Raw genomic sequence first — 55,678 nt, forward strand, 5'->3', positions numbered from 1 at the left:
CGCGGCCGGCGTTGGTCTTGACGTTTTCGTAGGCGAGGTCGAGCACGCCGAACAGCGTGACCGAGGACTGGGCCAGGGCCAGGCCAGGCGCGCTGAGCACGCTCACGGCCGCGCAGGCCAGCAGGGTCTTCTTCAGATGAGTCATGGTTTTATCTCCAGGGTTGATGAAAAAAAGCACAGGGTTGGGAAAGGCTTGTTCGTGGCGGCCGGGGCTCAGCGAAGGTCGCTCACGGTGGTGTTGAGGGTGTTGCCCGCGATGCGCACATTGCTCAGGCTGATCGCGTTCACGTTCCAGGCGTAGATCGGGCCAGCCACGGTGGCGCTCGCCGGGCCGGCGGCGGTCGGAGTACCGAAGTCGCAGTCGCGGATGGTCACGCCAGTGATGGCGGGCACGGCGGGTGCCGGGGCGCTGCCGTTGTAGTCGTAGGCCACCGGGCCCTGGGCCACGATGGCCTGGAAGCACGAGGCCGTGACGCCATTGAGGGTGACGTTGCTCACCCGCAGGTTGCTGATGTTGACGTTCTGCACCAGGGCCGGGCGGGTGCGGATTGCATCCTTGGCGGGCTGGTAGTCGCAATCGAAAGTGATCACGCCGCCTTGCGAGGCCGAGGGGTTGGAGGCCGCGGTGGTGGCCACGCCGATGGGCACCGTGGCGTTGATGGGGCTGCCCGCAATCATCGAGCTGCCGTAGCCTGCGCCGCTCAGGCTCACGCCATTGGGCAGGCTGACGTCGTCCACGTAGAAGTTCTTCACAAACCCGCCGCGGTTCATGTTGGTCTTGATGCGGATCGCGATGTTCAGCGGGTTGCTGGCCCAGTTCTGGTTCAGCATGGTCAGGTGGCGGGCGTAGATGTTCTGCACCCCGGCGCCCATCTCACTGCCCAGGGTGATGCCGCCATGGCCGCTGTTCATGGTGCAGTTCTGGATCAGGTGGCGGTCGGCCGGGCCGTACTGGGTGTCCAGGTTCTTACCTGATTTGATCGCGATGCAGTCGTCACCGGTGTTGAAGGTGACCTTTTCACACAGCACGTTGGTGCAGGCCTCGGGGTCGAAGCCGTCGTTGTTGGGGCCGATGCTGTCGGCCAGCACGCCACGGATCACCACATTGGTACAAGCCACCGGGTGGTGTTGCCAGAAAGGTGTGTTCTGGGTGGTGTAGTTCTCCATCAGCACGTTGGTGCAGCCGATGAACTCGACCATGCAGGGCCGCAGGTAGTGCCCCTTGCCGAAGATGCGCTGAGCCACGGGCACGCCCGCTTCGGACAAGGCCGGCAGGTAGTTCTGGTCTTGCTGCCAGGGCGTGATGGGGTTGGTCAGCAAGGTGTAGAGGGCGCTGCTGATGGTGGGTGCGATGGCTTTCAGATCCCCGTTCGCCGGGTTGACATAGGCTTGAGAGGGCGTGGACGAGCCGGTACAGCCGTAGGCGCCGCTGGTGCCCTTCCAGGTCCACCAGCAGGTGCTGGTGCTGCCGCTGCCGGCAAAGGGGGTCATGGCCTGGCCGTTGAGCACCGAGGTCTGGTCTTCGCCGGTGAGGGCGATGTGGGTCTGCTGGTAGGCGTACACCGGCGCGCCAAAGTTCAGGCAGTCGTCGGCCTGCCAGCGCGAGGCGTACAGCTTGCCGTTGGCACCGCAGTCATAGGGGCCGTCTTTGGCGTAGTCGGCCGGGTTGGGGCTGAAGTAGATGGTGCAGTTGGCACTCAGGTGGAAATTCACGTTGCTCAACAGCACGATGGGGCCGGCGCAGTACCAGGTGCCGGCCGGCACCACCACGCGGCCGCCGCCTGCGGCATTGGCGGCCTGGATGGCGGCCAGGAAGGCGGGCCGACTGTCGAACGAGCCCGGGGCGTGGGTCAGGTTGGCGCCGTTGCTCAGCGGCGAGCTGCTGGCCGGGTAGGGGCTGGTGGCGGCCACCACCTGGCAGGCTTGGGCGCCGTAGTTCAGCACCGAGAAGTCGCGGGCCGCAAAGCTGCTCTGGCTGACCCCGCTCAGGCTGCTGGCAATCTGGTCGGCCGCGCCGCCGGTGCTCCAGATCGGGTCGCCATCGCTGCCACCACAGGCGGCCAGCGGCCCGGCCAGGGCGGCCGTGCCCAGCAGGGCGCCAGAGCGGCCCAGAAAATCGCGCCGCTTCAGCGGCGTCGGGTTCCACAGCGGGAGGTTGTGAGTGGTCTCGGGATTCTTCATTGTTTTGTCTCCGGTTGATGAATCAGTGGGCGTGGGTTGTCCCTGCCCGGCTTGGGCGGGCATTCGGGAGCGAGATGGAAAACAGCCGGGCCGAACCGAAGCACAACCCCTGCCGGGCGCGCAAGGGCTGGTTTCAGGGCGGCGTGTCAGGGGCTGGTGGCGGCTGCCGGCGCTGTCGCGCCAGGGCGCTCAGCCGCTGGCGGTGATCGGTGGGTGCATGGCGGTCTCCGTTGGGGCGCAGGTTCTGTCGACCTGCTGCAGGGCGGTTTGAGTCGGTCCGGGGCGCGCGGCCTCAGGTCACCGGGGCCGGGTTGAACAGCACCAGGGCGTTGTGCAGCTTCCAGCGCTCGGCCCAGGTCTTTTGGCGGCCGCTGGCCACGTCCAGCAGGTACTGGAAGAGCTGGCGGCCCACGTCTTCGATCGTGGCTTCGCCGGTGGCGATGGTGCCGGCGTCGATGTCCATCAGGTCGTGCCAGCGCCGGGCCAGGTCGCTGCGCGTGGCCACCTTGATCACCGGCACCTCGGCCAGCCCGTAGGGCGTGCCGCGGCCGGTGGTGAACACATGCAGGTTCATGCCGGCGGCCAGCTGCAGCGTGCCGCAGATGAAGTCGCTGGCCGGGGTGGCGGCGTAGATCAGGCCTTTTTGCGTGAGCTTTTCGCCGGGTGCGATCACGCCGGTGATGGCGTAGCTCCCGCTTTTGACGATCGAGCCCATGGCCTTTTCGACGATGTTCGACAGCCCGCCCTTTTTGTTGCCCGGTGTGGTGTTGGCGCTGCGGTCCACGCGGCCCTGGTTCAGGTAGGCGTCGTACCAGGCCATCTCGCGGATCATGGCCTGGGCCACCTCGGGGCTGGCGGCACGGGCGGTGAGCTGGTCGATACCATCGCGCACCTCGGTCACCTCGGAAAACATCACGGTAGCGCCGGCCTGGATCAGCAGGTCGGTGGCGTAGCCCACGGCCGGGTTGGCCGTGAGGCCCGAGAACGCGTCGCTGCCACCACACTGCACGCCCACCACCAGCTCGCTGGCGGGCACGGTCTCGCGTCGGCGTGCGTTCAGGCGCTGCAGGTGCACCTCGGCCTGGCGCAAGATGTGCTCGACCATGGACATGAAGCCCACGTGGGCCTCGTCTTGCAGGCACACGGTGTCCAGCGGGGCATCGGCCCCGGTGGGTTGGCCGCGTTCGTCGCGGATGGGGATGCTGCCCGGGGGCAGCAGGCGCTCGGGCTGGAGTTTTTCGCAGCCCAGGCTGATGACCATGACCTCGCCGCCAAAGTTGGGGTTGAGGCTGATGTTGCGCACGGTGCGGATGGGGATGACGGCATCGGGGGCGTCGATGGCCACGCCGCAGCCATAGGTGTGCTCCAGGGCCACCACGTCGTCGACGTGGGGGTAGCGCGGTAGCAGCTCGGCCTTGATGCGCTGCACGGCAAAGTCGGTGACGCCGGCCACGCACTGCACGGTCTGGGTCACGGCCAGGATGTTGCGCGTGCCCACCGAGCCATCGGCATTGCGGTAGCCCTCGAAGGTGTGCTGCTGGGTGGCGGCGGGCGCAGGCACGGCCAGCGTGCCCACCGGCAGGTCTTCCAGGCCGGGCGGCGTGGGCATGCGCATCACGCGCTCGTTCACCCAGCTGCCACGGGGCAGGGCGCGGGCGGCGTAGCCGATCACCACGTTGTAGCGGCGGATCACCTCGCCCTCGGCCAGATCGGCCAGGGCCACCTTGTGCCCTTGCGGCACGGCCTCGACCAGGGTCAGCCCGCCGGGCAGCACGCTGCCCGCGGGCAGGCCGCCGTCATTGACGACGATGGCCACGTTGTCGGCCGGGTGGACCTGGATGGTGCGCGGCGATGAAACTTGGGTTTCTGACATGGAAATCTCGACGGGGGTAGGGCGCTTCAGAACACCGGGTGGCCGGTGATCAGCGAGGGCAGCCAGGTGGAGAACGCCGGCACATAGGTGACCAGGTTGATGGCCACCCAGATCGCCAGGTAATAGGGCCAGGCCGTCTTGGTGGCCTGGTCGATCGAGATGCCCCCGATCGCGCAACCCACGAACTGCACCGTGCCCACCGGCGGGTGCACCAAGCCCAGCGCGCAGTTGAGCAGCAGCATCATGCCGAACTGCACCGGGCCCACGCCCATCTGGATGGCCAGCGGCAGGAACAGGGGCGTGGTGATCAGGATGTGGGCGGCCATGTCCAGGAAGATGCCCAGGAAGATCTGGATCAGGTTGATGTACAGCAGCATCAGCCAGGGCTCTTTGGTGGCGGTCAGCAGGGCCTGTTCGATCACGTCAGGGATCTCCAGGTTGGCCATCTGCCAGCGCAGCATGTTGGACACCCCGATCAGCAGCAGGATCACCCCGGTGGTGCGGGCGGCCTTGCCCAGCGCCTTCATCACGGCCTGGCGGCTCAGCGAGCGATACACCAAGGTGGTCAGCAGCAGCGAGTAGGTGACCGCGATGGCCGCGGCCTCGGTGGCCGTGGTCACGCCGCCCATCACGCAGCCCAGGATGACGGCAATCACCATCAAGCCGGGCAGCGCGGCGATGAAGCTGCGCAGCACGGCGTTCCAGCCCGGAAAGCGCTCGACCATCGAGCTGCCATCTTCGCGCTTGGGAAAGCCTTTTTGCCGGGCTTGCCAGTAGGCCGCAGCCAGCATGCACACCATGATCCAGAACACCGGGATCAGGCCGGCAAACATCAGGTCGCCGATCGACACGCCCTTGATCACGTGGTCGCCGATCATGCCGGTGGCCGCTTGCGCCGCAAAGGCATAGATGATCATGTTGTGCGAGGTGGGCATCAGGGCGCCGGTCAGCGAGGCGTGCGTGGTCACGTTGACCGCGTAGTCCGCGCTGTAGCCCTCGCGCTTCATGATCGGGATCATCACGCCGCCCATGGCCGAGGTGTCGGCCACGGGCGAGCCCGAAACACCGCCGAACAGGGTGCTGGCCATCACATTGGCCAGGCCCAGGCCGCCGCGCATGTGGCCCACCAGGCTGCGCGCGAAGTCCATGATCTTGTCGGCGATGCCGCCATGCAGCATCAGCTCACCCGAGAAGATGAAGAAGGGAATGGCGAGAAACGAAAACACATTCATGCCCGACACCATCATCTGGATGGCCGTGGCAAAGGGCAGGCCCTCGACAAAAAAGGTGGCAATGCAGCTCAGGCCGATGGCATAGGCCACCGGCACGCCGAGCACCAGGAAGAGCACAAAGCTCAGGCAGAGAACAGCGAGTTCCATGGTCAGGTCCGATGGGGCTGAAGAGGGGTGGAAGAGTCCTGGGGCGCACTGGCGCGTGCCAGCCACAGGCCCAACAGGTGCTCGATGGCGAACAGGAAGATCAGCGCCGCGGCGATGGTCAGTGGCAGGTAGCGCCAGGCTTCGGAGATGCCCAGCGTCGGAATGCTGTCGTGCAGGGTGGACAGGCCCATCTGCACACTGCCCAGCAGCAAGATGCCCGAGAACGCCAGGGTCAGTGCATCGACCAGCGCACTGCAGGCCAGGCGCCAAGGCGCCGGCAACAGCTTGACCACGGAGTCCAGGCCGATGTGGCCCCCCTCGCGGGCGCCGGCGGCGGCACCGAACATGGCCACCGAGATCACCAGGATCAGGGCCACCTGTTCGACATAGGGCGGCGCGTCATTGAACGCGTAGCGGCAGACCACGCCATACAGCACGACCAGCCCCAGGCCGGCCAGCGCCACGCGGGCCAGGTGCAGCACCACGGCGGCCAGCGCAGCACAGATTGCAGAGAAGATTTTCATGGCTGAACCATGGGGCTGGGGCGGGCCAGACGGGCCTGCCCCAGGGCCCCATCACTTGGTGTTGACGATGTCCTGCACCAGGGCCTTGAGCTCGGGCGTGCTGGCAAACTTGTCCCAGACCGGCTTTTCGGCGGCCACAAAGGCCTTGCGGTCGATCTCGCTGGCCGGCACGATCTTGGCGCCGCCCTTGAGCACGTTGGCCTGGGCTTCCTTCTCGCGCGCGTCCCACAGTTTCACGTAATGGGGGACCGAGGCCTTGGCGGCAGCGCGGATGGCGCTCTGCTCTTGCGGGCTCAGGGTGTCCCAGATTTTTTTGGAGAACACCAGCACTTCTGGGGGCATGCTGTGGCCGGTCTCGGAGAACACCGGGGCCGATTCATAGTGCTTGGCTTCGTCGTACGAGGCGATGTTGTTTTCAGCCGCGTCCAGCAGGCCGGTCTTGAGGCCGGTGTAGACCTCGTTATAGGGCATGGGGGTGGGCGAGGCGCCCAGGGCGCTGACCATGCTCACCATCAGATCCGACGGTTGCACCCGCACCTTCAGGCCCTTGAGGTCGGCCAGGGTCTTGATGGGGCGCTTGGCGTAGATGGAGCGCGCACCCGATTCGTAGAAGGCCAGGCCGACAAAGCCGGCTTTTTCGAACGAGGCCAGCATGCGGTCGCCGATCGGGCCGTACATCACCTTGCGGAAGTGCTCCATGTCGCGAAACACAAAGGGCAGGGCCGGGATCATCGATTCGGGCACGATGCCGTGGAACGAGGCGGTGTTGACCCGCACCATGTCCAGCGCGCCGATCTTGACCTGCTCGACGGTGTCTTTCTCGGAGCCCAGGGCACTGTCGCCGAACACCTTGACGTTGTCTTTACCGCCCGTGGCCTTGGACAGCTCTTCCCCCATGAACTTCACAGCCAGATTGGTCGGAAAGTCTTTGGCATGCACATCGGCCGATCTGAAGTTGCGGGCCAGGGCCGCCTGGCTGCCCAGGGCCAGCAGCGTGGCGGCACCCAGGGCGATGAGGGTTTTGGGGAAGTTCTTCATGTTTGTCTCCATGAGGGGATGGTTGGAAAGAAGTGCAAAAAAAGAGGTCAAGCGGCGCCAAAGGCCGGCTCGGGCAGGCCCGTCACGCCGGGGTGCAGGGCAAACACCCCGCCTGCCAGGGGCTGGTCGCTCAGGTCGATGTCTGCGGGGCGGATGCTGGTCACATACAAGGTGTCGAGACCCGGTCCGCCGAAGGCGCACATGGCCGGCTTTTTGACCGGCACGGCCAGCGAGCAGTCAAGGCGCCCTTGCGGCGTGAAGCGGTGCACCAGGCCGGCATCGTTGCCGCAGATCCAGTAGCAGCCGTCGGCATCCACGGCCGCACCGTCGGGGCGACCCGGCTGTTCGCGCATGTCCACGAACAGGCGCCGGTTGTGGGGGGTGCCGGTGTCGGTGTCGTAATCGAAGGCCCAGATGGCCTGCACCGTGGGGTGCGAATCCGACAGGTACATCGTGCGGCCGTCGGGGCTGAAACCCAGGCCATTGGGCACGGTCAGCCCACGCAGCACCGCCTGCAGTCCGCGCGGGCGGTCGTAGCGGTACAGCTGCCCCAAGGGCAGGTTGGCGCCCATGTCCATCACCATGGTGCCGGCCCAGAAGCGGCCTTGCCGGTCGCATCGGCCGTCATTGAAGCGCATGCCGCGGCGCGCGTGTTGCACGGCAGCCAGGGGTTCGGGCCTCATTTCGTCGCCATCGTCTGCTGGGTTCAAGCGGAAGATTCCGGTCTCCATCCCGGCGATGAAGCCCTGGCCATCGGCCGTCTGAGCCACGCAGGCCAGCATCTCGGGGGTCTGCCAGTGGCGGCTCTGTCCGCTGGCGGCATCCCAGCGGTACAGGCGTGCCGCCGGAATGTCCACCCAGTACAGCGCCTGCTCGGCCGGGCTCCAGAGCGGGCTCTCACCCGTGCCGCAGCGCGCGTCCAGTAACAGTTCGGCGGTGGAGCTCATGCGGCGCCTACCGGGGGCAGGGTTTCGAAGGGGCCGGCGGCGCAGAAATTGCCGCCCTGGTACAAGGCGGCCAGCGCATCGGGTGGCACAGGGGGCTGCTGCTCGACTTTGGCGCGGAAGACTTCCGAGCTGTCTTGCGGCACAAAGCCCAAGTGGCGGGCGCCGGCGTTGTCCCACCAGCCGCCGGGGTTGTCCGAGGCGCCATACACCACCGTGTGGCCCACCTGGGGCGCGACCAGGCTGCGGCGCACCAGTTCGGTCAGGTCGCGGTAGCTCAGCCAGGTGCTCAGCATGCGGCGGTCGCGCGGCTCGGTGAACGAGGAGCCGATGCGGATGCTGACGGTTTCGATGCCGTAACGATCGAAGTAGAAATGGGCCAGATCCTCGCCGAAGGCCTTGGACAGGCCGTAATAGCCGTCAGGGCGATGCGGCACTGAGGTGTCCAGTCGTTGGGTCTGTGGGTAGAAGCCGATCACGTGGTTGGAGCTGGCAAACACCACGCGCTGCACACCATGGCGGCGCGCGGCCTCGTACAGGTTGAACACGCCGCGGATGTTGGCTTCCAGGATTTCCTCGAAGGGGCGCTCCACCGAAATGCCGCCCAGGTGCACGATGGCATCGCAGCCCTGCACCAAACCATCGACCGCGGCCTTGTCGGCCAGGTCACACAGCTGGATTTCCTCCTGGCTGGAGGTGGCCGGCGCCAGGTTGGCAATGTCCGACAGTCGCAACTGGCGGGTGAAGGGCTTGAGGCTTTCGCGCAGGACGCGGCCCAGGCCGCCGGCGGCTCCGGTCAGCAGCAGGCGTTGCGGCAGTTGTCTCTCGTTCATGGCGTTGTGTAGAGCTGGAAATGATGTATGTCATCGGTTGTCGTACAACCTGAGGCTGGATTATCATCACGCCATGTCTAAGTTGTCAACGGCCAATTCCACCGCGCCAACGGTTAATGCCTCGGAGGCCCCTGCGGCGGTGTCGCCAGTGCGTCGGCGACCTCGCGGTCTGGCCCATGAGCTGGTCGAAGACTTCAGCGGTCGCATCCAGAGTCAGGTGCTGCGGGCCGGGGACAAGCTGCCCACTGAGTCTGAAATCATGCGGGCCTTTGGCGTCAGCCGCACGGTGGTGCGCGAAGCGCTGTCGCGGCTGCAGGCCGCCGGCCTGGTGGAGACCCATCACGGCATCGGCACCTTTGTGCTGGAGGCCCAGGCTCCCGGCATGTTCCGCATCGACCCGTCTGACATCGCCGCCTCGGTGGACGTGCTGGCGGTGCTGGAACTGCGCATCAGCCTGGAGACCGAGTCTGCCGGCCTGGCCGCGCTGCGCCGCTCGGAGCAGAACCTGCTGGCCATGCGCCAGGCGCTGGACGACTTTGCCTCGCACGTCGAGGTGGCGGGTGACACCGTGTCACCCGATTTCCGCTTTCACCAGGAGATCGCCCGGGCCACCGGCAACCGCTATTTCGGCGACATCATGGCCCACCTGGGCACCACCATCATCCCGCGCACGCGCATCTCGTCAGCCATGCGCATGGCCCCCGAGTTGCGCGCCCAGTACCTGCAAAAGGTGAACCGCGAGCACGAAGAGGTGTACGACGCGATCGCCCGGCAAGACCCGGAATCGGCCCGTGCGGCCATGCGCATTCATCTGACCAACAGCCGCGAACGCTTGCGTCGGGCTCAGGCCCTGGCTCAGGCCGGCCAGTCGGCAGACGACTTGGCCCGTTGATCCACCCACCCCCTGGCGCAGGGGGTGGTCATCTTTAGTTGTCTTTTTCTAGACATTTCAAAAATTTTGTTGTACGATGACTGACAACAACATCAGATCAGTCATCCTGCTTCGCTGAAACACGGCTGCAGCCGGGGTGCCTGGTCTTCACGCAGGAGACCGCATGACCTTGTCCCGACGCCGTTTGCTGGCCGCCGCCGCACCCGCAGCCTTGCTGGCCAGCCCCGCCTGGGTGGGCGCCCAGAGCTGGCCCGCCCGCCCGATACGCATCGTGGTGCCTTACCCGCCGGGGGGCTCGTCCGACATCATTGCCCGGGCCCTGAGCCAGCCCCTGTCCGAGGCGCTCGGGCAGCCCGTGATCATTGACAACAAGCCCGGCGCCAACGGCAATCTGGGCGCCGATCTGGTGGCCCATGCCGCGCCTGACGGCTACACCCTGCTGTTGTGTGATGTGGGGGCCCTGGCCATCAGCCCGTCGGTGTACACCCGACTGAGCTTCGACCCGTCCAAGGACCTGCGCGGGGTGACCATGCTGGCCTATTCGCCCCATCTGCTGGTGGTGCACCCGTCGGTGTCGGTGAACAACCTGGCCGAGTTGGTGGCGTATTCGAAGAAGAACGATCTCAACTTCGCCGTCACGGCCACCGGCAGTGCCGCCCACCTCGCCGGTGTGGCGGTGCAACGTGCCAGTGGTGCGCGCTGGGAATACGTGCCCTACAAGGGCGGCGTGCAGGCCGTGTCGGACACGGTGGCGGGCCAGACCCAGGTGCTGATGAACGGCATGTTGGCCACCTACCCGCAGGTGCAGGCCGGCAAGCTCAAGCTGCTGGGTCTGTCCAAGGCCACCCGCATGCCCCTGGTGGGCCAGGTGCCGACCCTGGCCGAACAGGGCCTGACGGGTTTTGAGTCGGGCACCTGGCAGGGGGTGCGCGTGGCCAGGGGCACGCCTGATGCCATCGTCAACCGGCTGAACCAGGAGCTGATCCGCATCATCCGCTCGCCCGACATCCGCTCGCGGCTGGCCGGGCAGGGCGCCGAGGTGGTGACCATGGCCCCGGCCGAAGAAGAGCAATTCTTCAACAACGAGCGCAAGCGCTGGGCACAGGTGGTCCAGGCGGCCCGGATCCGGCTGGACTGAGCGTCCTGCTCCCTTCACTTCACGTTTTTCTTTACCCACCTCCCATTTTTCTCTGGAGCACTCAAATGACCCCTCAAGAACTCAAAACCATCATGGGCTCGGGCCTGTTGTCCTTCCCGCTGACCGACTTTGATGCCGAAGGCAATTTCAACCAGAAAGGCTACATCGAGCGCCTGGAATGGCTGGCCCCTTACGGCGCCAGCGCGTTGTTCGCTGCAGGCGGCACGGGTGAGTTCTTTTCGCTGACGGCCGACGAATACCCCGGCATCATCCAGACGGCGGTGGACACCTGCCGCGGTGTGGTGCCCATCATCGCCGGTGCCGGTGGCCCCACCCGCTTTGCCATCCAATGTGCGCAGGCCGCCGAGAAGGCCGGTGCCCACGGCGTGCTGCTGCTGCCCCATTACCTGACCGAAGCCGGTCAGGAAGGCCTGATCGCCCACGTCGAAGCCGTGTGCAAGAGCGTGAAGTTCGGCGTCATCGTCTACAACCGTGGCCAGGCCAAGCTGACCCCGGCTTCGCTGCAGATCCTGGCCGACCGTTGCCCCAACCTGGTGGGCTTCAAGGACGGCATTGGCGACATCGAGCTGATGATGTCCATCTACCAGACCATGGGCGACCGCTTTGCCTACCTGGGGGGCTTGCCCACGGCCGAGGTGTATGCCGCAGCCTACAAGGCACTGGGCACCCCGGTGTACTCGTCGGCGGTGTTCAACTTCATCCCCAAGACGGCGATGGACTTCTATGAAGCCGTGCGCACCGACGACCACGCCACGCAGAACCGCCTGCTGAAGGACTTCTTCCTGCCTTACCTGGAGATCCGCAACCGCGGCCAAGGTTATGCCGTGAGCATCGTCAAGGCGGGCGCCAAGCTGGTGGGTCACGACGCCGGGCCGGTGCGTACCCCGCTGACCGATCTGAAGGCCTCCGAGATGGAAGCGCTGGACGCCCTGATCAAGAAGCTGGGCTCACAAGCCCTTTGATTCCCATGCCGCCCCACCGGGGCGGTGAGTGGCAAGGAGACAACAACATGCAACGACGTCTGAATCTGGTGGCCTGCACGCTGGCGGCCTTTCTGGTCTGGGCGCCTGCGGCCCAGGCCCAGGGCGGGTCTGCCGAGGAGGCTGTGGTCGCCGCGGTCGAACGGCTTCGGATGACCATGGTCGACCCCGAACGGGGCCCCCTCGAAGCCCTGGTGGCCGACGAATTGAGCTACGGCCACTCGGGTGGCCGGGTCGATACCAAGGCCAGCTTTGTGGGCGATCTGCTGAGCGCCAAGTCGGATTTCGTGAGCATCGAGTTGAGCGCACAGCACGTGCGCGTGGTCGGCGACGTGGCCGTGGTGAGGCATCGCCTCACCGGCCACACGCTGGACCAGGGCAAGCCCGGGCAGGTCGACCTGCAGGTGCTGCTCGTGTGGCATCTGCGCGATGGCCAATGGCGCCTGCTGGCCCGTCAGGCTGTCCGTACCCCTGCATGACTGGAGACAAACAAATGACGATTCTGAATTCAAACCCTTCCCGCCGCCGGGGCCTGCTGGCCAAGGGCTGTGCCATCGGCCTGGCCCTGGGGCTGAGCGTGGCTGCTGGCCTGGCACCGGTGTCGAGCGCCTGGGCCGCCTACCCTGAAAAGACCATCACCCTGGTGGTGCCCTTTCCTCCCGGGGGCACCACCGACATGGTGGCCCGTCTGCTGGCCACCAAGATGGGCGAAAAGCTCGGGCAGCCGGTGATCGTCGACAACAAGGCCGGTGCCACCGGCAGCATTGGCGCCACCTTTGTGAAGCGCGCGCCGGCCGATGGCTACACCGTGCTGGTGTCGTCCCTGGGGCCGTTTGTGATCGTGCCGCACTTGATCAAGGGCATTGGTTATGACGCCACCAAAGACTTTGACTACCTGACCGTGGCCGCCCAGTCGCCCAACGTGCTGGTGGTGCCGCCCCAGTCGCCCTTCAAGAGCGTGGCCGACGTGATCGCGGCCCAGCGCAAAAAGCCTGACAGCGTGACCTTTGCCTCGTCGGGCAATGGCTCGTCGGACCATCTGAGCGCCGTGCTGTTCTGGCAGCAGACCGGCACCAGCGGCCTGCACGTGCCCTACAAGGGCGGCGGCCCGGCCATCAGCGACCTGCTGGGCGGCAATGTGGACGCCTCGTTCCAGAACGTGAACAACGTGATTCAGCACATCAAGGCCGGCAAGCTGCGTGTGCTGGCGGTGGCTGACGACAAGCGCGCTGCGGTGCTGCCCGATGTGCCCACCCTCAGCGAAAGCGGTGTGAAAGACGCCGATGTGCTCTCGTGGCAGGGCGTGGCCGCCCCCAAGGGCCTGCCCGCCGATGTCAAGAAGCGCCTGGTCGATGCTTTGCAGGCCGCCCTGAAAGACCCGCAGATCAAGACCCGGCTCAATGAGATCGGTCTGGAGATCGTGGCCAACACGCCCGAGCAGTTTGCCGCCAGCCAGGCCAAGGAATTTGCCCGCTGGAAAAAAGTGATCGAAGACCGAAAGATCACCGCTGATTAATGTTTACCCCCACGGTCGCGCACTGCGTGTCGCTTCCTGCCCCCCGAGGGGGCCGCAACCCGCCTTCGGGCGGCCGGGCGGCGGGTTTGTGCCGCCCCCACGGTCGCGCACTGCGTGTCGCTCCCTGCCCCCCGAGGGGGCTGCAACCCGCCTTCGGGCGGCCGGGCGGCGGGTTGTTCTCGAAGTTTCAGGCCATGTGGCCAATGACCCCTGACGGCTCCGGCCGTCGTTCCTTTTTCTCAAACCTCAGTTCCACACACCATGAGCACTCCGCACCTGAACTTCATCAACGGCGAATGGCTGGCCGGCAACACCCTGGCGCCCAACCTCAACCCCAGCAACCTGGCCGATGTGATCGGCGAATACGCCCAGGGCGATGCGGCTCAGTTGGACCTGGCGGTGCGTGCCGCCGAGGCAGCCTTCCCGGCCTGGTCCACGGGGGGCATCCAGGCGCGCAGCGATGCGCTGGACAAGATCGGCAGCGAGATCCTGGCGCGCCGTGAAGAACTGGGCACCCTGCTGTCGCGCGAAGAGGGCAAGACCCGCGCCGAAGGCATTGGCGAAGCCACCCGCGCCGGCCAGATCTTCAAGTTTTTCGCCGGCGAATGCCTGCGCCTGGCGGGCGAGGCCATCCCCTCGGTGCGCCCCGGCATCGGCGTGGAGGTGACCCGCGAGCCCATCGGCGTGGTGGGCCTGATCACGCCCTGGAACTTCCCCATCGCCATCCCGGCCTGGAAGATCGCACCGGCCCTGGCCTTTGGCAACTGCGTGGTGCTCAAGCCGGCCGACCTGGTGCCGGGCAGTGCCTGGGCGCTGGCCGAAATCATCAGCCGCAGCGGCATTCCGGCAGGGGTGTTCAACCTGGTGATGGGGCGTGGCAGCGTGATCGGCGATGCGCTGGTCAAGCACCCCGGCATTGCCGCCGTCAGTTTCACCGGCTCGGTGAGCGTGGGCCGGCGCATTGCCGAGGCCTGCGTCCAAGGTCACAAGAAAGTGCAGCTCGAAATGGGCGGCAAGAACCCGCAGGTCATCCTGGACGACGCCAACCTGCAGCAGGCCATTGAGCTGAGTGTGCAGAGCGCCTTCTTCTCGACCGGCCAGCGCTGCACCGCCAGTAGCCGCCTGATCGTCACCGAAGGTATTCATGACGCATTTGTTGAAGGCGTGAAGGCCCGCTTGGCCGGCCTGAAGATCGGTGACGCCCTGACGGCCGGCACCGACATCGGCCCGGTGGTCTCGCAGGCGCAACTGGAGCAAGACCTGAGCTATGTCGAGATCGCCCGCTCGCAGGGCGCCACCGTGCAGGCCGGCGGCCAGCGCGTGGCCTGCCACACCGGCAGCGGCGCCGAGGGTTTCTTCATGACTCCGGCCCTGATCACCGACAGCACGCCGGAGCAGCGCATCAACCGCGAGGAAGTGTTCGGCCCGGTGGCCAGCGTGATCCGCGTGAAGAACTACGAAGAAGCGCTGGCGGTGGCCAACGACACCGAGTTCGGCCTTTCGGCCGGCATTGCCACGCAAAGCCTGAAGCACGCCACCCATTTCAAGCGCCATGCGCAGGCCGGCATGGTGATGGTCAACCTGCCCACCGCCGGGGTGGATTACCACGTGCCCTTTGGCGGCCGCAAGGGCAGCAGCTATGGCCCGCGCGAGCAGGGCCGCTACGCACAGGAGTTCTACACCACGGTCAAGACGGCCTACACCCTGGCCTGAGTCCGCAACACGTTGCGCGCGCTGGCGCCGTCCCCTGACCAGCCACCCCGGTGCGTTTAGGATGGGCGCCAGTCAACTTTGGAGAAATCCATGCGCACATCTTGCGGGTTCCGGCGGGTGGTTTGTTGTTTGCTGGGGGCCTGGGTGGCGGGTGCCTCCGGCATGGCGGTGGCAGCCACCCTAGGCAGCCGCCAGGCCGAGGTGGCCCAGCGCGGCCCGCAGGTGATGCCTTTCGACCTGGCGGCCACCCGCCACGTTTTCACCGCCACCCCCATGGGCGGTGAGCAGCAGGTGCTGGTGCGCCAGAGCGGCGACCGGGTTCAAATGGCCCTCATCCGATTGCACCTGGCCGCTTTGCGTGAGCAGTTCCTGGCGGGCGATTTCTCCTCCCCGGCCCAGTTGCATGGGGCCGACATGCCCGGCCTGGCCAGCCTGCGCAATGCCCCCCACGGACACCTGCAGATCACCTACCACGATGTGCCAGATGGCGCAGCGCTGCATTACAGCAGCCACGATCCGGCGCTGGTTGATGCGCTGCACCGGTGGTTCCAGGCTCAACTGGACGATCATGGCGACGATGCAATGGAAGGGCATGCCCTGCACCACGGCATGCACCACCACCCTGGCACGCATGGCCACGATGCCGTCAAAGAAGTGCCTTGAGACGTGCCCTCGCCGACAGGCCCCCAACTCTGAACCACCAACATCCCTCCGGAGACACCGATGAAACACCCCTTGCCTGCCACCGCCCTGCAACTGCGCTCGCTGATCGATGCCAGCGGCAGGTTGGAGATTTCACTGGTGGATGAACCACTGCCGGTGCCCAGCGAGCACGAGGTGCTGATCCGCATTGAGGCCACCCCCCTCAACCCCTCTGACCAGGGGCTGTTGCTCGGGGCCGCCGACCTTGGCACCGTGCAAGCCTTGGGGACCCCCGAACGCCCGGTGCTCCAGGCTCAGGTGCCTGCTGCTGCCATGCCGGCCATGGCCGCTCGGGTAGGCCAATCGCTGCCGGTTGGCAACGAAGGCTCGGGCACGGTGGTTGCTGCCGGTCGCTCTGCAGCGGCCCAGGCGCTGCTGGGTAAAAAGGTGGCGGCCATCGGGGGCGCCATGTATGCCCAGTACCGTTGCGTGCCTTTGAGCCAATGCCTGCTGCTGCCCGATGACGCCACCGCGGCCGAGGGGGCCTCGTGTTTCGTCAACCCGCTCACCGCGCTGGGCATGGTCGAGACCATGCGGCGCGAAGGCCACACCGCCCTGGTCCACACGGCCGCGGCCTCCAACCTGGGCCAGATGCTCAACCGGATCTGCCTGCAAGACGGTATCGGCCTGGTCAACATCGTGCGCTCGCCGGCCCAGGCGGCCTTGCTGCGCGGGCAGGGCGCGCTGCAGGTGTGCGACAGCAGTGCCGACACCTTCCCCCACGACCTGACCGAGGCCTTGGTACAGACTGGCGCCACGCTGGCCTTTGATGCCACCGGCGGCGGTACCCTGGCTGGCCAGATCCTGTCAGCCATGGAGGCGGCGCTGAGCCGCAACGCGAGTGAATACAGCCGCTATGGCTCACCGGTGCACAAACAGGTGTACCTGTATGGCGGGCTGGACACCTCGCCCACCACCTTCCGGCGCAATTTCGGCATGGCCTGGGGCATGGGCGGCTGGTTGCTGTTTCCGTTCCTCAACAAGATCGGCGCGGCCGGTGCCGAGGCCCTGAAGCAACGCGTGGCGCGTGAACTGCGCAGCACCTTCCGCAGCCACTATGCGGGCGAGCTGAGCCTGACCGAAGCCCTGGCGCCTGAGCAGGTACGCCGCTACGCCCAGCGTGCCACCGGCGAGAAGTTTCTGATCAAGCCGAATTGAGCGGCGCCCAGGTGTCGCCGCCTGCGGCGTGGGGCACGACCTGGCCCCGACATTCGCCAAAGGCGATGCGGGCGGCCCCTTCACGCTGGCACCAACCCCGCAACACCACGGTGTCACCGTCTTCCAACCAGTGGCGTTCCGTGGGCCCGGGCAGCGTCAGGGCCTGGCGCCCGCCCTTTGTCAATTCCAGCAGGCAGGCCGCCTGGTCAGGTTCTGGTCCCGACAGCGTGCCGGTGCCCAGCAGATCGCCAGCCTGCAGGCGGCAGCCGTTGCTGCTGTGCTGGGTCAACATCTGTGCCGCTGACCAGTAGGCGTGCCGGTAATTGGTCAGACACAGGCGCCGCAGCGAAGCTTGCCCAGCGGGTTGCAGCAGCGCTTCCAGCGCGATGTCGATGGCGCCTTGCAGGGCCTGCAAGGGGTGGTCGAGGTAGGGCAGGGCAGGCGGGTCGTCGACTGTGCGAGGCAGCGGCGCCCTGAAGGGGGCCAGGACCTCGAACGTGACCACCCAGGGCGAGACCGTGCTCAGAAAGTTCTTGGCCATGAAGGGCCCCAGCGGCACGGCCTCCCAGGCCTGGATATCGCGTGCGGACCAGTCGTTGAGCAGGCAAAGACCGAACAGTTGTTGCTCGGCCTGGTCCAGCGCCAGGGTCTGGCCCAGAGCATTGCCGGTGCCGACCAGCACCCCCAGTTCCAGCTCGAAGTCGAGCTGGCGGGTGGGGGCGTAGATCGGCCGGCTGTGCTCAGGCAGCAGGATCTGGCCGGCGGGCCGCCCTCAGGCATCGGCTCCTGCCGAGGCCTTGTTGAACGCCATGGCACGTGATCCACGGAAATCCACAAAGTCACACAAACGCAACTTTGTACACATAGGATTGACAGGGCGTTAACCAACGACTTGGCGGCCCAGGCTGGCCCAAGCCCCGTTCAACCTACCTGTCTCCGGGATATTCACGATGACGAACACCGATTTGCAGCGCTGCACCGCTGCGCCCCAAAGCCCCGCGCCCCAGCGCCTGGACAAACCTTCGAAGCCGCTGTGGCGCGGGCTCGCCTTGGGCCTGGCCCTGAGCGCAACCCTGGTCGGCTGCGGTGGGGGTGGTAACAACAACTGCGGATCCGCCGGCAACACCCGAGTCCTGCACTGCGCGCCCTGAGCTGGTTCTGCCGCCCGGGCCTCTCTGCCACCCACCACTGAAACACTGAGCTGTCATGACATTCAATCGTCGCCATTTCCTGCGCTCCGCCGGCCTGACCACCGGCTCCACCCTGGCGCTGAGCCTGTTCCCGCCTGCCATCCAGAAGGCCCTGGCCATTCCGGCCAACAACCAGACCGGTACCCTCAAGGACGTCGAGCACATCGTGCTGCTGATGCAGGAGAACCGCTCTTTTGACCACTATTTCGGCAGCCTCAATGGCGTGCGCGGCTTTGCAGATCCGTTTGCCGTGCCCGTGCCCACGGCCAATGGCGTGCAGGGCAAGACGGTGTGGTCGCAGCCCAATGCCACGGCAGGCGTGACACCGGCCGTGATCGCGCCCTTCCGACTCAACACGGTGCAGAACTTCGAGGTCATGCGCGTGCAGGGTACGCCGCACTCCTGGAGTGATGCCCAGGGGGCCTGGGACCAGGGGCGCATGAGCTACTGGACCAAGTACAAGGCCAACCATTCGATGGGCTATTTCACCCAAGAGGACATGCCCTTCCAGTACGCGCTGGCCAATGCCTTCACGATCTGCGATGCCTACCATTGCAGCTCGCAGACCGGCACCAACACCAATCGCTTGTTTGCCTGGACCGGCACCAACGATGGCCTGGCCAAGGGCAATGGCCCTGCCACCTACAACGACTACGACTGGTTCGACGCCAACCCCGGTAACGACGGTGGCTACACCTGGACCACGTACCCCGAGCGCCTGCAGGCCGCTGGCGTGAGCTGGCAGGTGTACGAGAACATGGAGGACAACTTCACCGACAACTGCCTGGCCGGCTTTCACAGCTTTCGCGATGCCTATTACCAGCGCCCCGGTTACTCCGAGGCGTTGCGCCAGCGCGGTGTGAGCACGCGCGACCTGGACAAGCTCAAGGAGGACGTGCTGGCCGGCAAGCTGCCGCAGGTGAGCTTCATCGTGGCCACTGCCGAGGGGTCGGAGCACCCGGGGCCCTCCAGCCCGGCGCAAGGCGCCGACTACACGGCCAAAGTGCTGGACGCGTTGACCTCCAACCCCGATGTCTGGAGCAAGACCGTGCTGATCCTGAACTTCGACGAGAACGACGGCTTCTTCGACCATGTGCCCCCACCGGCACCGCCGTCGTATGTCAGCTACAACGCTGATGTTTCCCAGGCTCAGTTGGCGGGTGCCAGCACGGCCGATGCCACTGCCGAGTACCACGAGCATCTGGTGACGTACCACAACTCGGCCGCCGAGCAGGCCTTGCTGCACCGCCCCTATGGCCTGGGGCCGCGCGTGCCCATGTACGTGATTTCGCCCTGGAGCAAGGGGGGCTGGGTCAATTCGCAGGTGTTCGACCACACCTCGGTGTTGCAATTCATCGAGCAGCGTTTTGGTGTGATCGAGAGCAATATCTCGCCCTGGCGCCGCGCCGTGTGCGGCGACCTGACCAGCGCTTTCAACTTTGCCGACCCGGACAACACGGCGTTCTACAAGAGCCTGCCTGCCACCCAGGCGCTGGCCGACCGGGCGCGGGCCCTGCCGGGCCGCACCACGCCGCTGCCGCCGAATGCCCCGGCCATGCCGGTGCAGGCCAAAGGCACCCGGCCCTCGCGCGCACTGCCTTACGAACTGCACGTGAGCGCAGTGTGTGCGCCCAGCAGCCAGCAGGTCAGCCTGATCCTGGCCAACACCGGCAAGGCGGCCGCTGTGTTCCATGTCTATGACCGCCTGCACCTGGACGCGATTCCGCGCCGTTATACCGTCGAAGCCGGCAAGCAACTCAGCGGCGTGTGGTCGGTAGCGGCCGACAACGGCCTGTACGATCTGTGGGTGCTGGGGCCAGCGGGCTTTCACCGCCACTTCAGCGGCAATGCCAAGACCCTGAATGCCAGCGCCCAGCCCAACCCCGAGATCCAGGTCTGCTACGACGTGGCCAATGGGGACCTGTTGCTCAAGCTGCACAACACCGGCAGCGCCGCCTGCACGTTCAGTGTGAAGGCCAATGCCTATTTCGACGCCACGGCCCAGAGCGCCAGCGTGAGCCCCGGCGGCGAAGCAGTGATGGCATGGGCACTCAAGGCCAGCGGCAACTGGTACGACTTCAGCGTCAGCGTGCCGGCTTTGGCGGGCTACTCGCGTCGCTTTGCCGGCCGGCTCGAAACAGGCGAGCATCTGATCAGCGACCCGGCCATGTATGGCAGCGCGGTGTCCGATCAGCTCGTCATCAAGTTCTGAGCATCGGATGAAACCCTGGCCGCGGCCGGCCCCCCCGGGGGGCGGTCTGCGGCATGATCGAGCCCATGTTTCAAGAAAAACGTCACCAACGCATCCTCGCCTTGCTGGCCGGCAGCGGCCATGTGAGCACCGAGCGCATCGTCAAGGACCTGGGGGTCTCGCGCGAGACCGTGCGGCGCGATGTGTTGGTGCTGGAGACCACGGGCCAGCTGCGGCGCGTGCACGGTGGTGTGAAGCTCGGTGGGCCCGAATCCGAGCCGCCGCTGCAGCAGCGCCTGCAGACCAACACCCTGCAAAAGCGCGCCGTGGTGCAGGCCGCGGCCCGCCTGCTGCTGCCGGGCCAGTCGCTGTTTATCGACGCGGGCAGCACGGTGTCGATGCTGGCCGAAGAACTGGCTTCGCTGCAGGGGCTGACCATCATCACCAACTCGTTCGATGTTGCCCTCAAGCTCGCGGCCCCCGGATACGACGGTGCGCCGCGGCATCAGGTGCATCTGCTGGGTGGGCGTCCCCGGCCGGGCCTGGCCGCGACCTATGGCGACAGCACGGTGGCCGAGCTGATGCGCTGGCGCCCCGACTGGGCCATGCTGTCACCCGTCGGCATCGACGCCACGCTGGGCGCCAGCAGCTTCGAGCCGGCCGAGGCCGAACTGGCCCGCGCCATGGTGCGCCAGGCGCACCGCAGCGTGCTGCTGGCTGACGACAGCAAAATCGGCGTGCAATCGCGCCTGTCGTTCTGCACGCCAGATCAGGTCCACGGATTGATCACCAACCGGCGTGCCGCTCGCCACCCGGCCTTGCTGGCCCTGCAGCAGGCGGGCTGCGCGATCACCCTCGCCTGAGTGGCCTGTGCCGGGGGCCTCGGGCCCGATCCAACGGGTTCACCCGACGGGGCTGGGTGAAATCCCCTGTCTATGAAGGGGATTCCCCCGTACACTGACCGCCGGTAGTGGTCGCTACTGCCGGCGGTGCTTTGGGCCGCACTTATTCCCTCCCTGTGTGATCAACAGCCATGACGACCCTCGCGAGCATCGATCAAACCCGAGCCTGCCTGTCGGGCGCCCTGCAGGCGGGCGAGATCTGGCCCGCTTTTCAACCCCTGGTGCACCTGCGCAGCCGCCGGATTGCGGGCTTCGAGGTGTTGGCGCGCTGGACCTCGCCGGTGTTGGGGGCCGTGCCCCCCGGGGTGTTCATTCCGCTGGCCGATGGCCTGGGCCTGCTGCACGAACTCAGCCTGCACCTGATCAGCGAAGCCTGCGCGCGGGCCCGCGACTGGCCAGGCGATTTTTATCTGGCTTTCAACCTGGCACCCAGCCAGTTTCTGCGGCCTGAACTGGCCGCTGAGGTGCTGGCAGCGGTGAGCCGGACAGGCTTTCCGATCCAGCGCGTGCAGGTTGAAATCACCGAAAACGCCTTGTTCCACGACAACCAGGTGGCCCGCCGCAGTGTCGACGCCATCAAGCAGATGGGCGCCACCCTGTCGCTGGACGACTTTGGCACCGGCCACTCCAGCCTGACCCGGCTGCAATCGCTGCCGTTTGACGAGATCAAGATCGATGCCAGCTTTGTGCGAGCGCTTGAGTCCGATTCAGGCAGTCTGAAGATCGTCACGGCGGTGCTGGGCCTGGGGCAGAGCCTGGGGGTGCACGTGATCGCGGAAGGCATTGAGACCGAACGCCAAGCCAAGCTGCTTGAGCAGCTGGGTTGCGTTCTCGGCCAGGGCTACCTTCTGGGCCGCCCGGCACCCCATGCCCAGGCCCAGGCGCAGCTGGCGCGAGACGGGTGCCACAACAACGGCCATGACTCGCCGCTGGACGCCTCTCCTTTCCAGCGCCTGCACCAGCTCGAAACCTTGTACCAGGATGCGCCCGTGGGGCTTTGCTTTCTGGACACCGAAATGCGGGTCATCAGTGCCAACCCCAAGGTCATCCAATACCTGGGCCTGGGGCAGGTCGAATTGCGAGGGCAGCCGGTGACACGGGTGTTGAGCCAGCCGGGGGCATCGGGCTTGCTGGACGCGCTGCAACAGGTGCGTGCCGGGGCTGATCTGGCCCCCTCTGAGTACAGCCACAGCGGCACAGGCGCAACTTTCCTGGTGGCCCATCAGCGCGTTTGCAATGAACTGGGCGAGTGGCTGGGTATTTCACTGGTGGTGATCGACATCACGGCGCGGGTCACGGCCGAGCGCGTTCTGCAGCAGAGCGAGGAGCATTTCAGGCGCTCGATCGAACTCGGACCCAACATTGCCTGGGCTGCCGGCCCTGACGGTGTGATCGACTACATGGGGCCGGCTTTCGAATGGACCCCGCTCAATTCAGCGCAGGAGCGCTACCAGCGCTGGCGCGACCGCATGGATCCGCAAGATCGCAACCGCGTGCACGAAGAGTGGCTGGCACACCTGCCCAGCCGGGCCCCGTTCAAGACCGAGTTTCGCATTCTGTGGCCAGACAACAGCTGGCGCTGGGTGCGCAGCCAAGCTTATCCCCACCTGGACGAGCAAGGCCGGGTGTTGCGCTGGTACGGCATCATCATGGACATCTCCAGCGAACGCAGGCTGGAGGAGCGCGTGGCCGAACTGGAGCAGAAGATGTCCCACTGGGGCCTGCCGGCCCGTACCGATCAGGCGTAGGTGTTGACCGAGTTGCCCATCGTCTCGGTGGGCTTGGGGGGCTGGGGCTGGGAGTTGCTGGCAGGGGCTGGCGCCGCGCCGGCACGGGTGCCGTCGTTGTCGCCATCCGCATCCACGCCGCCGGTTTTGGCCACCGGGGTCTGGGCTTGGTAGGGGTTGCTGGAACCTACGGAAGAAATGCTGGACATGATGATCCTTGGTCAGGGTTGAAAAAGCGCTTTGTCATCGTTTGTATCGACATGCAGACAATTGGGCTGAAGCTGCTTTACCTGCCAGCAATTTTCCGCAGGCCTGGGGATCAGGTTCCGGTGGCCGCGTTGCTGTTGGCGTTGGCACTTTGCACCTGGATGCGGAAGTGCTCGATGGTGCCGTCTTCCATGGCGGCCTTGATCCAGTTGGGCTTGCGGCCCTTGCCGCTCAAGGTACCGTCCCAGGACAGGCCCCGGCCTGGATCGTAGAAGGTGGCCGGGCGCTTGAGCTTGTTCGGCGCATGGGTTCGACTCAGTGAACTGAGCGCCACCTGAGACGGGGTGAGTTGAAACTGTTGCACCAGGGTTCGGGCCAATTCGACGGCCTCTTTCCTCTTGGAGCGGAACAATTCATCGCGTCGCGCCTGAAGCTGCGCGATTTGCTGATCGAGGGATCGGATTTCATTGAACATAAGCCCGCTATTTTAGGGACTTGTGAAACGGGTTCGCCGCCTGGGCCATCGGCCCGGCGGCATTGCCCTGCAGGGTTGGATCAATCCAGCGAGGCGCCAGCCTTTTTGATCACGTCGGCAAAGCGGCTCGATTCGCCATCCATGAACTGCTTGAACTGATCACGGGTGGTGGGGAAGGGTTCATAGCCGAACGAGGCGAATTTTTCTTTCACGTCGGCTTCTGCCAGGGCTTTCTCTACGTCACGCTTGATCTTTTCAGCCACGGCGGGCGACACGCCCTTGGGTGCGGCGATGGCGTTCCAGCCCGTCACCTCGTAGCCCGCCGGCCCGCCGGATTCGACCACCGTGGGCACATCCGGGAAGTTGGCCAGGCGCTTGGGCGCAGCCACGGCCAGGAAGCGCAGCTTGCCGGCGCGTTGCAGAGGGCCGGCGGTGGCGCTGGTGCCCAGGGCAAAGGTCAGCTCGCCATTGGCCACCCCGGTGTACAGCTGCGTGGTTTCCTTGTAGATCACGTGCACCATGTCCGTCTTGGTCATGCTTTCCAGCAGAGCCGAACCCAGGTGCACCGGGTTGCCCACCGACCACGAACCGTAATTGAGCTTGCCAGGGTGGGCCCGTGCATCGGCAATCAGGGCGCCCATGTCCTTGTAGGGGCTGTTGGTGGCCACGTTCACGAAGAAGTAAGTCTTGAACAGCGGCAGGATGATGTCGAAATCCTTGGCCACATCGTAGGGCAGCTTCTTGAACAGGTGCGGGTAGGCCGCGATGTGCACGTTGTCGAGCTGGATCAGGTCGTGCCCGTCGTTGGCGCCCCGCTTGAACGCATCGATCGCGATGAAGCCGTTGCCGCCTGGGCGGTTTTCCACCACCACCGGTTGGCCCCACATGCGCGACAACTTGTCTGCCACCAACCGTGCCACGCCATCCGGGCCGCCCCCCACCGGGAAGGGCGTGATGATGCGCACCGGCTTGGTCGGGAACTGCGCCGCCGGGGCGCTGCTCTGGGCCTGGGCTGGCAGCAGGGCACCGGCAGCACCCAGGCCGAGGGCCAGAGCGGCCAGGCGACGGGTCAGTGACAGGGGGGGGCGAGGAGCATGTTGCATGGATTGTCTCGGTTGTCGGAGGAAGATACAGACGCTTAAACGGTCGGTTTGAGCGCTGTTCGCGCGTTCTGGATTGTCGACACTCGGGTAGGCCCAGGCCAGTGAGCTGACGTCATATCAGCTAGAACGAATTGGCATGACGCTGCGGTAGCTATGCCATGAGAAACAGGTGGTGCCACCCGATGAGGTCGGCGCTGTGCCTGGGCTGCTCGGGGGGGGCGCTGGGGCAAGTCTTCAGCGGTGCAGGCTTTCCCATTGCACCCAGGCACCCGCACCTTCGTTTGCCGTACTGTGCCGAAACCCGATCAGCGCTTTTTGCACATCGCCGCCAGCGCCCTCCCAGGTCGATAGGACACCAGTCCCCATGGGGCGCACACGCGCCGGCTGATCGCGCTTCGTCCAGCAATGGATGGCCGTGCACCCCGCGCACCAAGGTGTGCGGCCGCGATGTTGGCCCGGAGCCCCCGCTGCCTGTTACAGGCCCATGAATTCATGCCGCATTCACACCCGTGCCCCTGCGTGAGGCTTGGAGGCAGCAAACACTGCGCGTCCAGCGGCATGCTGGCTGCCGGCCCCGGCACAGGCCGGCCTCGTCGTGGCCGGGGTGCCGAGGTACAACAACGCACCGGCTGCGCCGTTCAAGGCCTGTATCGACCACATCGTCCGCGTCGGGCGGACCTTCGGCTTTAACCTCAGTTGCGGCGGTGGGCCCTACTGGCCCTTGCTGGCCGAGCGCCACCCTGTGGCGGCCTGCGGCCCCACCGCCTTTGCATGCCTGGGTGTAGGAAACGTTGATGGTGTCGCCATCAAATATGACGAGCTCACCGACCCCCAGCGGGTTGGTTCGAACAGCCCGGCCGATGCAGCCGCGAACCCTCTGGTGCAAGCCCTGTCTCACGGCGCCTGGTCAGGCAGGGTGAACTCGAACCGGTAGGCGTGGGTGCCGTCGGCAGCGATATCAATGACCATCTGTCCTGACAAGCCCGCCAACGCTTCTGTTCCCGAATCCGGCACCACCTGGATCGACTGTGCCGGGACACCTCGGGTCATGGTCGAGCTGTGCTGCAGGACAAAGCTCCCACTTCGCCCGTCAAGACGGCCACGCACCAACTCCATGGCGACGTACCCGGCCGAGCCATCGGTGGCGCTTCGGAAGGCCAGCATTTCTCCGGTACTGGTTGCGTCCAGCGGGCCGTGGAATCGTTTGTCGAGAGACATTCGCTTCAGGCCGCTGGAGGCAGCCACGCTGCTCAGCGCCTGGGGCGCGATCTGGATGTCGAACAAACCGTTTGCAGAATTTGAAAACATGGCGGGCTTTGGAACAAGGGGTCAAGGGTTGGCCGCGGCGCCTGCGGCGCGAAAGTGGCCGACGCAGGCGCTGCGACAATGAAGTACGAAGAGCTTTCCATCACCTGACTTTTCAGGGTGGCTCTGAATTGAACAATATCGCGCAAGATGACGATTGGAAAAACGCGACGGCCTGTGGCATCCGAGCCGAGGGGCGTGCTGCACGCGCTGGTGGCTGGCGAAATCGAACACCACAGAGTGGCACCGTTACCGGCACTGGCCGATTGGGTTGAGCATTTCTGGCGGGTGCGCTGGAACCTCGAAGGGCTGGCACCCAAGGTGGTGGAAACGCTGCCTCACCCGAATGTGCATCTTGTCGTTGAGAAGGGTTCAGCCCGGGTGTTCGGCGTTCATACCGGGCGCTGGACACGCGTGCTGGAGGGCCGCTCCACCGCCTTCGGCATCAAATTTCGACCCGGTGCCTTTCGCCCTTTCCTGGGGGGCCCTGTCTCTGGCTTGAGGGATGCATCGCTACCGAGCGACACATTGTTTGGCGCTGAGTCCCATGAGTTGGACGCCATCTCCGACTGTGGTCACGGCCCCGGAGGCGATGTTCAAGCGGTCCAATTGGCGACGCGCTTCTTGCTGGCCCGACTCCCTGCTGCCGATCCGAATGGCCTGCTTGCCGGCCGGATGGTCGACAGCGTCGTGGATGATCGCCAAATGCACAGTGCCAAGGCGCTTGCCGATCAGTTCGACATGAGCCTGCGTGCCACGCAGCGCCTGTTCAATGACTACGTTGGCATCGGTCCGAAATGGGTGATCAACCGGTACCGTGTGCATGAGGCGATTGCACAGGTGCAGGCCGGTGGCGCTGTTTCCTGGACGGCTCTTGCGCTGGATTTGGGGTACTTCGATCAGGCGCATTTCATCACCGACTTTCGCAAACTGGTCGGAGAGACGCCGGTGGGCTATGCGAGCAAATGGAACGAATCGAACCTTTCGAGGCTGGCCGCCTCGGGTGCCTAAGCACCCATCGGCGAGCACAGTTCGATCAGGGTCCCGTCTGGAGCGCGAACATACGACACCACCTGGCCCCAGGGCTTGCGGCTGGGCGCGGCCAGTTCGGTGGCGCCGGCCTGAAGGGCTTTGGCATGGGCCGCCTCGACCTCGGTGGTGACCAGGCCCAGCTCCATTCCCAAGGGGGCTTTTGACTCCGACGCCGCGACATGGCCGCCCGGGAAATTGCCGTGCCCAAGCGCATGGTCCGCGAAGGCCAAGGTGGTTTCGCCGGTGTTCAATTCACCGTAGGTGCCAGATTCGTGCAGAAATTTCACTTCAAAGTCGAACGCGGCCGCAAAAAACTGCAGCGAGGCTTTGACATCGGGCACATAGACGATGGTGTATCCGAGCTTCATGGTGTTCCAGTTTCTCTAGGGGATGCGCGGGCGCCAGGCCCAGGCAAATGATCCTATCAGCCCATGGCCCGGGCCAAACGGCGGCGGTGGTGGGAATCATCCATGATCGTGCAGACCGCCCACCTTTCAGCCCTGAAGCATGGCCGGGAGGCCGTACCATTGCGGCCATGAGCGACACCTACCTCGTCACCACTTACGCCGACAAGGACCAAGTCAAGGCCCTGGGTGCCCGCTGGGACCCGGCGCGGCGGCAATGGCGGGTGCCGGCCGGGCTGGACCTGGGGCCTTTCGCGCGCTGGCTACCCCAGGGGATGGCGCTGGAGCCGGTGGCCAGCGCGGGGGCGGTAGCCCGTGCCGCCGGCACGGCATTGACCGAGCCCTTTAGCGGCAGTGCCGGTGCCCTGGCCCCGGCCGATGCCAAGGGAATTTCGTTGTCGCGTCTGCTGGGCGGCGTGGCCGTGGCGGTGTCCGATGCCTTTCGCGAAGGTGTGTGGACCACGGTCGAGGTGGTCGATGTGCGGGCGCGCAACCATGTCTACCTCGAAGTCTCGGAGCGTGACCTGAGCGGCAACACGGTGGCCAAGGCCCATGCCGTGATCTGGTCCAGTGTCGCCCAGCGCATCCTGCCGGCTTTTCAGCAGGCCACGGGGGTGGAGCTGGCGGCAGGGCTCAAGCTGCTGGTGCGCGCCCGGCCCGTGTTCAAGGCGCAGTATGGGTTTTCTTTGGAAGTCGACGAGATCGACCCCAACTACACCCTGGGTGATCTGGAGGCCAGCAAACGCGAGATCCGCGAGCGCTTGCGCCGCGAGGGCCTGTTCGCGCTGAACCGCGAACTGCCTCCGCCCTGGGACTTCAATCATGTGTTGGTGGTGGCGCCCGAAGGCGGCGCGGGTCTGGGCGACTTCCAGGCCGAGGCCAGCCGGCTGGAGCGCCATGGCCTGTGCCGCTTCGTCTACGTGTACAGCCGCTTTCAGGGCGAGGGGGCACCAGCCGAGATACGGCTGGAGTTGCTTGCTGCGTTGGAGCAGATCCGCGCCAATCACCCCTGGCTGCCCGATGCCGTGGTGTTGATCCGGGGCGGTGGGGCCGTCAATGACATGGCGTGGTTGAACGACTACGCACTGGCGCGCACCCTGTGCGAACTGCCGGTGCCGGTGTTCACCGGCATTGGCCACGAGCGCGACAACACCGTGCTCGATGAGGTGGCCCACCAGCGGTTTGACACCCCCTCGAAGGTGATTGCCGGCATCGAGCAGGTGATTCGCGAACGGGCTCACCAGGCTCGCGCCCTGTTCGACGGCATTGCCAGCCAGGCGCGCCGCAGCGTGGAGCAGGCCCGCCTGCAGGCGACGCAGCTGAGGGCCCAGGTGCATGCGGGGGCGCTGGGCCAGGTGGCGCTGGCCAAGGCCGGCGCTGGCCAGGCCATGACGGATGTTCGGTTGCACGCGGTGGTCACCGTGCGCCAGGCCACCGATTCGGCCCAAAGCCGCCTGGGCGAGGTGCAGCAACTGGCGCGGGCCCAACTGCAGTCGGCCCAGCGCGAGACACCAGCGCTGATCGGAGAGATCCGCGCCGAGGCGCGCCAAATGCTGCGCACGGCCCGCCTGCAGGTGAGCAGCGACCTGGAGGCCATCCGCAGCCAGGCCAGGGCAGACCTGCGCCAACAGCAGGACCACCTCAGCCGCAGCCTGGGCGATATCGGCGCGCTGGCGCGCCAGGCCGTGGCCCAGGCACGCCAGGGCAGCGAAAGCCTGATGCGCGAGATCGCCGGCCAAGGCCCCGGCAAGACCCTGGGCCGGGGCTTTGCCCTGGTGCGGACCGACTCGGGCGAACCCATCACCAGCGCCTCGACCACTGCGGCCGAGGTGACGCTTCAATTTCACGACGGCCAGCGCGCCGCAACCCTGCTCAAGCCATGAAACACAGCTTCAAGGAATCCTATGGCGTTCTGCAACGCCACGCCCAGACTCTGCGCGAACAGCGCGAACCCAACATCGACGACCTGCTTCAGATCGTGGAAGAGTCAGTGAGCGCATTCAAGATATGCCAGGCCCGCATCGATGCGGTCGAGAAAGCGCTCGAAAAAGAGTTGGGCGAACCCCAGCGCGACGCCGCCGAGCGAGGCCAGGTGCCCTCGGCGGCCCCGGCAACGAGCCTGGCCACCGACGACGACGTGCCGTTCTGAGGCTGGGGACGGCCCCAATTCAGAGCGGAGGCGATTCCCGTTTGAAGGGCCCCGGGACTTGCGGCACCTGGGCAGCCCAAGCCGCATGGCCTGATCAGCGGAAGAGGGCCGCCGGGCCGCTGGCAAGCTCAGGGGGTCACAGGAAATCCTGCATGAACGGGCCCTGGAGCGTGATCTGGCAAGCTGAATCCGTCTGGGTGTAACCCCGCGACTCCAGGTCTTTCATCACTCGGTTGACCATTTCACGGGAGGCGCTGACCATCTTGGCGATGTCCTGACGGGCAATCCGTTCGCGTATCACCATCGTGCCGTCCGGCCCCGGTTCAGCCACTGCGCAGCTTGCACAGCGCGAGCTGGCGCCCGCATTTGTCGGTCGACGTCACCCGTACGCGACCTGTGAGCACGATGAACAGCAGGTCCGAATGGGCATGTTGCTTCACCGGAATCTCGCCTCGTCCGAACCGGCGTTTTTGTACGGCCAGGGCGTTCGACTCGGCCTGTGATGGCGTCAAGCGACTGAAAACCGGGATGCGCCGCAGCAGTTCCAGGTTGGAGACCATCGTGCTCATAGGTGCTTGGTCCTGATTGGTCTTGATGGGGCGAGTCGTTGAATCCTGAGCGCCCGCCAGCGCGTGTAGGGTCTTGGTGCTCTGCCTGAGGGTGTTGATCGCCGGTAGGGCGGGTCGACGGGGTGTCGCTCGCGGTTGCGCGGGTGGTGGTGCACACGAGGCCCCCGGCCCAGTGACCGCACGCCATCGTGGATCAAGGGCAGGTTCGCCGCCATCCCGTGTGTGCGAGGCGTTCACGGAACGAAGACCAGGCCGCCTTGCTGACCAGTGCGCCCGGCGTGCGGGTCAGGCAAGCGAGTAACTGCAGTTCGCGTGTGGTCAGCGCCACCTGTTTGTGGTCAGGCGAGACCGGAGCAGCTTCTGCCGTGAGCAGGCGCCACGCGGCCTGCGCAACATCGGTGCCGGTGTGGCGATCAGCGCGTCGCAACAGTGAGCGGATGCCGGCCACGATTTCATTCAGGTCGGTCGGCTTGACAAAGTACTGCAAGGCCCCGGATTCCAGGCCCGTGATGCGGCTCGAAAGATCGCCCCGTGCGGTCAGGACCACGACATGTTGGCCTTGCACATCTGCTGGCTCTGGAGCAGGTTGATGGCCTCCTCGCCCTTGTACACGCCACTGGTGCCTTGCAAGTTCGGCTGAGTGGAGGGGGCGCCCCATGGCCGAGTTGACTCGGTAACCGGTGCTCAGGCGGGTCAGCGAGCAAGCAGCGGTTCGGCTGGACTGAGGCAGGGCAGCCTGGCGGTGGCGGTGGCGGTGGCGGTGGCGGTGGCGGTGGCGGTGGCGTTGGCCGCTGACCGATCTATCGCCCTGGATCCGACTTGTCAGTCACAACCGGGCGTGTAGGCCACCACCCGCTGCTCAATCACCCCGAACGGCCCTGGCTGACCATCGCCCTGAATCCCGGGCCAGCGCGCCTCCATGCGCACGCGGTCGCCAAACTGCATGAAGGCGGTGCGTGGGCCGCCGTGGTCCAGCATCTCGATGACTCGGCGTTCGGCGATGCAACTGGAGCCGACCTCGCGCGCACTGTTGGAGACGGTGCCCGAGCCGATGATCGTGCCTGCGCTCAGGCGGCGTGTGCGGGCCGCATGGGCGATCAGCTGGTGGAAACCGAAGTTCATCTCGCCGCCGTGCGGGTGGCCGAACCATTGGCCGTTCCAGTGCACCTGCAGCGGCAACTGCACGCGCCCGTCGCGCCAGTGCTCGCCCAGTTCATCGGGTGTGATGGCCACGGGGGCGAAGCTGCTGGAGGGCTTGGCCTGCAGAAAGCCGAAACCGCTGCGCATTTCGCGCGGGCCCAAGGCGCGCAGGCTCCAATCGTTGATCTGCACCAGCAGGCGCACATGGGCCAGGGCCTGTTCGGGCGGGGTGGCCATGGGCACCTCGTCAAGCACCACGCCAAACTCGCCTTCGAAGTCGATGCCATCGGCCTCGCTGGGCAGTGGCACGTCGGCCTGGGGGCCCAGAAAATCGTCGCTGGCGCCCTGATACATCACGGGGAGGGTGTCGAAATCGGGGATGGGCGCGGTGTTGAAGGCGCGTTCCATGAGGCGGCCATGGTTCAGGAAGGCCGATGCGTCGCACCATTGCGGGCTGCGCGGCAGCGGGGCCTGGAGGCTGGCTGTGTCCAAGCTGAAGGCGCCGGGCAGTTGGCCGGCGTTCAGGGCGTCGTAGCGTTGCTGCAGCGCAGGTGCCACCCGGGCCCAGTGCTGCACGGCGTGCAGCAGGCTGGGGGCGATGTCGCTGGCGTCGACGCCCTGTTGCAGCGGGCGCGAGACCAGGATCAGGCGGCCGTCGAGGTGGCCTTCGGGGTGGGCGAGGGTGGCGAATTTCATCAAGGGCTCCGGGTCGAGGCGGTGAGGGATGTGGGCTGTTTCAGTGGCCGTCAGAGATGGTGGTGCCGCCATCGACCACCAGGTTCTGGCCGGTGATGAAGGCGCCAGCGGCGCTGGCCAGCAGCACGGCCAGGCCGGCCACTTCGTGGGGCTCGCCCACGCGGCGCAAGGGGGTCTGGGCCAGGCGACGGCGCATGAAGTCGTCGTTGGCCAGCAACCCGGTGGCCAGCGGGGTGCGGATCAGACCCGGTGAAATGGCATTCACTCGCACCCCCTGGGGGCCCCATTCGACGGCCAGGTTGCGTGCCATCTGGGCCAGGGCGGCCTTGCTCAGGCCATACAGGCCGATGTGGGTGTTGCCACGCAGGCCGGCAATGCTGGACATCAGCACGATGCTGCCCTGGCCGGTGGCGGCCATGCCGGGCAGCAGGCCGGCGCACAACTGGTGCACGCTTTTCAGGTTGACGGCCATCACCTGGGCCCAGTCGGCATCGCTGACTTGGTGCAGTGGGCCGGCCGGCCCTTGCAAGCCGGCATTGGCCACCAGCACCTGGGGCGCACCGAAGGGCTTGGAGGCGGCGTGGATCAATGCCTGCACCTGGGCCGGATCGGACAGGTCGCAGGGCAGGGCGGCGGCGCTGTGGCCGGCCGCGACGAGGGCCTGGCAGAGGTCGCCGCAGGCCGTGGCGTCGCGGTCGCTCACCAGAACCCGGGCCCGCTGGCGGGCCATGGCCCAGGCCAGGGCCTGGCCCAGTCCGCCGGTGGCGCCGGTGATCAGCACGGTGCGCTGGCTGAGATCGAACAGGTCGATGCCTGTCATGGACAGTGCTGGCACGGGCTCAGTCCAGCGTCACGCCCACGGCCTTGATGACCTGGCCCCAGCGTTCGGTTTCGGACTGGATGAATCGGGCGTACTCGGCGGGGCTCAGAGGTGCGGGGGTGACGGCGAAGTCGCCAAAGCGCTCCATCACCTCGGGGGATTGGACGGCCTTGACGACGGCCGCATGAAGTTGCGCCACCACGGCGGCTGGCGTGCCCTGGCGCACCACCACACCTGTCCAGCCCGGGGCATTGAGCTTGCCCAGGCCCAGTTCGGCCAAGGTAGGGACCTGGGGCAGTTGGCGCAGGCGCTTGTCGCTGCCCACCACCGCCAGAGCGCGCAGCTTGCCCTCGCGCACATACGGCAGGCTGTTGGCGGCGACGTCCAGCATCAGGTCGATGTGGCCGCCCATCAGGTCCTGCAGGGCCGGCGCGGCGCCTTTGTAAGCCACGTGCTCCAGATTGCCGCCGGTCTCGCGACGGTACATCTCCATCCAGATGTGGGGCTGGCTGCCGATGCCAAAAGACCCGTAATGCAGCGGCTTGTCGGCCTTGGCGGCCAGCTGCAGGTCGGCCAGCGACTTGATCGGGCTGTTGGCGGGCACCACCAGCACCAGGGCCGAGGTGAGCAGGCGGGTCAGGGGAATGAAGTCTTTCTGGACGTCGTAGTTCAGCCGTGGGTAGAGGGCGGCGTTCATGGCGAAGGGGCCGATGTCGCCATAGAACAGGGTGTGGCCGTCTGCGGGCAACTGCTTGACGTAGGCCGCTGCGATCTGCCCGCCTGCACCCGGCTTGTTCTCGACGATGACCGGCTGCTTGAGGCTGAGCGTGAGTTGCTGCGCCAGGACGCGCGACAGGGCGTCGCCGAAGCCACCAGCCGGGTAGGGCACGACCCAGGTGACGGCACGGCTGGGCACCCAGGTGGTGGTGCTGTTGTGGCTGGTGTTGGCCTGTGACCAGGCGCTGGGGGCCAGCGCTGAAGCGACGGCCGAGAGAAGGAAGTTGCGTTTGCTGTTCACGGTTGTCCCCATGGTGTGGCGGCGGTACACGGCCCTAGCCGGAGCCGTGAGGCTTGGCCGGGCGGAGTTTGACGCTCAGTGTGCTGCCGGGGGCTGGCGTGAAATTGCGGGTGTTGTCGCTTTCTTGCGGTGTGGGGCCGGGCCGGGCTGGGCGGGTCAGTGGGCTTTGCGCAAGGCACTTGGGGTCTGGCCCCAATGGTTCGCAAAGCGCTTGCTGAAATGTGAAGCGGTGGCAAAGCCCAGCTCGGTCGCGATGTCGGCAATGGTCTTGCGGCTGTGACGCAGGCGATCCAGGGCGCGCTCCATCTTGCATTGCAGGACGTAGCGATGAGGCGTGAGGCCGGTGCTGAACTTGAAGCAGCGGCTGAAGTGATAGGGGCTGAGCTGGCAGGCGTCGGCCATCTCCTGCAGGGTCACGGCGCGGTGCAGGTGGCTGTGCACCAATTCGGCCACGGTCTGCAGCTGGCGCCGTGTGAGGCTGCTGGGGCGGGGTGCCTGGCTGGTGGGGGTTCGGTAGTGTTCTAGCAGGTGCACGGCCACGCTCATGGCCATGCCTTCGGCAAAGCGCGGCTGCAGCGAGGAATTGTCGGCCAGCGAGGTGATCAGTGTGCGGGTGATGTCGGCCAGCAGGCGATCTTGCACGCCAAAGCAGCTGCGCAAGGCGCCAGGGCCCAATGGTGCGCCATGAACCCGCTCCAGCCATTGGGGAGACAGGTCCAGGTGCAGGTTGTCGCGGGGCAGCTCGGATTGCCAGTAGCTGGGCGTGTCGGCCGGCAGGAGCAGCACTTCGCCGGTACGCCATTCGGCGTCGGAATTCAGGCTGCCGTGTTGCTGCAGCAGTCGGGTGGGTGGACCGTTGCGCACAATGATGCAGTGCTTGCCAGCCGGCGGGATGTAGAGGTCCGAGGCGTCGGCCACCTGATGCCACACCGACAGCCCATGCCAGGGCCGGCCGCGGCTGGATTGGCGGATCTGCTCGTCGGGCACCGCTGCCAGGGGCTCTTCCAGGTAGGTCTGCTGGGCCTCGGACCAGCGGCGTTTGTCGAACGTGTGCAGGGGCATGTCTTGTCTCGGCGCTTTGTTCTTGGAACCCGCATTATTGGCGAGTTGTTGGGCGTGTGCCTGCAGGTGGTTCCGCTCCTGTCGCTGGGCGCCACGCGCTCACGCGAGGTGCGCGATGCGCGTGCGGGCCAGGGCGACGTGGGCTTGCAGGGCTGCCAAGCAGGGGGCAAACGAGGCGCTCAGTGGGGCCCGTGCCAGACCTTGCACAAAGGACTCAGCCAGCGGCAGGGCCTGTTGCCAGGCACGGGCGCTGACCTGATCGGCAATGTGCAGGTTCAAGGGCCGTTGCGGCAGGTCGCCTCCGGTGGTGGGGGCGAAGGCCATGGGGGTCATGTCGTAGGCCGGTGCCAGGGTGTAGGGGCGGCCGGTATCGGACATGAAGGAGAGGTTGCCGGCGTGCATGTCGGTGTTGCCGATCAGCGTGCCGAAGGCCCAGAGCAACTCGGCCCCCTGCACCGCCGCGGCCTCAACCACCCCTTCACGGGCCAGGGCTCGGGTCATGTCGGGCCAGCGGCCTGGGCGGCCAGCAAATTCGGTATCCAGGGCTGCCAGAGAGTACAGGGCGTGGCGGCCCCGGGCGCCAACCCGGTCAAAGCGTTGCACCTCCAGAAAGCGTTGTTCGCCATGGTCCAGTACAGCGCAGGCCGCGGCGGGTATGCCGTGCTCGCGCAGTACCTGCAGCGCCAGGTGTTCGGCCCACAGCAGGTCGCGCCAACGCTGGCTGACGGCGCCCGGCACCGGGGCACTGAACTTGACGATGACGTGCGCGGACGCCGTTGCGCCGTCTGGTGCAGCAAGCTCGGCATACGCCGTGAACTTGGGTTGCTCCCCACCGGCGGAGGAGCCCGGTAGCTCGCCCTGGGCGGCGGTGGCGGCGCGGCTGGCGTATTGCAGGGGCTTGGTGGCCAGGGGGATGGCTTCCGGGGCTGGGGCGTTGATGAATTGCTTCAGTGCATCGCTGCCCAGAAGCAGGTTGCCAGGCAGGTCGCTGCCTTGCAGCAGCAGGGCCCGCAGGATGTCGGTGTCGGCCCAGTCCGGCAGGCGTTCGGGCAGGCCCAACTGGGCACCATGGCGCTGGTTGTAGGCGCGGCCCAGATAGCCCTGGGGGCGCATGTCGAACACCCACCAGGGCAGGCCGTCGCTGAAGGTGGCCGGAGCATCGGGGGGCTGCATCACATAGGCGTTGGCGTGCACGGGGATCAGCAGGCCCTGGCTGAGGACCTGCCCCGCCGGCGAGACGCTGTAAACCGGTGCCTGCAGTGCACTGCGCGAGGCGTCACGCAACGCGTATTGAATAGATCGGGCGGCCCCGATGGTCACAACTTCATTGCCCAGCGCCTTCAGGGTGCGTGACACGGTGGGCTGGCTGGCTTGCAGAGCCAGCATGAGCGATCTGGCGGTCTGAGCGCCTTGCCGAAGGCAACGGCGTGCCTGCTCGGTCAATGGGCTGGTGGTGCTGTTCACGGCTTGGAGCTTACTGGATTCGAGTGCTCATGTGAATAGATGAATGAATAGATAGTTGAATGAATATTTGAATGGATATACGAGTTGATATTTCAATTTTGGCCAGCCATCAAGGGCGGCGGCGTACCCGCACGCCGCCGCCGCCGGGACGGGCTGCCGAACGCAGGGCGGGGCGTTTGGCTTCTTTGGTCGGCGGCGTTGCCGGGTGGCCAACGTTCGGTGCCTTGGCTGCGGCCGTCTTGAGCGATGCGGCAGCCCACTGCTCGCGCAACTGTTGCAGTTCGGTCTGTTGCTGGGTCAGCAGGTCTTGCGCCAATTTCAGCTGCGCGTTGGCCACCCCCAGGCCTTGTTGCAATTCGGATGCCTGTTGTTGCGCCTGGGCCAGCGCGGCCTGATGGGCTTCACGTTGCTCTTCGAGCAGCTTTTCAAGGCGTTGGCGAGTGGCACGTTCTGTCTTGGCCTCCTGGCGGGCGCGGTCGATTTCGAGACCGGCACGGGTGGCTGCACTGTCGGCACGTTCTTCGGTTTTTCGGCGGTCGTCATTCAGGGCTTTCAGTTCAGCCTGGTGACGGTCTTCATCGGCGTGACGCCGTTCGCGCAGCAAGCGCAGGTCTTCTTGCAGGCCCAGCAGGTGCTGGTGCTGGCCTTGGGCCTCCAGTTCGGCCTGCTCCAACCTTTGCTGCAGGGTGCTGTTCTGTGCCCGCGCTTCGCCAAGCGCTTGCTCCTGGGCTTGCAGGCGGGCCTGCATCACGGCTTCGCGTTGGGTCAGGGCCTGGGCCTGCTCGCTGAGGTCGGCTTCGCGTTGCTTCAGGGCTTCGCGCTCGGCTTGCAGGGCGGTATCGGCCTGGGCAGAGGCTTCTGCCTGCGCCTTGGTCCACAGGGTTTCTGCAGCCTGCAACAGCCAGTCGGGCAACTGGTCGCCCCAACCTTGGGACCCAGCCAATCCGCGCACCCGTTTGCCAAGACCGGCAAACCAGATCTCCAGCATGGGGGCAATGGTGTTTGGTGAACCATGGCCCAGGTGCAGGCGCACTTTTTCGATGGTGGGCCGCTGGCCCTGGGCCAGCAGTTCGTCGGCGGCGCCATCGACCTGGTGCTGTTGTACGCCACGAGAAGAACGGGTTTGCATGGGTCGGTTCCGATGTTAAAATAACAAGCGATAAATGATGTTTATCGTGATTAAATACAAATATAAGTGTGTAATCATACTGTGTACGTGTGATTTGTAATAGATGGAATGCCCATGAACCTCATGCTTCGCCAAGTCTCGGGGGCCCTCAAGCCCAGTGAATTGAGCGCACACAGCCAGAAAGCCGTGGACGAACTGATCCACGAAGGCGATTCTGAAAACACCTTGCGCAGTTACCGGTCGGCGCTGCGGTACTGGGCCGCCTGGTTTCTGGTGCGGTATGGCCAGAAGATCGAACTGCCGGTGCCGCCCAGCGCGGTACTGCAATTCATCGTGGACCATGCCCAGCGCACCACGGCCGATGGTCTGGCCCACGAACTGCCTGAGAGCCTCGATGCCGATTTGGTGGCCGCTGGCTTCAAGGCCAGGCCAGGCCCGATGTCACTGAACTGGATCGTGCATCGGGCGGCGGTGCTGTCCAAAACCCATCAGTTGGCTGGGGCCAGCAACCCCTGTGAAGATCCGCAGGTGCGCCAGTTGCTGTCGCGCACCCGGCGGGCCTTTGCCAAGCGGGGCGAGTTGCCCAACAAAAAGGACGCGCTGACCAAAGACCCCTTGCAGGCCTTGCTGGACACCTGTGACGACTCGCTCAAAGGTTGCCGAGACCGCGCCCTGCTGCTGTTTGCCTGGGCCAGTGGCGGGCGTCGGCGTTCTGAGGTGGCGGGCGCCGACATGAAGTTTCTCAAGCGCGTGGGTGCGCAGGATTTTGTCTACAAACTGGCCCATTCCAAGTCGAACCAATCCGGTATCGACCGCCCCGAAAACTACAAGCCGATCCAGGGGGTGGCCGCCCAGGCGTTGGAGGCCTGGCTGGCCCAGGCCGGCATCCGCGAGGGACTGATCTTCCGGCGGGTGCTCAAGGGCGGGCACCTGGGCCCTGCCCTGTCGCCCGCCGCCGTGCGCGACATCGTGAAGGCACGTTGCCTGCTGGCGGGCATCGAAGGCGACTTTTCGGCCCATTCACTGCGCTCAGGCTTTGTGACCGAGGCCGGTGCGCAGGGCATCCCGCTGGCCCAGACCATGGCCATGACCAGCCACCGCAGTGTGGCCACCGTGATGGGCTACACCCGGCACGTGGGCGCTCAGGCCCAGGCGGCCGCGAACCTGATCCGTTCGCCAGACGTCCCGGATACCGATGCACCCGGTCGGTGAATGAGGCGTGCCGGTGCCGAACCTGTGAACCTTTGACTGGGTATTGTTGAATGGTGGCTCAGCGCCCCCCGGATGCCTGTGCAAGTTGCGGGTGCCCAATGAGAAATAGGCAGCCCCACGCGAACCGTTTTGACTGGATGGCGCCTCTTCACCTGGGAGGATGGTCCTCACATCAATCTTTACCGGAGTTCGTCATGGTGTATGTCAAGAATGTTCCCACCTGGGAGCGCGTTGTTCGCGTGGCCGTGGGGCTGGGTGCGGTGGTTTTCACCGTTCTGAACTGGGGTTCGCCATTGGCCATGGGGGCCGGGGCCATGGGCGCCGTGCTGTCGCTCACCGGCCTGGTAGGCTTTTGCCCCATGTGCGCGATGGTGGGCAGAAAGCTTCACAAAGGGCACTGAACATGGGGTTCCCGGCCGATCAATCTCAGCTCATCCAGGCGGCCCAGACAGGCGACCCCGCTGCCTTGGCCCGCTTGTTGGCCGTGTGCCAGGCCGATGCCCGCCGATACGCCCGCCGGCACTGCCAAGCCAGCGATGTGGATGACGCGGTGCAGGCGTCTTTGCTCACGGTCATGCAAAAGGTGCATGGCCTCAAGGTGGTCGCGGCCTTTTCTTCATGGTTGTTCGTGATGATCCGGCGTGAGTGCCGCCGGTTGGAGCGCCTGGTCTTCAGGTATGACAGCCTGGACGACGAGCTGACCGAGCGTCAACTGGCGGCACGCAGTGACGACGTGTTGCGGCTGGATCTCGCCAAGGCGCTTGAGTCACTGCCGGCGCATTACCTTGAAGTGGTGTTGCTGCGTGATTTTGAGGAGTTGACGATCGCCGAAATCGCAGCACGTCTGGGGGAGCCGACTGGCGCCGTCAAAAGCCGCCTGCATCGGGCCCGGGGGCTGGTGCGCGAATACCTGCTTGGCTCCTGAGTGCGGGCCTGCTGCCCTGCTGCCCTGCCGCCCGCGGGCCTTTCGGCCTGGTGTGTTGAAGGGCCCGGTCCGGGCCCAACGCCCGCTCAGTCCAGCGAGGAGCGCGTGTTGCGGATCACTTCGGCCATGACGCGCGACTCCTCGGCAATGAACTTGCTGAAGGCCGGACCCTGCAGGTTGAAGGGTTCATAGCCGAAGGCGGTGAACTTCTCCAGCATGTCGGGTTCGGCCAGGGCTTTTTGCAGGTCGGCACGCAGGCGGTCGACCCAGGGCCTGGGCAGGCCGGGCGGCGTGGCCAAGGTGGTCCAGCCCGTCACTTCGAGGTCTTTGGGGCCGCCGGCCTCGGCCAGCGTGGGCACGTCGGGCAAGGCGCTCAGGCGCTTGCTGGCCACCACGGCCAGGTAGCGCAGCTTGCCGGCCCGGTACAGGGGGCCCGTGCTGCCACTGGAGCCGAGGGCGAAAGACAGGTCGCCGTTGGCCACGGAGGTGTAGAGCTGGGTGGTTTCCTTGAAGATCAGGTGCTGCATTTCCACCCCCAAGGCCGAGGCCAACCGGGCCGAGCCCAGGTGGACCGGATTGCCAACCGACCAGGATCCGTAGTTGAGCTGGCCGGGGCGGGCTTTGGCGTCGGCCAGCAGGTCCTTGATGTCTTTGTAGGGGCTGTTCTTGGCCACGGCCACGAGGAAATAGGCCTTGAACAAGGGTGCCAGCGGCTCGAAGTCGCGGGCTGGGTCGTAAGGCAGCTTTTTCATCAGGTGCGGGTAGACGCTCAGGTGCACGTTGTCGAGCTGGATCAGGTCGTGGCCATCGGTGGCGCCGCGCTTGAAGGCATCGATGGCGACAAAGCCGTTGCCACCGGGCTTGTTCTCGACCAGCACGCCCTTGCCCCAGGCGCGCGAGAGTTTGTCGGCCACCAGTCGAGCCACGCCTTCAGGGCCGCTGCCCACCGGGAACGGCGTGATGATGCGCACGGGCCGGTTCGGAAAATCCTGGGCCAGCGCAAAACGGCTGAGGCTGCCCAGTGTGCTGGCGCCAACGGCGGCGGCGATGAGTTGGCGGCGTTGCACGCCGGCTTGAAGTTGGGTCATGTGGTCTCCTGCTGCCAGGCGTGGGCTGGCATCGAAAAAAAGGGTGCAGAGCCTGGCCCTGCACCCGTCAAGCCTGATGCTGAGTCAGGTCCCCGGAGGAAGCTCGGGTGCGGGCTTCAGAAGCGGTGCAGCACGCCGAGTTGCAGGCCGTTGATGGTGCGGCCGTTGACATCGGTGCCGGCGAAGTTGGTGCCCAGAGCGGCCGAACCCGCCGGCCGGAAGCCCGCCGCGCTGCTGTTGCGCAGGGTTTCGTACAAGGCCGACAAGGTGGTGCGCTTGGACAGCGAGTAGTACGCACCCACGGCGCCGCCACTGGCGTTGTGTCCGGCACCGGATTGGTCGTTGATGCGGCCCCACAACGCCCCCACACGCAGTGCATCGGTCACGCGGTAGTCGGCCGAGAGCTGAAAGATGTCGTAGGTGCGGTTGACCGAGGTTGAGGTCCAGGTCACCACGCCGCCCGTGTTGCCTAGCACGCTGCCGGCATCGTTGCCGTTGGCGTTCGACGCGATGTTGTTCGAGCGCACATAGGCCGCATACACCTTACCCTTGCCATAGTCGTAGTTGGCATACAGATAGTGATAGAACACCGCCGCATCGATGACCGATTTCTGCGGCGCCTTGGCGCTCAGGCCGGCGTAGCCCACGCGCACCGGGCCGTTGAGGTAATCGGCGGCCAGTTGCACGATGGGGGTGCTGACCTGGGTGCCCGATGCGCTGGCCTGTTGCTGGGCGAAATGCGCCTCGACCTGCACTCCGGCCCAGCGCGGCGAGATGTAGGCCACATCGTTGTCAAAGCGGGCAGGCACGCCGAAGTTGTTGATGACCGAGCCCAGGGTGCGGGCGGTGAAGTCGGTGTAGTCGCCACGGGTGAAGGGCGCCGAGTTTTGCCGACCGATGCGCAACTCGCCAAGCCCTTCCTGTGACAAGCCGACCCAGCTCTGGCGGTCGAAGGCGCGACTGGCATCAGCCGTGGCGCCGGTGTTGGTGCTCAGGCCCAGCTCGAGTTGGAACCGGGCCTGCAGACCGGCACCCAGGTCTTCGTTGCCTCGGAAACCCAGTCGGCTGCGCAGGTCCTTGCCGTCTTGCAGGGCATTGACGTGCGCACCGCTGGAACTGCTCATGTGGTTGAAGTACTGGTCGATGCTGCCGTAGATGCTGACGCTGCTGCTTTGCGCCTGTGCGCCCGCGGCAGCCAGTGCCAGCGTGCCCAGCGCGAGGCCGCGGGTGACCTGCCGAAGGGAGGCCTGCTCGCCTGCAGGCCGGGATTGAGGGGCGGTGGTTTTATTCAAGTCTGTCTCCTGTTGAACCTTGTCGAATCCGGAAAAGCGGGTTGCCCACTTCTCTGGGGCCGGAGTTTGCGCAAGGTCAAGCAGACTGCAAAGATGCCGCCACGGGCATCGTGATCACGTGAGGTTATAGCGGGGGTCGGATAAGGGGGTGACGCCTCGATTCACGTGGTGGGCCGCCCGGTGCAGGTGGGCGATGAAGTGGCGCAGCACGGGCGACGGCACCGAATCGCTGCGCAGGATGGCACCGACCTGGAGCTCGTAGCCCACCTCGGCCAGTTCGATGATGGACACGAACTGGGCCACGATGGGCAGGCGGGCAATCTGGATCGGCATCAGGGCCACGTAGTCGCCCGAGGCCACCAGCGACAGCAGCGCCAGGGTCGAGTTGACGATGGCACCGATCTTCGGCGCGGTCAGGCCGTGGTGCTCAAAGAACAGTTTGGCGTAGCCCGATTCGCTGTTGGAGCCGGTGTACACCCAGCGGGCCGTTTGCAGGTCGGCCAGTTCCTTGGCCTTGAGCCAGGGGCTGCCCTTGCGCACCGTGGCCACCATGGTGGTCTTGATCAGGGGTTCGACAAAGAACTCGCCCGTGGCCAGGTCATCGGGAATGCCACCGATGGTGATGTCGACCTCGCCCGAGCGCAGCTTGTGCAATTGGGCGACATACAGCTCTTCAGCCACGCGCAGGCGGATGTCGGGGAACTCCTGCACGAAGGTGCGCAGGGTTTCGGGAACCAGCAGCATCACCGCCAAAGGCACGGCACCCGCGCGCAACTCGCCGATCAGGCGCCCGTCCATCTGGTTGATTTCGTCGACCGCCGAGCGCAATTCGCGTTGCGCCTTCACCGCGCGTTCGTACAAGACCTTGCCTTGGGCAGTCGGTGTGACCCCCCGCGAACTGCGGGTCAGCAGTGTGGTCGCGAGTTCGATCTCCAACTCGCGGATCATTTTGGTGAGCGCCGGCTGCGACACGCCAGCACGCCGGGCTGCGCTGCGCAGGCTGCCCTCTTCGATGGCTGCCACCAGGGCATTGAGCGTGACCAGTTTCATGCGATGTCTCCTGGGATGGGGTGTTGCGCTTTGATGCACATCACTTTATCAATCACCCCAGGTTATCGCCGACTGTGTTTTGTGATCACTTTCGGGCCTAAGTGCCTGTTCAGGATCGCGCACGACCCGTGGGAGATCGGAGACCGGCGCTGAAGCCCGGGCCGAATCAGGGCAAGGCGGCGGTGACCACCATCTCGATGCGCCAACCGGGTCCAGCCAATGCGGCCTGCACGGTGGCGCGCGGCGGGGCGTTGCCGGCAGGCACCCAGGCGTCCCAGACGGCGTTCATGCCGGCAAAGTCGTTCAGATCGGGCAAGAAGATCTGGGCCATCAGGATGCGGCTCTTGTCGGTGCCGGCGCGCTCCAGCAGGGCGTCCACCGCAGCCAGCACCTGGGCGGTCTGGCCCTGGATGTCGAGGCTGGCGTCTTCGGGTATCTGGCCGGCCAGGTACACGGTGCCATTGTGGATGGCCATATCGGACAGGCGAGCGCCGACGTCAAAACGTTGAATCATGAAAAACAATCCTTGCGATGCGGGTGTGTTGTGGGGGTGCGCCCCCAGGCGGCTCGGTCCCGTGCTGCACTGCGAGCCGCCTGGCAGGACTGCCAAGCATACGGCGTGGTGACGGCGGGTTAGCGCAAAACGCAAGCGCTGCCGGTATCGGCGCGCGAAAAAGGCGCGAGACTTTGTGTCTTGCGCTGCCCGATGAGGCCATGGCGGTGGCCATCAACTGGCTTGGGTGACGGGGCCGCTGGCCTGCATCACACAGCGCGCAGCCGCCAGGTCCCACCCGGCCCAGCCGCAACTCTTGAAGAAGACCGGGCCACCCTGCTGCACTGCCCTGCCCGCCCAGGCTGGTCGATTCAGGATCAGATCGGCCAGTGTGGGCAGTTGAGTGACGTCGATGCCCGCCTGCAGCAGGTCGCCGGCTTCATGGTCGGCATCGCGGGTGTCGACCACCATGGTGCCAATGGCCGCCAGGTTCCGGCAGACATCGGCCCGCCATTCAACCATCCGGGGGGTGAACGCCCCGACCGCCGCTACGAAGGCATCCTGGCGCGGCATGGCGCTCAGCGCCACTTGTTGGGCCGGTGTGCAGCTGACCACCAAGGGGCAGTGGGCCAGGGCGGCATCTGCGTCCGGTGCGTGGTGGGCCCGCAGTCCCAGGGCTTGGGCGTGCACGATCAAGGCCTGGGCGCTGGCTTTGCTGCGCGAATTGACCCACACCTCCCGCACGCCCAGGCCGCTGTGAAAGGCTTCCAGATGGGCTCGCCCCTGAACCCCGGCACCCACGATCAGCAAGGGGCCCTGCGGGTTTGGAGCCAATTTCTGTGCGGCCAGCAGCGACACGGCCGCGGTGCGGCGGGCCGTGACGGTGGGCCCATCAAGCAAGGCCATGCGACGGCCATTGACACTGTCGAACACCACGATGTCCCCCTGGATGGCAGGCAGCCCACGTGCCGAGTTGTCGGCCACAAAGGTGATGAGCTTGGTGATGGCCAGTCGGGCATCGCAGGCCGGCATCACGAAAAGCGAGCCCCCTGAGGGCAGGGGCTGCACGATGCGGGCAGGAACCTGCACCGTGGGGTCCCGCAGCAAGGCCTCGATGGCCAAGGCCAGGGTGGGATAAGGCAGGGCCTGGGCGGTCGCGTCGGGGTTGAGCAGGAGGGCAGGCATGGCGCGTGGCGTGCTGTGGCGTGAAGGCCGTTGTTTTATCAAAAAAGCCAATTGGGTTCGGAGGCGGATCTCGAATCGCTGAAAGTGCCCGTGCTGGATACAACAAGAAACATAAATACTGGCTATGTGTCCTCTTTGTATCAAAACGTGAGGCATTATTTCGCCGATAAGCGGTGCTCAATCGATTTGACAGCCCGTGGGCTGCTTGCATCCCCGATGTGCTGGACTGGAGCGCCTGGGGTATCAACAATGCCACAAGGAGTGCCATGTCCGTGTTCGATCATGATGTGCTGAAGGGCTCTGAATGCTGGCCTGATCTGGCGGATCCAGAGCCTTCGCTGCCGGCCGGGCTGGACCTTGTGCAAGGGGCTCAGGGCTTGGCCGGCTTGGGTTTGCTGGGCAGCCTGGCGGCCTGCGGCGGCGGTGAAAGCGCCGACGCCACACTGGGATCGCGTGAGGGCGTGGTGCCCCTGGCCACGCAGGTTCTACCGACAATGGCCGAAGCCGCCCGGTTTCTGACCCAGGCCACTCCAGGCTATACCGCGGCAGACTTGTCGGCGGTGGCCAGCACCGGCTACAGCGCGTGGTTGAACAAGCAGTTTGCGCTACCGCGCAGCCAAAGCCACTGCGATTGGCTGAACGCACGTGGCTACAACGCCGCAAGCAATATCTTCAGTACGGCTGGGCTGGACAATACGATCTGGCGCAAGCTGATCAGTTCGGGGGATCCCTTGCGGCAGCGAATGGTGCTGGCCTTGTCCGAGATCTGTGTGGTGTCGGTGCTGGGGGTGAATGCCTCGTGGCGTCAGTACGCGGTGGGCCACTATCTGGACTTGCTGGAGGCCAATGCCTTTGGCAACTACCGCAAGTTGTTGCAGGACATTTCGCTGAGCCCTGCCATGGCTTACTACCTGACCTTTCGCGGCAGCGCCAAGGCCAACCCCAAGACTGGCAGCGAGCCCGACGAGAACTATGCCCGCGAGTTGATGCAACTGTTCACCATCGGCCTGGTGCAGCTCAATGCCGACGGTACGGTGAAAACACGCGCCAACGGAACGGCCCTCGAGACCTACACCCAGGCCGATGTCAGCGGTCTGGCCCGGGTGTTCACGGGTTGGAACGTGGATGTGGCGGGCCTGAGCAGCCCCTACCCCGCCGAATTTCAGCAGCGGCCTCTGGTGTCGGTGGCCTCGCAGCACGAGACTGGCAGCAAGACCTTTCTGGGCAAGACCATTGCCGCGGGCACGCCTGCGATGGAGGCCCTGAATCAGGCGCTGGACACCTTGTTCCAGCACCCGAACCTGCCACCCTTCATCAGCCGACAACTGATCCAGCGCTTCGTCACCAGCAACCCCAGCCCGGCCTATGTGGCCCGCGTCAGCGCGGTGTTTGCCAACAACGGGGCCGGGGTGCGCGGCGACCTGCAGGCCGTGCTCAAGGCCATCTTGCTGGACACCGAGGCGCGCAGTGCCACCACGGCGGCCCTGCCTACCTATGGCAAGTTGCGGGAGCCTGTGATGCGTTTTCTGGCCTGGGCCCGGGCCTATCGGGCCAGTTCGGCCACGGACACCTGGGCGGTGGGGGATTTGTCCGATCCGGCCACCCGCCTGGGCCAGAGCCCGATGCGCTCGGGGTCGGTGTTCAATTTCTTTCGGCCCGGCTACGTGCCCCCTGGCACGGCACTGGCCAGTCAGGGTTTGGTGGGGCCTGAGTTTCAGATCGCCAACGAATCGTCTGTGGCGGGTTACGTCAACTACATGCAACGCATGGTGACTGGCAGCGGGGCGGGGGATCTGACCCCCGATTACAGCAGCCTGCTGCCACTGGCTGCCGATGCGGCCGCCCTGTTGGCCGAAATCAACCGGGTGCTGGCCGGCGGACAGCTGTCGGCGCAGACACTGAATCTGATTCAGGCGGCGGTCACCACCCTGCCCTCCAGCAACCAGCCGAACGCCCTCCGGCGTATCCAGGCCGCCCTGACCTTGGTCTTGGCGTCCCCCGAATTCATTGTGCAGAAATAAGGCAGGATGGCCATGAACCACTTCCCTCAGTTGGCGCCGGACAATGCATCCCGCCGGGCCTTTCTGCAGCGTGGCGCCGCCTTGTCCGTGGCAGCAGGTGCCACGCCATTTGCCATGAGCCTGGCCGCAATGGGCGAGGCCGCTGCCGCCACGGCCACCGATTACAAGGCACTGGTCTGCGTGTTTCTGTATGGCGGCAACGACTATGCCAACACGCTGGTCACCTACGACCCGACCAGCTACAACGCCATGCTGCAGTATCGGGCACCTCTGGCCATTGCCCGGGACAGTCTGACCCCCTTGGTGTTGAACCCGACCACTCCTTTGCCTGGTGGGCGCGAATATGCGCTGGCACCTGGCCTGGATCCACTGGTGCCCCTGTTCCACGCCGGGAAGATGTCGGTGCTGCTCAATGTGGGCAGCCTGATCCAGCCCACCAGCAAAGCCCAATATCAGGCGGGCTCGGTGCCTTTGCCGCCCAAGCTGTTTTCGCACAACGATCAGCAGTCTTTCTGGCAGTCGTCGTCACCCGAAGGAGCGGCCTCGGGTTGGGGTGGGCGCTTGGGCGACCTGTTTGCTTCGGGCAATGGCAATGCCACGTTCACCTGCATCGGCGTGGGGGGCAATGCGGTCTACCTTTCCGGCCACAGTGCGGTGCAGTACCAGGTGTCCAGCAGTGGTTCGGTGGCCGTGAACGGCGTGCAGTCGCCCTTGTTTGGGTCGGCCACCTGCTCACGCACGCTGCAGCAACTCATGACGGCGAACCGGGTTCACCTGTTTGAAAACGAATACGCCCGTGTGGCATCGCGCTCGATTGCGGCCAACAGCCAACTGAGCTCTGCTTTGGCGGGCGTCACCTTGAGCACCCCCTTTCCCACGGGCAACAGCCTGGCCGATCAGCTCAAGCTGGTGGCGCGCATGGTGGCGGCGCGCTCCAGCCTGGGCGCCAGGCGGCAGGTCTTTTTTGTCTCTCTTGGCGGCTTTGACACCCACGATGGCCTGGTCACCCAGCACCCGGGCTTGATGAAGACCCTGGGCGACGCGCTCGGAGCGTTCCACCAGGCGACGGTGGAGCTGGGCGTTTCCCGGCAGGTGACGGCTTTCACGGCTTCAGATTTCGGCCGAACCTTGGTGGGCAACAACGATGGCAGCGACCATGGCTGGGGCAGCATGCATTGGGTGGTGGGCGATGCCGTGAACGGGCGCTCATTTGTGGGTACCCCGCCGGTGGTGGCCAATGGCGGGCCGGACGATGTTGGCCAGGGGCGTCTGCTGCCCGGCTTGTCGGTCGATCAATACGGCGCGACGCTGGCCACCTGGTTCGGTGTGTCGGCCACGGACCTGGCCAGCGTGATGCCGAATCTCTCGAACTTCAGCACACCCAATCTCGGGTTCATGGGCGCTTGAACCCGCTTTGGCCGAACCTGCTCAAAGCCATTGGCCGGAGCCCGGTGCCGGCATGGGCACGGGCGCCTGCCACGACCAGTCGCCGCCGGCCAGCACCATGCTGAGCAAAAAGCTCAGCACGCCGATGAACATGCTGGCAAAGAACGCCGTCCAGAAGCCTGAGAGCTGAAAACCCTTCACCAGCGCAGAGACCAGCATCAGCATCAAGGCGTTGAGCACCAGCACAAAGATGCCCAGAGTGAGCACCGTGAGCGGCAGGGTGAGCACGAACAGCATTGGCCGCACCACGGCATTGGCAAAGCCCAGCAGCAGCGCAGCCACGACCAGCGAACCGGTGTCGGCAAAGCGCAGGCCTTTGAACACATGGCTGGCCACCCAGAGCGAGAGCGAAGTGATGGCCCATTGGATGAAGAAACTGGGCAGCGAGTCGAGCATGGCAAGGTTCCGGGTCAGGACGAGTGACCATCATACGCAGGCCCGACCCTCCCACTGCCGACTTCAGCCTGCGCGTTGCTTCAGCGAACGCTGATCTGGGCGCGCACCTCGCCCCCCTTGTTGGCCGCAGTGTGAACGTTGGCATACCACTTGCCTGCCAGCAGGTCGGCGGCTTGCGCTGGGGTCAGGGTGGCGCTGCCTTCGATGGGGCTGGTGCTGCCGCTGAAGGGGATGACCACGCCTGCATTGCTGCCGGGGGCGGCCGGTCCATGGAAGTGAGCCGCTGTGGCGGGTCCACTGAGACCCGTGAAGCTGACCTTCCAGCTCAGCACCTGGGTGGTTTTGTCAAAGCGGGCCTCTACGGTGCCGGAGCCTGCGGTGTTGACCGGGGGCACCTCGCTGGCGCCGCTGAGGTTGCCCACCAATACCACGGTGTTGCTGTTGCCCATGGAGAGTGCGCTGCACCCTCCGAGGGCCAGGGTCAGTCCGACGGTCAAGGCGGCGCTTTTCAGCAGATGGCGAGTACGCATGGTGGGTCTCCTGTGGGGTCGGGCCGTTGGATCCACCAGAAGTGGGTGGGTCTGCAACAGCCCGTTGCAATCTAGCACGACTGCCCCTTGCCATGTGGCATGGGGTTTGCCGTCTTGTTGCCTCAGCGGTCCAGTGCCGGACGCTTGGGGTTGAATTGCCAGCCCGGGATCAGGTACTGCATGGCCACGGCGTCATCGCGTGAGCCCAGGCCGTGCTGCAGATACAGCTGATGGGCCTTCTCGACCTCGGCCATGTCCAGCTCGACGCCCAGGCCCGGCTTTTGTGGGACCTGCACCTTGCCGTCCACGATCTGCAAGGGGTCGCGGGTAAGGCGTTGGCCGTCCTGCCAGATCCAATGGGTGTCGATGGCGGTGACCTTGCCGGGGGCGGCGGCACCCACGTGGGTGAACATGGCCAGCGACACATCGAAGTGGTTGTTGGAGTGTGAACCCCAGGTCAAGCCCCAGTCGCGGCAGGTCTGGGCCACCCGCACGCTGCCCGCCATGGTCCAGAAGTGGGGGTCGGCCAGCGGGATGTCGACTGATTGAAGGGCCAGGGCGTGGCTCAGTTGGCGCCAATCGGTGGCGATCATGTTGGTGGCGGTCGGCAGGCCAGTGGCGCGGCGGAACTCGGCCATCACCTCGCGGCCCGAGAAGCCTTCCTCAGCACCGCAGGGGTCTTCGGCGTAGGCCACGACCCCTCGCATGTCGCGCATGAGGCGGATCGCATCTTTCAGCAGCCAGCCCCCGTTCGGGTCCAGGGTGACCCGTGCTTCGGGGAAGCGTTCGTGCAGGGCGCGCACGGCCTCCACCTCTTCATCGGCCCGCAGCACGCCACCCTTGAGCTTGAAGTCATTGAAGCCGTAGCGCTCGCGTGCGGCCTCGGCCAGTCGAACGATGGCTTCAGGGTTCAGGGCTTTTTCGTGACGCAGGCGCGACCAGGCATCGGGTGCGCCTGGCTCGCTCTGGTAGGGCAGATCGGTCTGGCGGCGGTCACCCACATAGAACAGATAGCCCAGCATCTCGACTTCCTGGCGTTGTTGGCCTTCGCCCAGCAGGGCCGCCACCGGCACACCCAGGTGTTGGCCCAGCAGGTCCAGCAACGCCGATTCGATGGCGGTGACGGCATGGATGGTGGTGCGCAGGTCGAAGGTCTGCAGGCCGCGGCCCCCGCTGTCTCGGTCGGCGAAGCGCTGCTGGACCTCCTGCAGCACGCGTTGTTGTGAGCCCAACGCCTGGCCCACGACCAGTTCGCGGGCGTCTTCCAGGGTTTGGCGGATTTTTTCGCCCCCAGGTACTTCGCCCACGCCGGTGCGGCCGGCGCTGTCGGTCAGGATCAGCAGGTTGCGGGTGAAGAATGGGCCGTGCGCGCCGCTCAGATTCAACAGCATGCTGTCGCGCCCTGCTACGGGGATGACGCGGAGTTCGGTGATGGTGGGGGTGGAGTGAAGGGTCATGTCGGAGCCTGTGCAAAAGGCAAAAAGGGCATCAATTTGCCTGATAAAGGTTTTGATAGAGCGTTGGTAGCGCTACCATTTGAATGAATGATAACGCTACCATTTGCGCTTGACAAGGGGCAGACAGGTGAAGGCGTTGCCCTCAGGTGCTGCCTCGTTCAATGATGTTGAAGCCAATGTCGACCACCGTGTGGGCGACATCGCGGCCTTCGGCCCGGTCGATGATGAAGCGGGCGGCCTGACGCCCCATGGCGGCACCGTCGATCTGTACGGTGCTGAGCGCGGGCTCGACATCGGCCGCGAAATCCAGGTCGCCAAAGCCCATCACAGCCAGTTGCGCTGGCACAGCCCGGCTTTGGGCCTGGGCTTCGGTCAGGACGCCCAGGGCCAGTAGATCGGAACTGCAGAACACGGCATCCACGGACGGCTGATCCTGAAGCAGTTGGCGCAAGGCCAGTCGACCGCTTTTGAGGGTGGTGGGCGCGGCCACCGTCACCACCGCAACGGAGGGTTGGCCACAGGCCCTGGCGGTTTGAACAAAGGCTTCTTGGCGCCGTTGTGAACGGGGGTCATCGCCTGCCACCATGGCCCAACGCCGGAAGCCCTTGGCGTGAAAGAACCCGGCCACCGACCGCCCTACCCCCTCGTGCGAGAAGCCCACCAACATGTCGATGGGGTGGTCGCTCAGGTCCCAGGTCTCCACCACCGGGATGCCGGCGGCCTGCAGGCGCTGCCGCGCCTGGGGCGAGTGCAGTGTGCCGGTCAGCACCATGCCGTCCGGGCGGCGTCCAATCAGGGCTTCGAGCATCCGGTCTTCGCCTGTGCTGGGATCGGCATAGCCGGTTTGCCCGAGCATCAGTTGGTAACCCTGTTCGGCCAGTGCCAGGGTCAGTGACTGGATGGTTTGCAGAAACACGGGCCCGGCCATGGTGGGCACCAGTGCGGCCACCAGGCGACTGCGGGTGGAGGCCAGGCCGCCAGCGAGGCGATTGGGCACATAGCCCAGGGCCTGAACCGCTTCACCGACCCGCACGCGCACGTCGGGCGACACTTTGTCGGGCGAATTGAGGGCGCGCGATGCAGTGATGGGCGCCACGCCGGCCCGCAGGGCCACCTCATGCAAGGTGACGGCGCCACTGCCACGGCGGGGGCGCTTGGAGGGGCTGGGGGCGAAGCTCATCGCCCGGATTCTAGTCAGCCCTGATGGACAGGAGGGCCTTGGACGCCGAGCGCCTGGCCACTCGCTCAGAACGAGGTCCAGTCGTCCTCACTGCCGGCTTTGGGGGCCGCACTGGCGGTGGCCGAGGGCAAGGCGGCGCGCGGGCTGGCGGGGGCTGGTGATTTGCTGGCGCCGATGCTGGGGCGCGGTGCACTGCGCAACGCCGCAGAAGCTGGCGCGGCAGCGGCGCGGGGTGCCTGGGCCATTGGACGGGCGGCTGGGGCATGGCCCTGGCCCAGATTGAACACGGCCACCACCTCGGTCAGGCGCTGGGCCTGATCGCGCAATGAGGCCGCTGCGGCTGCACTTTCTTCCACCAGAGCGGCGTTTTGCTGGGTCATCTGGTCGAGTTGGCCGACGGCCGCATTCACTTGCGAGATGCCCGAGCGCTGCTCGTCGGACGACGCCGTGATTTCGCCGATCAGATCAGTGACACGGCGCACGCTGCTGACGATCTCGGCCATGGCAGAGCCCGCGTCGGCAACCTGCTGTGAGCCGGACTCGACGTTTTCGACCGAGGCGTTGATCAGCGTCTTGATCTCTTTGGCGGCTTCGGCGCTGCGGCCCGCGAGGCTGCGCACCTCACCTGCCACCACGGCAAAGCCCCGGCCTTGTTCCCCGGCGCGTGCGGCTTCCACCGCTGCATTCAAAGCCAGGATGTTGGTTTGGAACGCAATGCCATCGATCACACCGATGATGTCGCTGATCTTGCGTGAGCTGTCGGTGATCTGCTGCATGCTGCTCACCACCTGGGCAACCACCTCGCCACCCCGGGTGGCCGCGTGGGCTGCCGTGCCGGCCAACTGGTTGGCCTGGCGGGCCGTGTCGGCCGACTGGTTCACGGTGCTGGTCAGTTGCTCCATGCTGGCCGCCGTTTGTTGCAGGTTGCTGGCGGTCTGCTCAGTGCGTGAAGACAGGTCCTGGTTGCCGTTGGCAATCTCCACGGAGGCGACGGTCAGCGCGTCGACGCCGGTGCGTACCTCGCCCACCACCGAGCGCAACTGGGTGGACATGTCCGACATCGCATTGAGCAGCACGCCGAATTCGTCCTGGCGTTCGGTGCGGGTGTCGTGGGTGAGGTCGCCCTTGGCAATGCTCTGGGCCAGGTCCACGGCTTGAGCCAGCGGCTGCGCGATCGAGCGAACCAATTGTGCGGCAATGACCAGCACACCGAAAGCAACGATCAGGCCGGTGACCGTGTTGGTGATGGCATTCTGACGGCGAGCGTCCTGGGCGTCCTGGACGGTGGCATCGCGGTTTTTCTCCAGCATCTGCACGAACTCACGTTGGTGTTGCAGATAGGCCGTGGTCAGGGGCACCAGTTCTTTTTCAGCGGCATCCCGGGCGCCTGCCAGGTCGCCTGCTTTCTTGAGTTCGTTGGCCTTGCCCAGGGCCGCCAGCACGGGCTTGCGCTCGTTGCTCAGGTTGTCGAGTGCCGCCTTTTCGTCGGATCGGGTGATGAGGTCCGCCATGGTCTTGAGCATCTTGGTGTTGCGTTCGACCAGGGTCTTGCCGTCATTGGTGAGGCGTTGCGAGCTTTGCTCATCCGTGGACAGCACGGCCGCCACCGTGATGGCCAGGGCGGCCGAGGTACCGTCGTTCCAGCGTGTGGCGGCTACCACCTTGACATCGGTGCTGACGACCTCTTCGAGGGCTGCGTTCAGGCTTGCATTGGATCGGTATTGTGACCAGCCTGACAGCACCATCATCAGCACGATGAGGACCGAGAACGTGACCCACAGACGCGTCTTGACACTGATGTTATTGATTTGCATGACTGTCTCCTTGGCCTGAGTGGCCCACTTTGGGATGATTGCAGGATGATATAGATGAAAAATATGATTTTACAATTTGTTTATATATCACGGAGGCCTCGCCGGCGATGGTCTGGGTCAAATGTTGCTGAGATCGCACAAGAAATTGGTTTTCAGTATCGCCATCAACAGGCCGCAGGCGCATAGCGCAACACCTGATTCTTCCCGGCTGTCTTGGCTTGATAGAGTGCCGCATCGGCCTGCTGAATCAGGCTTTCGCAATCGTCGTCAAGCGGCGTCGCGGTACTGACACCCAGGCTGATGGTGCATCGGACATGGTGGGGTGACTCGGTGTTGCGGGCCGCAACCAACAACTCGTGCGCAAGGGTCAACGCGGTATCGGCGACGGTGTTGCCCAGGACCAGGATGAATTCTTCGCCTCCCCAGCGCACGGCCAGGTCGCCTGGCCGGCGAGCACTGCGTGCGACCAGTCCGGCGATTTGTTTCAGGCATTCATCACCGGCGACGTGGCCATGTTGATCATTGACCTTTTTGAAATCATCGATATCCAGCAATATCAGACTGATGGGCGTTTGTTCGCGGCGGTTGCGTTGCCATTCCGAGGGCAGAAACTGCATCAAGTGCCGTCGATTGGCCAGGCCCGTGAGTGGGTCGAGCAACGACAATTTCTCAACTTGTTGTTCTGCCAGCTTTCGTTGGGTGATATTGCTGTGGTTGATGACAAAGAGCTCGCCTGAGCACCCCGTCAAGCCAACCATATTCATCAAAAACCAGCGTTTTTCGTCGGCGCTGTGGCATGGGTACTCATGCGAAAAGCCGGGCTGATGGCCGTCAATGACAGCGACCAGTCCACGCTGGATCCGTTGGGCATCGGTTTCATGGCTCAAGGCGGCCTTGGCGCAGATGTCCAGGTAGTTGGCCTTAAGCCAGTCTTCCTGGGGAAGTCCATTTTTGGCGCCGAATCGAATCCAGGCCTCATTCACATAAACAATCTGCCCGTTTTTTTGAATGACGGCAATCTCTTGCTCGATTGAATCCAGGATGGCATAGGGAAAGCCTGAGCCCTTATCCCGACCTTCAAGTGGAAAACCTGAATCCATGAAAGGCGAATTATTGACGGACATCAAGAATAAATGGCTGAACTGAAGAGTGCGCGCGCAACTTGTTTGAGAATAATGCAAGATCAGCGCTTTGGCGATCGATATTGAGTGGACGAAGTCGCATGAACCACTGGCCTGCGTGATCAAAAAACCCTGCCTGCTTCTGTCAGCCCGTAAACTGTGCCCATGACCCCGCGATTCACACAAGCCATCACCCTTGCCGCCACGGCCCACGAAGGCCAGTTGCGCAAAGGCACTGCGATCCCGTACATCACTCACCCGGTGGCCGTGGCGGGCTTGGTGGCTCAGTACGGGGGGGATGAGGATCAGCAAATTGCTGCGTTGCTGCACGACGCGCTGGAGGATGGCGGGCAGCAATATGCGGCTCAGATCGGCGAGCGTTTTGGTCCGCGGGTGCTGGCCATGGTGCAGGCGTGTACCGACGGCGTACCCGATGCTCAGGGTCACAAGGCGCCTTGGACCGAGCGCAAACGCGCTTATCTGCTACACCTCAAGAACGCCAGCGACGATGCCTTGCTGGTGTCCGGTTGTGACAAGCTGAACAATGCCCGAGCCATCCTGGACGATTTGGTCACCATCGGTCCGTCGGTGTTTGACCGTTTCAATGCCAAGCTCGATGGCGCTGTCTGGTACTACGAGGCCTTGTCCCACCTGTTCACCGAGCGCAAGGCGCCGATGGCCAAGGCTTTGGCCGATACCTTGCTGAAGATCAAGCGGCTGGTGCCCGGCCCATGAGCCGGTCGCGGCGCGCGCCTCAGGCCCGTGCCCAGACCAGCAGCAGGTTGTTGGCGGGCAGGGCAATGCGTTCACGCAGGCGCAGGCCGGCCTCCTCCGCCGCCGAGGCCACATCTTTGAGTTGACGCAAGCCCCAGGCCGGGTTTCGACTGCGCAGGTCGGTATCAAAGGCCAGGTTGCCCGGGGCGGTGGGTGTGTTCTCTTCCAGGTAGGGGCCGTAGGTGATCAAAACCCCCTGCCCCGCAAGATGGCGCGCGG

53 protein-coding genes and 1 pseudogene (1 of these 54 cut by a window edge) are annotated in these 55,678 nt (G+C 65.4%); 21 read left to right on the forward strand and 33 right to left on the reverse strand.

Annotation, left to right across the window (positions count from 1 at the left end; genetic code table 11):
- Window positions 1-213 precede the first annotated feature (213 nt).
- From AC07PT_RS17890 to AC07PT_RS17920, 7 genes are all read right to left on the reverse strand, one after another.
- Window positions 214-2,181, reverse strand: coding sequence for a glycoside hydrolase family 28 protein (locus tag AC07PT_RS17890; protein ID WP_494657559.1), 1,968 nt, complete (start codon window positions 2,179-2,181; stop codon window positions 214-216).
- A 292-nt stretch (window positions 2,182-2,473) separates the two neighbouring features.
- Window positions 2,474-4,054 (reverse strand): galactarate dehydratase, encoded by a 1,581-nt coding sequence (gene garD, locus AC07PT_RS17895; protein WP_494657560.1) that lies wholly within the window; start codon window positions 4,052-4,054, stop codon window positions 2,474-2,476.
- Window positions 4,055-4,080: 26 nt separating this feature from the next.
- A complete protein-coding gene (locus AC07PT_RS17900) occupies window positions 4,081-5,433 on the reverse strand; it encodes a TRAP transporter large permease (protein ID WP_494657561.1) in 1,353 nt (450 codons plus the stop codon).
- A 2-nt stretch (window positions 5,434-5,435) separates the two neighbouring features.
- A complete protein-coding gene (locus AC07PT_RS17905) occupies window positions 5,436-5,957 on the reverse strand; it encodes a TRAP transporter small permease (RefSeq protein WP_494657562.1) in 522 nt (173 codons plus the stop codon).
- Window positions 5,958-6,008: 51 nt separating this feature from the next.
- Window positions 6,009-6,995 (reverse strand): TRAP transporter substrate-binding protein, encoded by a 987-nt coding sequence (locus tag AC07PT_RS17910; protein ID WP_494657564.1) that lies wholly within the window; start codon window positions 6,993-6,995, stop codon window positions 6,009-6,011.
- Between the two features lie 47 nt (window positions 6,996-7,042).
- Window positions 7,043-7,942, reverse strand: coding sequence for an SMP-30/gluconolactonase/LRE family protein (locus AC07PT_RS17915; protein ID WP_494657565.1), 900 nt, complete (start codon window positions 7,940-7,942; stop codon window positions 7,043-7,045).
- Window positions 7,939-8,772 (reverse strand): NAD-dependent epimerase/dehydratase family protein, encoded by an 834-nt coding sequence (locus AC07PT_RS17920; RefSeq protein ID WP_494657566.1) that lies wholly within the window; start codon window positions 8,770-8,772, stop codon window positions 7,939-7,941. Before AC07PT_RS17920 ends, AC07PT_RS17915 begins: the two co-directional genes overlap by 4 nt.
- Window positions 8,773-8,845: 73 nt before the next feature.
- Here AC07PT_RS17920 and AC07PT_RS17925 point away from each other — a divergent pair, with 73 nt between their 5' ends.
- From AC07PT_RS17925 to AC07PT_RS17960, 8 genes are all read left to right on the forward strand, one after another.
- Window positions 8,846-9,664, forward strand: a complete 819-nt coding sequence (locus tag AC07PT_RS17925; protein ID WP_492345667.1) for a FadR/GntR family transcriptional regulator — start codon at window positions 8,846-8,848, stop codon at window positions 9,662-9,664.
- A gap of 163 nt (window positions 9,665-9,827) precedes the next feature.
- Window positions 9,828-10,802, forward strand: coding sequence for a Bug family tripartite tricarboxylate transporter substrate binding protein (locus AC07PT_RS17930; protein ID WP_494657567.1), 975 nt, complete (start codon window positions 9,828-9,830; stop codon window positions 10,800-10,802).
- A 65-nt stretch (window positions 10,803-10,867) separates the two neighbouring features.
- Complete coding sequence (gene kdgD, locus AC07PT_RS17935) at window positions 10,868-11,785, forward strand: 5-dehydro-4-deoxyglucarate dehydratase (protein ID WP_492345669.1); 918 nt, start codon at window positions 10,868-10,870, stop codon at window positions 11,783-11,785.
- A 47-nt stretch (window positions 11,786-11,832) separates the two neighbouring features.
- Window positions 11,833-12,282, forward strand: a complete 450-nt coding sequence (locus AC07PT_RS17940) for a nuclear transport factor 2 family protein (protein ID WP_494657568.1) — start codon at window positions 11,833-11,835, stop codon at window positions 12,280-12,282.
- Between the two features lie 14 nt (window positions 12,283-12,296).
- Window positions 12,297-13,319, forward strand: a complete 1,023-nt coding sequence (locus tag AC07PT_RS17945) for a Bug family tripartite tricarboxylate transporter substrate binding protein (protein ID WP_494657569.1) — start codon at window positions 12,297-12,299, stop codon at window positions 13,317-13,319.
- Window positions 13,320-13,580: 261 nt separating this feature from the next.
- Complete coding sequence (locus AC07PT_RS17950; RefSeq protein WP_494657570.1) at window positions 13,581-15,032, forward strand: aldehyde dehydrogenase family protein; 1,452 nt, start codon at window positions 13,581-13,583, stop codon at window positions 15,030-15,032.
- A 90-nt stretch (window positions 15,033-15,122) separates the two neighbouring features.
- The gene (locus AC07PT_RS17955; protein WP_494657571.1) at window positions 15,123-15,695 is read left to right on the forward strand and encodes an aspartate carbamoyltransferase; all 573 of its coding nucleotides are present in this window, start codon (window positions 15,123-15,125) and stop codon (window positions 15,693-15,695) included.
- Between the two features lie 60 nt (window positions 15,696-15,755).
- Window positions 15,756-16,892, forward strand: a complete 1,137-nt coding sequence (locus AC07PT_RS17960; protein ID WP_492345674.1) for a zinc-binding dehydrogenase — start codon at window positions 15,756-15,758, stop codon at window positions 16,890-16,892.
- Here the strand turns inward: AC07PT_RS17960 and AC07PT_RS17965 are convergent.
- Window positions 16,879-17,646, reverse strand: a complete 768-nt coding sequence (locus AC07PT_RS17965; RefSeq protein ID WP_494657698.1) for a fumarylacetoacetate hydrolase family protein — start codon at window positions 17,644-17,646, stop codon at window positions 16,879-16,881. The two genes, AC07PT_RS17960 and AC07PT_RS17965, sit on opposite strands and share 14 nt — an antisense overlap.
- 196 nt (window positions 17,647-17,842) lie before the next feature.
- Between AC07PT_RS17965 and AC07PT_RS17970 the strand changes: the two genes are divergently transcribed.
- The 4 genes from AC07PT_RS17970 to AC07PT_RS17985 all read left to right on the forward strand — a co-directional run bounded on the left by AC07PT_RS17970 (window position 17,843) and on the right by AC07PT_RS17985 (window position 22,923).
- Complete coding sequence (locus AC07PT_RS17970; protein ID WP_492345680.1) at window positions 17,843-18,043, forward strand: hypothetical protein; 201 nt, start codon at window positions 17,843-17,845, stop codon at window positions 18,041-18,043.
- Between the two features lie 55 nt (window positions 18,044-18,098).
- Window positions 18,099-20,294, forward strand: a complete 2,196-nt coding sequence (locus AC07PT_RS17975; RefSeq protein WP_494657572.1) for a phosphocholine-specific phospholipase C — start codon at window positions 18,099-18,101, stop codon at window positions 20,292-20,294.
- 65 nt (window positions 20,295-20,359) lie between these two features.
- Entirely contained in the window at window positions 20,360-21,136 is a 777-nt protein-coding gene (locus AC07PT_RS17980; protein ID WP_494657573.1) for a DeoR/GlpR family DNA-binding transcription regulator, read from the forward strand.
- Window positions 21,137-21,306: 170 nt separating this feature from the next.
- Window positions 21,307-22,923 carry a sensor domain-containing phosphodiesterase gene (locus tag AC07PT_RS17985; protein WP_494657574.1) on the forward strand — a complete coding sequence of 539 codons (1,617 nt, stop codon included), beginning with the start codon at window positions 21,307-21,309 and terminating at the stop codon, window positions 22,921-22,923.
- Here the strand turns inward: AC07PT_RS17985 and AC07PT_RS17990 are convergent.
- The 4 genes from AC07PT_RS17990 to AC07PT_RS18005 form a co-directional block, all read right to left on the reverse strand.
- Complete coding sequence (locus AC07PT_RS17990; RefSeq protein ID WP_494657575.1) at window positions 22,914-23,111, reverse strand: hypothetical protein; 198 nt, start codon at window positions 23,109-23,111, stop codon at window positions 22,914-22,916. The genes AC07PT_RS17985 and AC07PT_RS17990 overlap by 10 nt on opposite strands.
- Window positions 23,112-23,221: 110 nt before the next feature.
- Window positions 23,222-23,584, reverse strand: coding sequence for an H-NS histone family protein (locus tag AC07PT_RS17995; RefSeq protein ID WP_492345685.1), 363 nt, complete (start codon window positions 23,582-23,584; stop codon window positions 23,222-23,224).
- Between the two features lie 80 nt (window positions 23,585-23,664).
- On the reverse strand, window positions 23,665-24,687 hold the full coding sequence (locus AC07PT_RS18000) for a Bug family tripartite tricarboxylate transporter substrate binding protein (protein ID WP_494657576.1): 1,023 nt from the start codon (window positions 24,685-24,687) through the stop codon (window positions 23,665-23,667).
- Window positions 24,688-25,581: 894 nt separating this feature from the next.
- A complete protein-coding gene (locus tag AC07PT_RS18005) occupies window positions 25,582-25,995 on the reverse strand; it encodes a DUF3224 domain-containing protein (RefSeq protein ID WP_492345687.1) in 414 nt (137 codons plus the stop codon).
- Between the two features lie 195 nt (window positions 25,996-26,190).
- Between AC07PT_RS18005 and AC07PT_RS18010 the strand changes: the two genes are divergently transcribed.
- Complete coding sequence (locus AC07PT_RS18010) at window positions 26,191-27,003, forward strand: AraC family transcriptional regulator (RefSeq protein WP_494657577.1); 813 nt, start codon at window positions 26,191-26,193, stop codon at window positions 27,001-27,003.
- On the opposite strand, the gene AC07PT_RS18015 is transcribed toward AC07PT_RS18010, so the two are convergent.
- A complete protein-coding gene (locus AC07PT_RS18015) occupies window positions 27,000-27,392 on the reverse strand; it encodes a VOC family protein (protein WP_494657578.1) in 393 nt (130 codons plus the stop codon). The genes AC07PT_RS18010 and AC07PT_RS18015 overlap by 4 nt on opposite strands.
- 167 nt (window positions 27,393-27,559) lie before the next feature.
- On the opposite strand from AC07PT_RS18015, the gene xseA reads away from it, so the two are divergent.
- Window positions 27,560-29,311 (forward strand): exodeoxyribonuclease VII large subunit, encoded by a 1,752-nt coding sequence (gene xseA / locus AC07PT_RS18020; RefSeq protein WP_494657579.1) that lies wholly within the window; start codon window positions 27,560-27,562, stop codon window positions 29,309-29,311.
- A complete protein-coding gene (gene xseB, locus AC07PT_RS18025; protein WP_492345691.1) occupies window positions 29,308-29,577 on the forward strand; it encodes an exodeoxyribonuclease VII small subunit in 270 nt (89 codons plus the stop codon). The genes xseA and xseB overlap by 4 nt, the downstream gene beginning before the upstream one ends.
- Window positions 29,578-29,713: 136 nt before the next feature.
- On the opposite strand, the pseudogene AC07PT_RS18030 reads toward xseB, so the two are convergent.
- The 8 genes and pseudogenes from AC07PT_RS18030 to AC07PT_RS18065 form a co-directional block, all read right to left on the reverse strand.
- Window positions 29,714-30,146 (reverse strand): annotated as a pseudogene (locus AC07PT_RS18030) (cyclic nucleotide-binding domain-containing protein).
- 193 nt (window positions 30,147-30,339) lie between these two features.
- Window positions 30,340-30,693: a response regulator transcription factor gene (locus AC07PT_RS18035; protein WP_494657580.1), complete on the reverse strand. Its 354-nt coding sequence runs from the start codon at window positions 30,691-30,693 to the stop codon at window positions 30,340-30,342.
- A 275-nt stretch (window positions 30,694-30,968) separates the two neighbouring features.
- The gene (locus AC07PT_RS18040) at window positions 30,969-31,982 is read right to left on the reverse strand and encodes a fumarylacetoacetate hydrolase family protein (protein WP_494657581.1); all 1,014 of its coding nucleotides are present in this window, start codon (window positions 31,980-31,982) and stop codon (window positions 30,969-30,971) included.
- 40 nt (window positions 31,983-32,022) lie between these two features.
- Window positions 32,023-32,817, reverse strand: a complete 795-nt coding sequence (locus tag AC07PT_RS18045) for an SDR family NAD(P)-dependent oxidoreductase (RefSeq protein WP_494657582.1) — start codon at window positions 32,815-32,817, stop codon at window positions 32,023-32,025.
- Window positions 32,818-32,821: 4 nt separating this feature from the next.
- A complete protein-coding gene (locus tag AC07PT_RS18050; protein ID WP_494657583.1) occupies window positions 32,822-33,820 on the reverse strand; it encodes a Bug family tripartite tricarboxylate transporter substrate binding protein in 999 nt (332 codons plus the stop codon).
- A 156-nt stretch (window positions 33,821-33,976) separates the two neighbouring features.
- A complete protein-coding gene (locus AC07PT_RS18055) occupies window positions 33,977-34,882 on the reverse strand; it encodes a helix-turn-helix domain-containing protein (protein WP_494657584.1) in 906 nt (301 codons plus the stop codon).
- A gap of 99 nt (window positions 34,883-34,981) precedes the next feature.
- The gene (gene yjjJ / locus AC07PT_RS18060; protein ID WP_494657585.1) at window positions 34,982-36,346 is read right to left on the reverse strand and encodes a type II toxin-antitoxin system HipA family toxin YjjJ; all 1,365 of its coding nucleotides are present in this window, start codon (window positions 36,344-36,346) and stop codon (window positions 34,982-34,984) included.
- A 109-nt stretch (window positions 36,347-36,455) separates the two neighbouring features.
- Window positions 36,456-37,475, reverse strand: a complete 1,020-nt coding sequence (locus tag AC07PT_RS18065; RefSeq protein WP_494657586.1) for a DNA-binding protein — start codon at window positions 37,473-37,475, stop codon at window positions 36,456-36,458.
- A gap of 108 nt (window positions 37,476-37,583) precedes the next feature.
- Here AC07PT_RS18065 and AC07PT_RS18070 point away from each other — a divergent pair, with 108 nt between their 5' ends.
- From AC07PT_RS18070 to AC07PT_RS18080, 3 genes are all read left to right on the forward strand, one after another.
- On the forward strand, window positions 37,584-38,687 hold the full coding sequence (locus tag AC07PT_RS18070) for a site-specific integrase (RefSeq protein ID WP_494657587.1): 1,104 nt from the start codon (window positions 37,584-37,586) through the stop codon (window positions 38,685-38,687).
- 194 nt (window positions 38,688-38,881) lie between these two features.
- Window positions 38,882-39,088 carry a YgaP family membrane protein gene (locus AC07PT_RS18075; RefSeq protein ID WP_492345703.1) on the forward strand — a complete coding sequence of 69 codons (207 nt, stop codon included), beginning with the start codon at window positions 38,882-38,884 and terminating at the stop codon, window positions 39,086-39,088.
- Window positions 39,089-39,090: 2 nt separating this feature from the next.
- A complete protein-coding gene (locus AC07PT_RS18080) occupies window positions 39,091-39,612 on the forward strand; it encodes an RNA polymerase sigma factor (RefSeq protein WP_494657588.1) in 522 nt (173 codons plus the stop codon).
- An 86-nt stretch (window positions 39,613-39,698) separates the two neighbouring features.
- On the opposite strand, the gene AC07PT_RS18085 is transcribed toward AC07PT_RS18080, so the two are convergent.
- The 5 genes from AC07PT_RS18085 to AC07PT_RS18105 form a co-directional block, all read right to left on the reverse strand.
- Window positions 39,699-40,700: a Bug family tripartite tricarboxylate transporter substrate binding protein gene (locus tag AC07PT_RS18085; protein ID WP_492345705.1), complete on the reverse strand. Its 1,002-nt coding sequence runs from the start codon at window positions 40,698-40,700 to the stop codon at window positions 39,699-39,701.
- A gap of 116 nt (window positions 40,701-40,816) precedes the next feature.
- A complete protein-coding gene (locus AC07PT_RS18090) occupies window positions 40,817-41,992 on the reverse strand; it encodes a porin (protein ID WP_494657589.1) in 1,176 nt (391 codons plus the stop codon).
- Between the two features lie 114 nt (window positions 41,993-42,106).
- The gene (locus tag AC07PT_RS18095) at window positions 42,107-43,042 is read right to left on the reverse strand and encodes a LysR family transcriptional regulator (RefSeq protein ID WP_494657590.1); all 936 of its coding nucleotides are present in this window, start codon (window positions 43,040-43,042) and stop codon (window positions 42,107-42,109) included.
- A 166-nt stretch (window positions 43,043-43,208) separates the two neighbouring features.
- Window positions 43,209-43,556 carry a RidA family protein gene (locus AC07PT_RS18100; RefSeq protein WP_492345708.1) on the reverse strand — a complete coding sequence of 116 codons (348 nt, stop codon included), beginning with the start codon at window positions 43,554-43,556 and terminating at the stop codon, window positions 43,209-43,211.
- A gap of 213 nt (window positions 43,557-43,769) precedes the next feature.
- Window positions 43,770-44,720, reverse strand: coding sequence for a delta(1)-pyrroline-2-carboxylate reductase family protein (locus AC07PT_RS18105; RefSeq protein ID WP_494657591.1), 951 nt, complete (start codon window positions 44,718-44,720; stop codon window positions 43,770-43,772).
- Between the two features lie 266 nt (window positions 44,721-44,986).
- On the opposite strand from AC07PT_RS18105, the gene AC07PT_RS18110 reads away from it, so the two are divergent.
- Both AC07PT_RS18110 and AC07PT_RS18115 read left to right on the forward strand, forming a co-directional pair.
- Complete coding sequence (locus AC07PT_RS18110; RefSeq protein ID WP_494657592.1) at window positions 44,987-46,741, forward strand: DUF1800 domain-containing protein; 1,755 nt, start codon at window positions 44,987-44,989, stop codon at window positions 46,739-46,741.
- 12 nt (window positions 46,742-46,753) lie between these two features.
- Complete coding sequence (locus tag AC07PT_RS18115; protein WP_494657593.1) at window positions 46,754-48,148, forward strand: DUF1501 domain-containing protein; 1,395 nt, start codon at window positions 46,754-46,756, stop codon at window positions 48,146-48,148.
- A gap of 21 nt (window positions 48,149-48,169) precedes the next feature.
- Here the strand turns inward: AC07PT_RS18115 and AC07PT_RS18120 are convergent, their stop codons facing one another.
- The 6 genes from AC07PT_RS18120 to AC07PT_RS18145 all read right to left on the reverse strand — a co-directional run bounded on the left by AC07PT_RS18120 (window position 48,170) and on the right by AC07PT_RS18145 (window position 54,811).
- Window positions 48,170-48,583, reverse strand: a complete 414-nt coding sequence (locus AC07PT_RS18120; protein ID WP_492345712.1) for a phage holin family protein — start codon at window positions 48,581-48,583, stop codon at window positions 48,170-48,172.
- An 80-nt stretch (window positions 48,584-48,663) separates the two neighbouring features.
- Window positions 48,664-49,113 (reverse strand): CHRD domain-containing protein, encoded by a 450-nt coding sequence (locus AC07PT_RS18125; RefSeq protein ID WP_492345713.1) that lies wholly within the window; start codon window positions 49,111-49,113, stop codon window positions 48,664-48,666.
- A 122-nt stretch (window positions 49,114-49,235) separates the two neighbouring features.
- Window positions 49,236-50,570: a glucarate dehydratase gene (gudD, locus tag AC07PT_RS18130; RefSeq protein ID WP_494657594.1), complete on the reverse strand. Its 1,335-nt coding sequence runs from the start codon at window positions 50,568-50,570 to the stop codon at window positions 49,236-49,238.
- Window positions 50,571-50,712: 142 nt separating this feature from the next.
- Window positions 50,713-51,750, reverse strand: coding sequence for a LacI family DNA-binding transcriptional regulator (locus AC07PT_RS18135; RefSeq protein WP_494657595.1), 1,038 nt, complete (start codon window positions 51,748-51,750; stop codon window positions 50,713-50,715).
- Window positions 51,751-51,815: 65 nt separating this feature from the next.
- The gene (locus AC07PT_RS18140) at window positions 51,816-53,564 is read right to left on the reverse strand and encodes a methyl-accepting chemotaxis protein (protein WP_494657596.1); all 1,749 of its coding nucleotides are present in this window, start codon (window positions 53,562-53,564) and stop codon (window positions 51,816-51,818) included.
- Between the two features lie 164 nt (window positions 53,565-53,728).
- The gene (locus AC07PT_RS18145) at window positions 53,729-54,811 is read right to left on the reverse strand and encodes a sensor domain-containing diguanylate cyclase (RefSeq protein ID WP_494657597.1); all 1,083 of its coding nucleotides are present in this window, start codon (window positions 54,809-54,811) and stop codon (window positions 53,729-53,731) included.
- 39 nt (window positions 54,812-54,850) lie between these two features.
- On the opposite strand from AC07PT_RS18145, the gene AC07PT_RS18150 reads away from it, so the two are divergent.
- Entirely contained in the window at window positions 54,851-55,420 is a 570-nt protein-coding gene (locus AC07PT_RS18150; protein ID WP_492345718.1) for an HD domain-containing protein, read from the forward strand.
- Between the two features lie 19 nt (window positions 55,421-55,439).
- On the opposite strand, the gene AC07PT_RS18155 is transcribed toward AC07PT_RS18150, so the two are convergent.
- Window positions 55,440-55,678, reverse strand: partial view of a DUF938 domain-containing protein gene (locus AC07PT_RS18155; RefSeq protein ID WP_494657598.1) — the 3' end only. It continues 373 nt past the right edge of the window; 239 of the gene's 612 nt are visible here — the last part of the coding sequence; the start codon falls outside the window, past its right edge; the stop codon is at window positions 55,440-55,442.

The sequence above is a fragment of the Curvibacter sp. GW821-FHT09D12 genome (assembly GCF_059416245.1).

What these genes read in the sequence shown, in the direction of transcription:
- AC07PT_RS17970 (WP_492345680.1), top strand. Translation starts at nt 17,843, where the DNA reads ATGACGAACACCGATTTGCAGCGCTGCACCGCTGCGCCCCAAAGCCCC.
- AC07PT_RS18070 (WP_494657587.1), top strand. Translation starts at nt 37,584, where the DNA reads ATGCCCATGAACCTCATGCTTCGCCAAGTCTCGGGGGCCCTCAAGCCC.
- AC07PT_RS17920 (WP_494657566.1), bottom strand. Translation starts at nt 8,772, where the DNA reads ATGAACGAGAGACAACTGCCGCAACGCCTGCTGCTGACCGGAGCCGCC.
- garD (WP_494657560.1), bottom strand. Translation starts at nt 4,054, where the DNA reads ATGTCAGAAACCCAAGTTTCATCGCCGCGCACCATCCAGGTCCACCCG.
- AC07PT_RS18000 (WP_494657576.1), bottom strand. Translation starts at nt 24,687, where the DNA reads ATGCAACATGCTCCTCGCCCCCCCCTGTCACTGACCCGTCGCCTGGCC.
- gudD (WP_494657594.1), bottom strand. Translation starts at nt 50,570, where the DNA reads ATGACCCTTCACTCCACCCCCACCATCACCGAACTCCGCGTCATCCCC.
- AC07PT_RS17985 (WP_494657574.1), top strand. Translation starts at nt 21,307, where the DNA reads ATGACGACCCTCGCGAGCATCGATCAAACCCGAGCCTGCCTGTCGGGC.
- AC07PT_RS18040 (WP_494657581.1), bottom strand. Translation starts at nt 31,982, where the DNA reads ATGAAATTCGCCACCCTCGCCCACCCCGAAGGCCACCTCGACGGCCGC.
- AC07PT_RS18150 (WP_492345718.1), top strand. Translation starts at nt 54,851, where the DNA reads ATGACCCCGCGATTCACACAAGCCATCACCCTTGCCGCCACGGCCCAC.
- AC07PT_RS18110 (WP_494657592.1), top strand. Translation starts at nt 44,987, where the DNA reads ATGTCCGTGTTCGATCATGATGTGCTGAAGGGCTCTGAATGCTGGCCT.
- xseB (WP_492345691.1), top strand. Translation starts at nt 29,308, where the DNA reads ATGAAACACAGCTTCAAGGAATCCTATGGCGTTCTGCAACGCCACGCC.
- AC07PT_RS17995 (WP_492345685.1), bottom strand. Translation starts at nt 23,584, where the DNA reads ATGTTCAATGAAATCCGATCCCTCGATCAGCAAATCGCGCAGCTTCAG.
- AC07PT_RS18115 (WP_494657593.1), top strand. Translation starts at nt 46,754, where the DNA reads ATGAACCACTTCCCTCAGTTGGCGCCGGACAATGCATCCCGCCGGGCC.
- AC07PT_RS18065 (WP_494657586.1), bottom strand. Translation starts at nt 37,475, where the DNA reads ATGCAAACCCGTTCTTCTCGTGGCGTACAACAGCACCAGGTCGATGGC.
- AC07PT_RS18135 (WP_494657595.1), bottom strand. Translation starts at nt 51,750, where the DNA reads ATGAGCTTCGCCCCCAGCCCCTCCAAGCGCCCCCGCCGTGGCAGTGGC.
- AC07PT_RS17890 (WP_494657559.1), bottom strand. Translation starts at nt 2,181, where the DNA reads ATGAAGAATCCCGAGACCACTCACAACCTCCCGCTGTGGAACCCGACG.
- AC07PT_RS17975 (WP_494657572.1), top strand. Translation starts at nt 18,099, where the DNA reads ATGACATTCAATCGTCGCCATTTCCTGCGCTCCGCCGGCCTGACCACC.
- AC07PT_RS18085 (WP_492345705.1), bottom strand. Translation starts at nt 40,700, where the DNA reads ATGACCCAACTTCAAGCCGGCGTGCAACGCCGCCAACTCATCGCCGCC.
- AC07PT_RS17910 (WP_494657564.1), bottom strand. Translation starts at nt 6,995, where the DNA reads ATGAAGAACTTCCCCAAAACCCTCATCGCCCTGGGTGCCGCCACGCTG.
- kdgD (WP_492345669.1), top strand. Translation starts at nt 10,868, where the DNA reads ATGACCCCTCAAGAACTCAAAACCATCATGGGCTCGGGCCTGTTGTCC.
- AC07PT_RS18100 (WP_492345708.1), bottom strand. Translation starts at nt 43,556, where the DNA reads ATGATTCAACGTTTTGACGTCGGCGCTCGCCTGTCCGATATGGCCATC.
- AC07PT_RS18015 (WP_494657578.1), bottom strand. Translation starts at nt 27,392, where the DNA reads ATGAAGCTCGGATACACCATCGTCTATGTGCCCGATGTCAAAGCCTCG.
- AC07PT_RS17930 (WP_494657567.1), top strand. Translation starts at nt 9,828, where the DNA reads ATGACCTTGTCCCGACGCCGTTTGCTGGCCGCCGCCGCACCCGCAGCC.
- xseA (WP_494657579.1), top strand. Translation starts at nt 27,560, where the DNA reads ATGAGCGACACCTACCTCGTCACCACTTACGCCGACAAGGACCAAGTC.
- AC07PT_RS17925 (WP_492345667.1), top strand. Translation starts at nt 8,846, where the DNA reads ATGTCTAAGTTGTCAACGGCCAATTCCACCGCGCCAACGGTTAATGCC.
- AC07PT_RS17945 (WP_494657569.1), top strand. Translation starts at nt 12,297, where the DNA reads ATGACGATTCTGAATTCAAACCCTTCCCGCCGCCGGGGCCTGCTGGCC.
- AC07PT_RS18055 (WP_494657584.1), bottom strand. Translation starts at nt 34,882, where the DNA reads ATGCCCCTGCACACGTTCGACAAACGCCGCTGGTCCGAGGCCCAGCAG.
- AC07PT_RS18095 (WP_494657590.1), bottom strand. Translation starts at nt 43,042, where the DNA reads ATGAAACTGGTCACGCTCAATGCCCTGGTGGCAGCCATCGAAGAGGGC.
- AC07PT_RS17905 (WP_494657562.1), bottom strand. Translation starts at nt 5,957, where the DNA reads ATGAAAATCTTCTCTGCAATCTGTGCTGCGCTGGCCGCCGTGGTGCTG.
- AC07PT_RS18125 (WP_492345713.1), bottom strand. Translation starts at nt 49,113, where the DNA reads ATGCGTACTCGCCATCTGCTGAAAAGCGCCGCCTTGACCGTCGGACTG.
- AC07PT_RS18005 (WP_492345687.1), bottom strand. Translation starts at nt 25,995, where the DNA reads ATGTTTTCAAATTCTGCAAACGGTTTGTTCGACATCCAGATCGCGCCC.
- AC07PT_RS18120 (WP_492345712.1), bottom strand. Translation starts at nt 48,583, where the DNA reads ATGCTCGACTCGCTGCCCAGTTTCTTCATCCAATGGGCCATCACTTCG.
- AC07PT_RS17915 (WP_494657565.1), bottom strand. Translation starts at nt 7,942, where the DNA reads ATGAGCTCCACCGCCGAACTGTTACTGGACGCGCGCTGCGGCACGGGT.
- AC07PT_RS17955 (WP_494657571.1), top strand. Translation starts at nt 15,123, where the DNA reads ATGCGCACATCTTGCGGGTTCCGGCGGGTGGTTTGTTGTTTGCTGGGG.
- AC07PT_RS17960 (WP_492345674.1), top strand. Translation starts at nt 15,756, where the DNA reads ATGAAACACCCCTTGCCTGCCACCGCCCTGCAACTGCGCTCGCTGATC.
- AC07PT_RS17990 (WP_494657575.1), bottom strand. Translation starts at nt 23,111, where the DNA reads ATGTCCAGCATTTCTTCCGTAGGTTCCAGCAACCCCTACCAAGCCCAG.
- AC07PT_RS17950 (WP_494657570.1), top strand. Translation starts at nt 13,581, where the DNA reads ATGAGCACTCCGCACCTGAACTTCATCAACGGCGAATGGCTGGCCGGC.
- AC07PT_RS18105 (WP_494657591.1), bottom strand. Translation starts at nt 44,720, where the DNA reads ATGCCTGCCCTCCTGCTCAACCCCGACGCGACCGCCCAGGCCCTGCCT.
- AC07PT_RS18140 (WP_494657596.1), bottom strand. Translation starts at nt 53,564, where the DNA reads ATGCAAATCAATAACATCAGTGTCAAGACGCGTCTGTGGGTCACGTTC.
- AC07PT_RS17900 (WP_494657561.1), bottom strand. Translation starts at nt 5,433, where the DNA reads ATGGAACTCGCTGTTCTCTGCCTGAGCTTTGTGCTCTTCCTGGTGCTC.
- AC07PT_RS17980 (WP_494657573.1), top strand. Translation starts at nt 20,360, where the DNA reads ATGTTTCAAGAAAAACGTCACCAACGCATCCTCGCCTTGCTGGCCGGC.
- AC07PT_RS18075 (WP_492345703.1), top strand. Translation starts at nt 38,882, where the DNA reads ATGGTGTATGTCAAGAATGTTCCCACCTGGGAGCGCGTTGTTCGCGTG.
- AC07PT_RS17940 (WP_494657568.1), top strand. Translation starts at nt 11,833, where the DNA reads ATGCAACGACGTCTGAATCTGGTGGCCTGCACGCTGGCGGCCTTTCTG.
- AC07PT_RS18080 (WP_494657588.1), top strand. Translation starts at nt 39,091, where the DNA reads ATGGGGTTCCCGGCCGATCAATCTCAGCTCATCCAGGCGGCCCAGACA.